The sequence below is a fragment of the Kitasatospora sp. MBT66 genome, from assembly GCF_000710405.2.
Lineage (GTDB): Bacteria > Actinomycetota > Actinomycetes > Streptomycetales > Streptomycetaceae > Kitasatospora > Kitasatospora purpeofusca.
This window is the reverse complement of sequence record NZ_JAIY01000010.1, coordinates 1-57671: the sequence shown is the minus strand read 5'-3', so window position 1 is coordinate 57671 and position 57671 is coordinate 1. Positions and strand designations below refer to the sequence as shown.

General features: G+C 71.1%; 47 protein-coding genes and 1 pseudogene (1 of these 48 running past the window's edge). 27 read left to right on the top strand and 21 right to left on the bottom strand.

The annotated features are described in order from the left end of the window. From BI06_RS24850 to BI06_RS24825, 6 genes are all read right to left on the bottom strand, one after another. Positions 1–136, bottom strand: partial view of an MFS transporter gene (locus BI06_RS24850; RefSeq protein ID WP_037782311.1) — the beginning only. 1118 nt of this gene lie to the left of the window's left edge; 136 of the gene's 1254 nt are visible here — the first part of the coding sequence; its start codon is at positions 134–136; its stop codon lies beyond the left edge, outside the window. A 103-nt stretch (positions 137–239) separates the two neighbouring features. Further along, positions 240–827 (bottom strand): GNAT family N-acetyltransferase, encoded by a 588-nt coding sequence (locus BI06_RS24845; RefSeq protein ID WP_082558669.1) that lies wholly within the window; start codon positions 825–827, stop codon positions 240–242. Beyond that, the gene (locus tag BI06_RS24840) at positions 828–2036 is read right to left on the bottom strand and encodes a type III PLP-dependent enzyme (protein ID WP_043471792.1); all 1209 of its coding nucleotides are present in this window, start codon (positions 2034–2036) and stop codon (positions 828–830) included. It abuts the gene before it with no gap. Next, positions 2029–3528 (bottom strand): DUF6271 family protein, encoded by a 1500-nt coding sequence (locus BI06_RS24835; RefSeq protein WP_063795019.1) that lies wholly within the window; start codon positions 3526–3528, stop codon positions 2029–2031. Before BI06_RS24835 ends, BI06_RS24840 begins: the two co-directional genes overlap by 8 nt. Further along, entirely contained in the window at positions 3525–4613 is a 1089-nt protein-coding gene (locus tag BI06_RS24830; RefSeq protein ID WP_043471790.1) for a phytanoyl-CoA dioxygenase family protein, read from the bottom strand. The genes BI06_RS24835 and BI06_RS24830 overlap by 4 nt, the downstream gene beginning before the upstream one ends. Before the next feature lie 780 nt (positions 4614–5393). After that, the gene (locus tag BI06_RS24825; protein ID WP_149030476.1) at positions 5394–6497 is read right to left on the bottom strand and encodes a hypothetical protein; all 1104 of its coding nucleotides are present in this window, start codon (positions 6495–6497) and stop codon (positions 5394–5396) included. 425 nt (positions 6498–6922) lie between these two features. Between BI06_RS24825 and BI06_RS24820 the strand changes: the two genes are divergently transcribed. After that, the gene (locus BI06_RS24820; RefSeq protein WP_043471786.1) at positions 6923–8287 is read left to right on the top strand and encodes an FAD-dependent oxidoreductase; all 1365 of its coding nucleotides are present in this window, start codon (positions 6923–6925) and stop codon (positions 8285–8287) included. Positions 8288–8381: 94 nt separating this feature from the next. Here BI06_RS24820 and BI06_RS24815 read toward each other — a convergent pair whose 3' ends face one another. The 3 genes from BI06_RS24815 to BI06_RS24805 form a co-directional block, all read right to left on the bottom strand. Then, the gene (locus tag BI06_RS24815; RefSeq protein ID WP_043471784.1) at positions 8382–9497 is read right to left on the bottom strand and encodes a basic secretory protein-like protein; all 1116 of its coding nucleotides are present in this window, start codon (positions 9495–9497) and stop codon (positions 8382–8384) included. A gap of 141 nt (positions 9498–9638) precedes the next feature. Further along, positions 9639–10100 carry a hypothetical protein gene (locus BI06_RS24810; protein ID WP_043471782.1) on the bottom strand — a complete coding sequence of 154 codons (462 nt, stop codon included), beginning with the start codon at positions 10098–10100 and terminating at the stop codon, positions 9639–9641. A 227-nt stretch (positions 10101–10327) separates the two neighbouring features. Beyond that, entirely contained in the window at positions 10328–11617 is a 1290-nt protein-coding gene (locus tag BI06_RS24805) for an MFS transporter (protein WP_063795018.1), read from the bottom strand. 55 nt (positions 11618–11672) lie between these two features. Here BI06_RS24805 and BI06_RS24800 point away from each other — a divergent pair, with 55 nt between their 5' ends. Beyond that, complete coding sequence (locus tag BI06_RS24800) at positions 11673–12674, top strand: helix-turn-helix transcriptional regulator (RefSeq protein WP_043471780.1); 1002 nt, start codon at positions 11673–11675, stop codon at positions 12672–12674. Between the two features lie 61 nt (positions 12675–12735). Here the strand turns inward: BI06_RS24800 and BI06_RS24795 are convergent, their stop codons facing one another. Further along, positions 12736–13782, bottom strand: coding sequence for a threonine/serine dehydratase (locus BI06_RS24795; RefSeq protein ID WP_043471778.1), 1047 nt, complete (start codon positions 13780–13782; stop codon positions 12736–12738). A 54-nt stretch (positions 13783–13836) separates the two neighbouring features. On the opposite strand from BI06_RS24795, the gene BI06_RS24790 reads away from it, so the two are divergent. Together BI06_RS24790 and BI06_RS24785 are read left to right on the top strand one after the other, a co-directional pair. After that, the gene (locus tag BI06_RS24790) at positions 13837–14514 is read left to right on the top strand and encodes a TetR/AcrR family transcriptional regulator (RefSeq protein ID WP_043471776.1); all 678 of its coding nucleotides are present in this window, start codon (positions 13837–13839) and stop codon (positions 14512–14514) included. A 285-nt stretch (positions 14515–14799) separates the two neighbouring features. Further along, positions 14800–15009 (top strand): hypothetical protein, encoded by a 210-nt coding sequence (locus tag BI06_RS24785; protein WP_043472964.1) that lies wholly within the window; start codon positions 14800–14802, stop codon positions 15007–15009. Positions 15010–15358: 349 nt separating this feature from the next. On the opposite strand, the gene BI06_RS24780 is transcribed toward BI06_RS24785, so the two are convergent. Continuing rightward, positions 15359–15718, bottom strand: a complete 360-nt coding sequence (locus BI06_RS24780; RefSeq protein ID WP_043471774.1) for a hypothetical protein — start codon at positions 15716–15718, stop codon at positions 15359–15361. Positions 15719–15909: 191 nt separating this feature from the next. Here BI06_RS24780 and BI06_RS24775 point away from each other — a divergent pair, with 191 nt between their 5' ends. Beyond that, on the top strand, positions 15910–16377 hold the full coding sequence (locus tag BI06_RS24775; protein ID WP_043471772.1) for an SSI family serine proteinase inhibitor: 468 nt from the start codon (positions 15910–15912) through the stop codon (positions 16375–16377). Between the two features lie 150 nt (positions 16378–16527). Continuing rightward, positions 16528–19440: a hypothetical protein gene (locus BI06_RS24770; protein WP_158516462.1), complete on the top strand. Its 2913-nt coding sequence runs from the start codon at positions 16528–16530 to the stop codon at positions 19438–19440. Positions 19441–19482: 42 nt separating this feature from the next. On the opposite strand, the gene BI06_RS24765 is transcribed toward BI06_RS24770, so the two are convergent. After that, positions 19483–20430 (bottom strand): YafY family protein, encoded by a 948-nt coding sequence (locus tag BI06_RS24765; protein WP_043471768.1) that lies wholly within the window; start codon positions 20428–20430, stop codon positions 19483–19485. A 64-nt stretch (positions 20431–20494) separates the two neighbouring features. Here BI06_RS24765 and BI06_RS24760 point away from each other — a divergent pair, with 64 nt between their 5' ends. Both BI06_RS24760 and BI06_RS24755 read left to right on the top strand, forming a co-directional pair. Further along, positions 20495–20971: a hypothetical protein gene (locus BI06_RS24760; RefSeq protein WP_043471766.1), complete on the top strand. Its 477-nt coding sequence runs from the start codon at positions 20495–20497 to the stop codon at positions 20969–20971. Beyond that, the gene (locus BI06_RS24755; RefSeq protein WP_107113401.1) at positions 20968–21516 is read left to right on the top strand and encodes an NIPSNAP family protein; all 549 of its coding nucleotides are present in this window, start codon (positions 20968–20970) and stop codon (positions 21514–21516) included. The genes BI06_RS24760 and BI06_RS24755 overlap by 4 nt, the downstream gene beginning before the upstream one ends. Positions 21517–21576: 60 nt before the next feature. Here the strand turns inward: BI06_RS24755 and BI06_RS24750 are convergent, their stop codons facing one another. Both BI06_RS24750 and BI06_RS24745 read right to left on the bottom strand, forming a co-directional pair. After that, positions 21577–21810 carry a DUF397 domain-containing protein gene (locus BI06_RS24750; RefSeq protein ID WP_043471764.1) on the bottom strand — a complete coding sequence of 78 codons (234 nt, stop codon included), beginning with the start codon at positions 21808–21810 and terminating at the stop codon, positions 21577–21579. Continuing rightward, the gene (locus tag BI06_RS24745) at positions 21807–22727 is read right to left on the bottom strand and encodes a helix-turn-helix transcriptional regulator (RefSeq protein WP_043471763.1); all 921 of its coding nucleotides are present in this window, start codon (positions 22725–22727) and stop codon (positions 21807–21809) included. Before BI06_RS24745 ends, BI06_RS24750 begins: the two co-directional genes overlap by 4 nt. A gap of 117 nt (positions 22728–22844) precedes the next feature. Here BI06_RS24745 and BI06_RS24740 point away from each other — a divergent pair, with 117 nt between their 5' ends. The 6 genes from BI06_RS24740 to BI06_RS49660 all read left to right on the top strand — a co-directional run bounded on the left by BI06_RS24740 (position 22845) and on the right by BI06_RS49660 (position 26056). Next, on the top strand, positions 22845–23288 hold the full coding sequence (locus BI06_RS24740; RefSeq protein WP_082558668.1) for an ATP-binding protein: 444 nt from the start codon (positions 22845–22847) through the stop codon (positions 23286–23288). Positions 23289–23308: 20 nt separating this feature from the next. Next, complete coding sequence (locus tag BI06_RS24735) at positions 23309–23734, top strand: hypothetical protein (RefSeq protein ID WP_043471762.1); 426 nt, start codon at positions 23309–23311, stop codon at positions 23732–23734. After that, complete coding sequence (locus BI06_RS24730) at positions 23731–24030, top strand: hypothetical protein (protein ID WP_043471759.1); 300 nt, start codon at positions 23731–23733, stop codon at positions 24028–24030. The genes BI06_RS24735 and BI06_RS24730 overlap by 4 nt, the downstream gene beginning before the upstream one ends. A gap of 62 nt (positions 24031–24092) precedes the next feature. Next, positions 24093–24902 (top strand): alpha/beta fold hydrolase, encoded by an 810-nt coding sequence (locus tag BI06_RS24725; protein ID WP_043471757.1) that lies wholly within the window; start codon positions 24093–24095, stop codon positions 24900–24902. A 49-nt stretch (positions 24903–24951) separates the two neighbouring features. Further along, positions 24952–25419 (top strand): hypothetical protein, encoded by a 468-nt coding sequence (locus BI06_RS24720; protein WP_043471755.1) that lies wholly within the window; start codon positions 24952–24954, stop codon positions 25417–25419. A gap of 31 nt (positions 25420–25450) precedes the next feature. After that, complete coding sequence (locus tag BI06_RS49660) at positions 25451–26056, top strand: hypothetical protein (RefSeq protein WP_149030474.1); 606 nt, start codon at positions 25451–25453, stop codon at positions 26054–26056. Here BI06_RS49660 and BI06_RS52530 read toward each other — a convergent pair. From BI06_RS52530 to BI06_RS53795, 4 genes and pseudogenes are all read right to left on the bottom strand, one after another. Further along, positions 25970–26611, bottom strand: a pseudogene (locus BI06_RS52530) (IS5 family transposase); the annotation flags it as partial. The gene BI06_RS49660 and the pseudogene BI06_RS52530 sit on opposite strands and share 87 nt — an antisense overlap. Positions 26612–27008: 397 nt before the next feature. Beyond that, entirely contained in the window at positions 27009–27740 is a 732-nt protein-coding gene (locus BI06_RS49655) for a hypothetical protein (protein ID WP_149030473.1), read from the bottom strand. A gap of 115 nt (positions 27741–27855) precedes the next feature. Continuing rightward, positions 27856–30600, bottom strand: a complete 2745-nt coding sequence (locus tag BI06_RS53800) for an RHS repeat-associated core domain-containing protein (protein ID WP_233290336.1) — start codon at positions 30598–30600, stop codon at positions 27856–27858. Positions 30601–32851: 2251 nt separating this feature from the next. Beyond that, positions 32852–35719, bottom strand: a complete 2868-nt coding sequence (locus BI06_RS53795) for a hypothetical protein (RefSeq protein ID WP_233290286.1) — start codon at positions 35717–35719, stop codon at positions 32852–32854. 719 nt (positions 35720–36438) lie between these two features. Between BI06_RS53795 and BI06_RS24695 the strand changes: the two genes are divergently transcribed. Beyond that, positions 36439–39990, top strand: a complete 3552-nt coding sequence (locus BI06_RS24695; protein ID WP_043471747.1) for an RICIN domain-containing protein — start codon at positions 36439–36441, stop codon at positions 39988–39990. A 112-nt stretch (positions 39991–40102) separates the two neighbouring features. On the opposite strand, the gene BI06_RS24690 is transcribed toward BI06_RS24695, so the two are convergent. Further along, a complete protein-coding gene (locus BI06_RS24690; RefSeq protein ID WP_369826220.1) occupies positions 40103–41107 on the bottom strand; it encodes a serine hydrolase domain-containing protein in 1005 nt (334 codons plus the stop codon). Here BI06_RS24690 and BI06_RS55565 point away from each other — a divergent pair. After that, positions 41029–41343 (top strand): hypothetical protein, encoded by a 315-nt coding sequence (locus BI06_RS55565; protein WP_369826264.1) that lies wholly within the window; start codon positions 41029–41031, stop codon positions 41341–41343. The two genes, BI06_RS24690 and BI06_RS55565, sit on opposite strands and share 79 nt — an antisense overlap. 32 nt (positions 41344–41375) lie before the next feature. Further along, a complete protein-coding gene (locus BI06_RS24685) occupies positions 41376–42803 on the top strand; it encodes a serine/threonine-protein kinase (protein WP_149030472.1) in 1428 nt (475 codons plus the stop codon). 6 nt (positions 42804–42809) lie between these two features. Here the strand turns inward: BI06_RS24685 and BI06_RS24680 are convergent, their stop codons facing one another. Next, positions 42810–43598 (bottom strand): TetR/AcrR family transcriptional regulator C-terminal domain-containing protein, encoded by a 789-nt coding sequence (locus tag BI06_RS24680; protein ID WP_369826219.1) that lies wholly within the window; start codon positions 43596–43598, stop codon positions 42810–42812. A gap of 107 nt (positions 43599–43705) precedes the next feature. Here BI06_RS24680 and BI06_RS24675 point away from each other — a divergent pair, with 107 nt between their 5' ends. The 7 genes from BI06_RS24675 (at position 43706) to BI06_RS24645 (ending at position 51508) form a co-directional block, all read left to right on the top strand. Then, a complete protein-coding gene (locus BI06_RS24675; RefSeq protein WP_082558665.1) occupies positions 43706–44764 on the top strand; it encodes an ATP-binding cassette domain-containing protein in 1059 nt (352 codons plus the stop codon). Further along, entirely contained in the window at positions 44764–45603 is an 840-nt protein-coding gene (locus BI06_RS24670) for an ABC transporter permease (RefSeq protein ID WP_043471745.1), read from the top strand. Before BI06_RS24675 ends, BI06_RS24670 begins: the two co-directional genes overlap by 1 nt. A gap of 135 nt (positions 45604–45738) precedes the next feature. Beyond that, positions 45739–46725: an aldo/keto reductase gene (locus BI06_RS24665; RefSeq protein ID WP_043471743.1), complete on the top strand. Its 987-nt coding sequence runs from the start codon at positions 45739–45741 to the stop codon at positions 46723–46725. Between the two features lie 296 nt (positions 46726–47021). Further along, on the top strand, positions 47022–48545 hold the full coding sequence (locus BI06_RS24660; protein WP_043471741.1) for an FAD-dependent monooxygenase: 1524 nt from the start codon (positions 47022–47024) through the stop codon (positions 48543–48545). 5 nt (positions 48546–48550) lie between these two features. After that, positions 48551–50116 (top strand): PE-PGRS family protein, encoded by a 1566-nt coding sequence (locus tag BI06_RS24655; protein WP_149030471.1) that lies wholly within the window; start codon positions 48551–48553, stop codon positions 50114–50116. A gap of 24 nt (positions 50117–50140) precedes the next feature. After that, positions 50141–50785, top strand: coding sequence for a TetR/AcrR family transcriptional regulator (locus BI06_RS24650; RefSeq protein WP_043471739.1), 645 nt, complete (start codon positions 50141–50143; stop codon positions 50783–50785). A gap of 150 nt (positions 50786–50935) precedes the next feature. Continuing rightward, entirely contained in the window at positions 50936–51508 is a 573-nt protein-coding gene (locus BI06_RS24645) for a DUF4188 domain-containing protein (RefSeq protein WP_051741788.1), read from the top strand. Between the two features lie 66 nt (positions 51509–51574). On the opposite strand, the gene BI06_RS24640 is transcribed toward BI06_RS24645, so the two are convergent. Then, positions 51575–52435 (bottom strand): hypothetical protein, encoded by an 861-nt coding sequence (locus tag BI06_RS24640; RefSeq protein WP_051741786.1) that lies wholly within the window; start codon positions 52433–52435, stop codon positions 51575–51577. A 286-nt stretch (positions 52436–52721) separates the two neighbouring features. On the opposite strand from BI06_RS24640, the gene rpe reads away from it, so the two are divergent. The 3 genes from rpe (at position 52722) to BI06_RS24625 (ending at position 57459) form a co-directional block, all read left to right on the top strand. Beyond that, positions 52722–53405, top strand: a complete 684-nt coding sequence (gene rpe, locus BI06_RS24635) for a ribulose-phosphate 3-epimerase (protein ID WP_030397640.1) — start codon at positions 52722–52724, stop codon at positions 53403–53405. Positions 53406–53786: 381 nt separating this feature from the next. Further along, positions 53787–56423 (top strand): M48 family metallopeptidase, encoded by a 2637-nt coding sequence (locus tag BI06_RS24630; RefSeq protein WP_043471737.1) that lies wholly within the window; start codon positions 53787–53789, stop codon positions 56421–56423. Positions 56424–56475: 52 nt separating this feature from the next. Further along, the gene (locus tag BI06_RS24625; protein ID WP_078880569.1) at positions 56476–57459 is read left to right on the top strand and encodes a Gfo/Idh/MocA family protein; all 984 of its coding nucleotides are present in this window, start codon (positions 56476–56478) and stop codon (positions 57457–57459) included. Positions 57460–57671: the final 212 nt, after the last annotated feature.

Sequence of the window (57671 nt, the reverse complement as noted above, 5' to 3'; positions counted from 1 at the left end):
GGCCGTCGCTGAGCTCGAAGTCGGTCTTCAGGGTGGGCAGGCGGGAGACCCAGGTCGCGTACTGGAAGCCGAGGAAGCAGAACAGCGCTGCGATGGCCAGGTGCGCCCGCAGGAAGTCGTCGCGCACGCGGAGCATGTGCATCATTCCGATTCTTGGGTGGGGGAGTTCGAAACCGGTGGTTCGTAACCGGGCGTTCGTGACCGGAGAGGAAGGGGAGCGGCGCCGGGGAGGGCGGGCGCTAGGGGTGGAGCGGCATCGACATGTAGACGGCCCGGTCGCCGTAGCTCGCGGGGAGCCGCACCTCGGGGTGGGGGAGGTAGCCGAGGGGGGCCCAGAGCACTTCGCTGCCCCGGACGGCGACCAGCGAGATGGTGGTGTGCCCGCGGTCGCGGGCCGTGTCGGCGAGGAAGGTGAGCAGGCGCGGGGCCAGGCCGCGTCCGCGCAGCCGCTCGGTGACGACCAGGTCGTGGGCGTGCAGATTGCTGGAGCCGAGGGGAGCCGGGGACTCCGCGCGGCTGAGGTCGGGGCAGTGGCCGAGCGGGTAGGGCAGGGCGAGCAGGTAGCCGCCGAACTCGCCCTTGTGCTCGAACGCGAAGCAGTAGTCGGGGGCGGCCCGGTGGCGCGAGCGCAGGGCCTCGCCGCCCTCGGAGAGGCCGCTCTCGCCATAGGCGCGGGCCTCCAGCGGCACCACCTCGGCCCAGTCGTGCTCGGCGAGCGGGCGGACGAGGAGTTCGTCGTCGAGGAGGGTGGAGTGTGCTGCAGCGTCGCCGAGTTGGGAGGTGGCGAGTTGGGCGATGGGGACGTGGGCGGCCGGGTGCGCGGACATCTACTGCGGTACTCCCTCGGGGCGGGGCGCGCCGTCCGGGCGGCCCGCCCGGACGCAGCTGTAGGGGAGCGGAGGGAAGCCGTTGAACCCCCGCGTGGTGTAGGCGGTGGCGTAGGCACCGCAGGAGAGGATCCACACCGGGTCGCCCGAGGCGGCGTCCCGGGGGACGGGCACACCGGCGCCCTCGTCGGCGTAGGCGTCGTCGCTGTCGCAGGTGGGTCCGGCGATCACGGCGGGCACGGTCACGGCGTCCGGGTGGGTGGGGAACTCCAGCCGGTAGCGCAACTCGTCCATCTCGTACAGGCCGTTGAACTTGCCGCAGCTCAGGTAGAGCCAGTACGCCCGTTCACCGTCCAACTGCTGACGGTCGGTCAGTCGGGTGATCTGGGCCCGGATCGCGCCGTGGTCGGCGACCAGGTGGCGGCCCGGCTCCAGCAGGAAGCCGAGCGGCGCCGCGGAGATCTCGCGCAGCCGCTGCATGCCCTCCCGGATCACCGCGAACATCTTGTCGACCGGCGGGTCGAGCGGCTCCCCGCGCCGGTCCAGCACGCCGAGGGCGGGCAGGCCGCCGCCGAGGTTGACGTGGTCCAGCAGGATGCCGCGCCGGTTGGCCGCCTCGAGCACCGAGGCGATCGTCTCCAGGGCGTGCTGCCAGGCCTCGGAGGTGAGTTGCTGGGAGCCGACGTGCACCGAGAGCCCGGCCGGGACCAGTCCGGCGTCCCGGGCCGCGTCCAGCACCCGCAGGGCGTCCGCCGACGAGCAGCCGAACTTCCGGCTCAGACCCCAGAGCGCCCCCTCGCCGGTGGTGGCGAGGCGGCAGAACACCCTTGCGCCCGGGGCGTGTTCGGCGATCGCGAGGACGTCGGCCAGGCTGTCGGTGGCGAAGTCGCGCACGCCGAGCCGGTACGCCTCGGCGATCTGGCGATCGGACTTGATCGTGTTGCCGTAGTGGATCCGCTCGACCGGCACGCCGGTGCGCAGGGCCTGGACGATCTCCTGCGGTCCGGCCGCGTCGAAGCCGGAGCCCCGGGCGGCCAGGCAGTCGAGCACCTCGTCCACCGGGCAGGCCTTCATGGCGAACCGGATGTCGACGTCCGGCAGTTCGCGCCGCAGGGCGTCGTACTGGGACTCGATGCCGTCGAGGTCGTAGATGATCCGGTCGTCCTCGGCGGCGGCCAGGGCGGCGCGCAGGCGTCCGTGGTCAGGCATGGGCGGCACTCCGGCCGGTGGTGGGTCGGCCGGGTCTTCCGGACGCTCCCGTGGGTGCGGGGACGGACGTCGGCGCGGGCGCGAGGAGGTCGGCGTCCGACGGTGTCGGCGTCGGCGTCGGCGGGACGGCGCGGGCGGCGGCGACCAGCGGGCCCCAGGCGTCGACGAGCAGGGCGAACGCCTCGATGTCCGCCTGCGCCTCGTCCAACAGGCTTTCCCGCCGCGGCAGCAGGTGGTCGGCGAAGTCGGCGTAGCGCCCGCCGAGCCCGCGGTAGGCGCGGTCGAGCACGGCCAGCCGCCGGTGGTTCTCCGCCCGGTCCTCGCCCGCGGCGCGGCGGGCGAACCCGGCCACGGCCCCGGGGCGCACATGGTGGTCCTCGTCGAGCAGCGCCCCGCCGGCCGCCTCGAGCGCGTCGTACACCGGGTGGAGGTACAGCATGGACAGCAGGAACTTGGTGAACCGCAGCTGGTAGGCGAGGAATCCGGCGTCGGTGCGCCGCTCCGAGGTGTAGTGGTTGACGATGTTGCGGTTGTGGGTGACGCCGGGCAGCTCCGCGTTGAGCACCAGATGGTGCAGGAAGTAGTCGCTGCCGATGGTGTCGGTCGCCGGCGGCAGCGGTACCCGCTCGTACAACTCGCGGTCCAGCGCGATGTTGCACATGTCGATCCGCCAGATGTCGGGCAGGTCGAGCACGGCGCGGTCGTGGGTGAACGGGTCGGTGCCGTTGCCGGTGAACGAGTCCGCGACCAGCTTGCGCCGTTCCTCGACGGTGGAGCCGGTGGCCGCCCACAGGCCCACGACCTCCTCGTAGACCTCCGGGTCCAGTGCCCGGACCTCCCCGAGGTCGACCGAGAGTTCGCCGATGAAGGAGCTGCCGACCAGGGCGACCGGCTTCCCCGCGTGCGCCGGGTCGAGGGTGTGGTGGGTGACGCCGGGCACGGCGTCGGCGGCGCGCCGTCCGATCGAGCGCAGCTCGTGGTGGATCGGGAACACCGGTTCGCCGTCCAGCTCCTGGTAGGTGCTGTCGGAGTCGCGGCGGTGCAGCGAGGAGCAGCCGAGCGCGGCGGCGAACAGGAACGCCCGGTTGGTGCAGGCGCCGTAGGACACGGTGTCCGGCAGCATCAGGTCGAGCAGCCGGTCGGCACCGGCCGCCGAGGCCAGGGCGGGCGTCGCGGCCGGGGCGGGCGTCGCGGCCGGGGCGGGCGTCGCGGTGCGGGCCCGGTCGATCACGGACCGCAGGAAGGCGCGCTGCTGCTGCTCGTCGAAGTGGTGCACGAGGACACCGGCGACGGCCGGGAGGTCGGCGACGGCCTTCTCGTGCTCGGCGCGGGTCGCGGCGTCCGCCGAGTCGAGGATCAGCAGGTGCACCCGGACGCCGAACTGGCGCGCGGCCCAGACGGCTTCGGCGCCTACGTCGGCGATGGCGGGGGCGCAGGCCCGGTTGGTGGGCAGGGCGAGGCAGATGCCGGGTGCGGCGAGGTCGACGGTCATTCCTCGCCCTTCCCGGGATCGGAGGTGGTGGCGGTGGCGGCGACCGCGGTGGGGTCGGCCTCGCTGTCGGCCGTGTGCCAGGACTCCAGGCCGAGCAGCCTGGCGCCGAGGCCGGTGAGTTCGGCCGAGCCGTAGCGCAGCGACTCGTGCTCGCGGTGGTCGCCGACCAGAGTGCGGTTCCAGGTCGGCGTGGAGCGGTCGCGCCAGGAGCCGATGCGCGACTCGCGGAGCTCGGTGTGCTCCTCCAGCGCGGGCATCATCGACAGGTACTGCACGGAGCGGACGCCGTTCGCCGAGGTGTTGGCGGCCACGCCGTGCGCCAGCATGCCGTTCCAGATCAGCAGGTCTCCGGCCTTCAACTCGGGCCGGACGACCGGGAACTCGTCGCGGTCGACGGCCGGACGGATCGGGTCGCGGTCGGCCGGCTGGGTGGCCTGCCAGGTGTTGAACCGGCGGAACAGCTCGGGGTTGCACTGGAAGCCGCCGTGGTCCGGCGCGGTGTCGTTGAGGGCGATGATGCCCTGCACGCGCTGGGGGAGCATCCCGGCGGTGGAGTCGACGTCCCAGTGCAGCTCGATGTCGAAGCCCTTGTCGGTGGGCTCGATCAGCGCGCGGTCGCGGTTCCTGACGTTCGGCGGGTTGAGGTTGAGCCGGTCGAGGGTGACCCAGAGCTCTTCGCAGTCCCAGACGTCGACGAAGGCGTCGTAGACCCGGCGGGCCTGCCGGCTGTCCCACATGAGCTGGTGCTGGTAGGCCTCGACGAAGCCGTAGATGTGCAGGTGCTGGTCCAGCTCGTCCCGGAAGTCCCGTTCCTCGTACCAGGTTTCGGGCCGCTCTGGGTCGAGGCCCTGGAACGACCAGGCGAAGTCGAGCAGCTTGCGCGCGGCCTCGGGGGCGATCGCCTCCGGCACGACGACGTAGCCGTACGTCTGCCAGAAGGCGAACTGCTCCTCCGACAGGACGCGCAACGGGCGCTGCTTCTCGATGTCCCTCAGCGCGGTGGCGGCGAGGTAGGCCTCGCCGTCGTTGCTGAAGTACGGGCGCTCCGAAGCGGCTCGATACAGGTACCCGTCGGGCTTCGGCATCACGTCACTCCAAGGTCGGGTCGGGGCGTCGGATCGGTGGGTGGCCGTGTGCCCGGGGCGGCGGGGAACGGGCGTCGGGAACGGCTGAATGAACGGCTGAATGAACGGCCGAGTGAACGGCTGGGCGAACGGCTGAATGAACGGCCGAGTGAACGGCTGGGCGAACGGCTGAATGAACGGCTGGGCGAACGGTGAAGGAAGCGGCGGAGGGAGCGGCGGAGACGGAGGCGGAGGGACGGTCGCGGGGCAGGGCCGGGCGGCGGCGGAGGGCGGCCCTGACGGGGCGTGGGATGAGGGTGGATTGCTCGTCCGACAAGGAGTGCCGACGGCTGTTCCGGCCTCGTCAAACGCGTGTGCCCCTACGGTGGACTAGACCAACTTGCGGTGTCAACCCTCGTCCCTGAGACCCCGATCGGCGCTCCGTCCGTCGGTGGACGACCGGGCGTGACCTGCGCCGGAACCGCCGCCCGGTCGGGTCACGGGCGGTCGGTGCGGCGCTCCGGAGGGCCGGATTCCCGCTGCCCCTTCGCGCGGCTGCTGCTGCCCGATCGGGCAAGTGGCGTCTGGCGTTGACGGGTTGACGTGGCCTCGGGCGGAGGGCTCGGAGGCGCCCTTCCGTGGGTGCTGTGGAGGTTCGGTGAGAGGTAGGAGGTGGGGCGTGAGAGGTGGGTGCGAGGGGTGGGGCGCGGGACGCGTGCACCCGGCACCCGGCCGCCCCCTCCGGCAGGGCGCGGGCCGGAGGGGACGGCGTCGGTGCGGGCAGGATCGGTGCGAGCGGGATCAGAGCGCGACGGTCCGCAGGTAGGAGCCCTGGCCGCGGATCCCGGCCACGAGGAGCGTGTGCCCGCCGGGGACGACCGCGGCGGCCGAGACGCCGTCCAGGCCGAAGCCGGTGAGCGCCTCGCCCGGCACGGCGGTGTCGGTCGCGGTGCTGTAGGCGAGCACCGAGGCCTGCGGCGTCCAGCTGTCCTTGAGGAGGTAGAGCCGCCCGCCGTCCGGGCTGACCGACACGTAGTGGAGGTCGGCCGGCGCGGTCGCGAAGGTGAAGACCGGCCGCGCGGTGTTGGTGACGGTGCTGATGGCGTACCCCGTGCCGGCGGAGGCTTGGATGCCCAGCGCGTAGACCCGCAGGCCGTCGGGCGAGGCGGCCAGCTCACCGGTGGCGCCGAGCCGCTCGACGGGGAGCAGCGGGGTCGGCACGGCCGTGGTGGTGTCGAGGTGCTCGACGCCGAGGTCCGTGGCGACGTACCCGGTGGCCCCGCCCGCCTGGAGCGCGAACCCGCCCACGCCGTACCCGCGCAGCGGCAGGGTCCCGGTGAAGGCGCCCGGGTCGGTGCCGAAGACCAGCACCCGGCCCGGCCGGACGCCCTGGCCGTCGCCGGCCGGGCCGTTCTGCCCGGCGTAGACCCTGGATCCGTCCGGGCTCACGGCGAGGCCGGTCAGCGCGCCGGGCGTCCAGCCGGCCGGGCGCTGCTGCTCGGGGGCGGGGGTGCGGGAGAGCACGGTGCCCGCCACCGTGTCCACGGCCACCAGCCGGTCCGCCACGACCACGTAGAGCCGTCGGCCGTCCTGGCTCACCACCGGCTTTCCGGCGTCGCCGTCCTCGGCCAGCGGCAGCTCGGCGACGACCGCGCCGCTGCGCAGGTCCACCGTCCGCAGGACGACCGGGGTCCGGCTGCCGGACCGGTCTGCCGCCACCACGTACGCCTTGGTCCCCTCGGGGCTGACCGCGAGGCCGAGTGCCCGCCAGCCGACGGCGGTGCCGTTCGGTGCGCCCGGAGCCGGTTCGGCGGCCGCCGCCCCGACGCCGGTCCCGGTCAGCAGCAGCGCCGCGGCCACCGCCAGTGCCCCGGTCCACCGGGCTTTCCCCACAAGCGAATTCATGCTTCCCCACTCTGTGGTCTAGACCTCATTGGTGGTGCGTGGAAAGGCTAGGGCACGGCGGCGGGGGCGGGGCGTCGGTTTTTGGACCTTGTCCGTACGGGGCGGAGCGCGGAGGGAGACCGGTCCGGGCGCGGGTGCGGTCCCGTCGTTGTTCCCGGATCGGCCATAGGTTCGATCTATGAGCCCATAGATCGACACCGCCTACAGTGGCAAGGTCCGGCGGGGTTGGGTGGACATGGAGCACCCTCGCCCGTCCGCCCCACCGGGCAGTGTGCTGTGCCCGCTGTGCCTGCTGTGCCGCTCGACGCGCTGCCGTCCCAGGCCGTGCCGCTCCGCCCGCTGTGCCGCTCCATCCGCTGTGCCGCTCCATCCGCTGTGCCGCTCCACCTCGTCCTGTTCGCCCCCGTCCGGAGGATCGCCCCGAGATGACCCGCCCGATCCGTGTCGCGATCGTCGGCGCCGGCCCCGCCGGTATATACGCCGCCGACGCCCTGCTGAAGTCCGACGCCGCCCAGCAGCCCGGGGTCTCCATCGACCTCTTCGAGCGGATGCCCGCGCCGTTCGGTCTGATCCGGTACGGCGTGGCGCCCGACCACCCGCGGATCAAGGGCATCGTCACCGCCCTCCACAAGGTGCTGGACAAGCCCGAGGTCCGGCTCTTCGGCAACGTCGACTACCCCGGCGACCTCGCCCTCGACGACCTGCACCGGTTCTACGACGCCGTGGTCTTCTCCACCGGCGCGATGGCCGACCGCGCGCTCGACATCCCCGGCATCGGCCTCGACGGCTCCTACGGCGCCGCCGACTTCGTCTCCTGGTACGACGGCCACCCCGATGTGCCCCGCACCTGGCCGCTGGAGGCCGAGAAGGTCGCCGTGCTGGGCGCCGGCAACGTCGCCCTGGACGTGGCCCGCATCCTCGCCAAGACCGCCGACGAGCTGCTGCCCACCGAGATCCCGCCGAACGTGTACGAGGGCCTCAAGCGCAACCGGGCCCTGGAGGTGCACGTCTTCGCCCGCCGCGGTCCCGCCCAGGCCAAGTTCAGCCCGATGGAGCTGCGCGAGCTCGACCACTCGCCCAACATCGAGGTGATCGTCGCCCCCGAGGACATCGACTACGACGAGGGCTCGATCGCCGAGCGGCGCGCCGCCAAGCACGTCGACATGGTCGCCTCGACCATCGAGAACTGGGCGATCCGGGATGTCGGCGACCGCCCGCACCGCCTCTACCTGCACTTCTTCGAGTCCCCGGTGGAGGTGCTCGGCGAGGACGGCAAGGTCGCCGGGCTGCGCACCGAGCGCACCGAGCTCGACGGCACCGGCAACGTCCGCGGCACCGGCGAGTTCACCGACTGGGACGTCCGCTCGATCTACCGGGCGATCGGGTACTACTCCGACGAGCTGCCCAAGCTGCCGTTCGACCCGGTCTCCGGCACCGTGCCGAACGCGGCCGGCCGGGTGCTCGCCGCCGACGGCTCGCACCAGGACGCGGTGTACGTGACCGGCTGGATCAAGCGCGGGCCGGTCGGCCTGATCGGGCACACCAAGGGCGACGCCAACGAGACCGTCGCCTGCCTGCTCGCCGACCAGGCCGAGGGGCGGCTGCCGGGCGCGGTCGAGCCGGACCCGGAGGCGGTCCCGGCGTACCTGCAGGAGCGCGGGGTGCGGTTCACCACCTGGCAGGGCTGGTACGAACTCGACGCCCACGAGCACGCGTTGGGCGAGGCCGAGGGCCGGGAGCGGGTCAAGGTGGTGGAGCGGGAGGACATGCTCCGGCACAGCGGGGCGTAGTCCGGACCGGGGCCGGCCCCGGTCGGAGTCGGAGCGAGCCCCGGCCCGTCGACGGTGGACAGCTGTCCCGTCGACGGGCCGGGGCGGCGTCGGTCTACTTGGGCATCTCGTTCCAGAGCTGGTCGGCGCTCCTGCCGGTGACCTGGACCCAGATCTGGCCGGAGCCGTAGTCCCTGGTGTTCAGCAGGTACGGCAGGTCGGGCCGCCGGTAGGTCTTCGCGACGTAGTCGATGAACCGGGCGGTGGCGCTGTAGCCGCTGTCGTACCGGTCGCCCGGGGCGAGCGGATGCACGGTGCCGGGCTGGAAGTTGTAGTAGCGCACCCAGTCCGCCAGCCCCTCCTCCAGCCACCACGGGCGACCCGGGTGCCCGAAGAACGCCACGTGCGCGGCCTCGTGCAGCAGGAAGCCGGTGTCGTTCCGGTTGTTGCGGGTGTAGTCGACGCTCGCGTGGATCTCGGGCACGGCGCCGGGTCGCGCATCGGCGGGGTGGTCGGTGATCTGCGGGTCGAGGACGATCCGGAACCGCGGGGCGGGGGTCCACGCGCCCTTGGTGACCAGGTTGGAGATCGTCGAGTAGTAGTCCGCGACGGTCTGCTTCTGCTGCTCCAGCCACGGGCCGAGGTCCGGGGCCCGCGAGTAGTCCAGGTCGATGACCGGGCGGCCGGGGGTGGGCGGGGTGGTGCCGCCGGGCCGGTCGAGGTTCCAGTTCTGTGCCGGGTCACCGGTGTTGCAGGCGGCCACCTTCGTGTTCAGGTCGGCGCCGCGGGCGAGGCAGAGGCGCGGGTCCGAGACGTTGCGCAGCAGCCAGCCCCGGCCGTCGCCCAGCGAGGTGTTGTGCAGGCTCCACCGCTGGTTGTCCGCGGCCACGTAGTTCCAGGCGCCGACGGTGTTCCGGTTCACGTCGCGGTCGATCGCGTTGTTGGTGCCCGGCACCTTGACCGACCAGGTGCCCGCGCCCTCGTCCCTGATCGTCCAGACCTGTTGGGCGGACGCCTCGTTCGGGTCCCGGACCACCACATTGGACCCGTTGTCGCGGCTGTCCCACTGGAGGGCGCCGCCCGCCTTGCTGGAGACGCGGTACTCGGCGCCGCTGACCGGCAGCGGCAGGTCGGTTGTGCTCGCGCTCGCGGTCCCGGCCCCCAGGACCGTCCCTGACACCGCGGTCACGGCGACCAGGACCGCGGCTGCGGCCGTACGACGGTTGATCATGTCGGGTTCCCCTCTCGGCCGGATCCCCGGTGGATCCGGCCTCCCGTCATGTCACCGCGCCGCCGCACACAGCGGGTTGACGGCCCGTCTACGAGGGCGTCGACAGGGGCCGCCGCACCACTGGTCCGACGGCCCCCGCGCTCAGTCCTCGGTGGGCGGGGGCGGGGCGAGGACGACCGGCCAGGCGTCCTCCCCGGCGAGCACCTGCTCCAGGGCGAGCCCCGGGCGGGCGTTGAACACGGCCGTCGCGGCACCGGCCCGGGCGTACAGTGCCGGGTCGACCGCGGCCTCCGCGTGCAGCACCAGGGCCGCCTCGGGCACGGCGGGCGAGCGCTCCGGGAACGCCGCCGGGTCCGCGCCGATCTGCTCCAGCGTGAACGGGTACGCGGCCACCGCGACGGTCAGGCGGTCCCCGTCCAGGGCGTGCTCCGCCCAGCCGTCGGTGGGGAGGAGGAAGAACGCGCCGTCCCCCTCGTGTCCGTACCAGCTCAGCTTGGCGACGGCGCGCTCGCCGGGCGGGCCGTCCGGGTCGACGAGCAGCGCCACCACGGGCGCGTCCGGGTCGTCGGGGTTGATGCCGTTGCGGACGTAGAGGCGGGCCACGGGCGACCTCCGGTCGGGGGTGGGTGGGGTGTGCGCGGCTGGTCTGCGGTCTGCGGTCTGCGGTCTGTGGTTTTCGGTTTTCGGGCGAATGCTAGCGGGGCCTCCGTGAGGAAGGTCACCCCGGAGTGATTGTCATGAACGCGACTTTAACGGGCCGGTCGCGTGAACGACAGGAGAACCGTGCGCTCCGGATAGTTCGCGCCGGATCGTTCGCTGCGGGGCGTCCGCTACGGGGCGGGCTCGCGCTTGCGCCCGCTGCGTTGTCCGTCGTGCTGTTCGAGCCGCTTCGGTCCGCCGTCGCGCGGCCGCTCCGGCAGGTGGTCCCGGACCGTCGGCGGGACGGTACGGCGGCGGCGCGCCTCGAAGAAGTGGCGGGTCAGGGCGAGGGTGCAGAGCAGTGCGAGGAGCGTGCAGACGCCCGCCCAGCCCGCCAGGGCGTGGGCGCGCAGTCCGAGCCAGGAGCCGACGCTGCCGCCGAGGTAACCGAAGGTCATGTAGGCGGTGTTGAGCCGGCTGCGGGCATCGGCCCGGAGCTCGTACACCCGGGTCTTGTTGGCGATCATGCCGGACTGCATCGAGACGTCCAGCAGCAGCGTGCCGGCCACCAGGACGGCCAGTCCCGCCGCGCCGCCCCCGCCCCCGGCCGCCAGGACCGCCGCCGAGGCGAGGGCGCCCAGCAGTCCGGCCAGATTCACGGGATCGGCGCCCCGGCGGTCCACCACTCGTCCGGCGATCGGCGTGCAGACCATCGTCGCCGCCCCGACCAGCGCGATCAGCCCGACCGTCTGCGCCCCGAACCCGTACTCGGGCCCGGTGAGCAGCAGCGGCAGGCAGGTCCAGACGGCGCAGAACCCGCCGAAGACCATCGCCTGGTAGAAGCCCGAGCGGCGCAACTCCGGTTCGTCGCGCAGCAGTCGGAGCGGCTCGACCAGCAGCGACCCGTACGACGGCCGGACGGCCGGGGCGACGGCGGTGACGTCCGGCAGTGTGCGGGTCAGGACGGCCGCGAGTGCCAGCGTCAGCACCCCCGCCGCCAAGTACGGCGCGCGCCAGCCCAGATACTCGCCGAGCGTGCCGCTGAACGTCCGCGCCAGCAGCATGCCGCCCGTGGCCCCGCTCAGCAGGGTGCCCATCACCGCCCCGCGCCGGTCGACGGGCACCAGTCCGGCCGCCATCGGCGACACCACCTGGGCGGCGACCGTGGTGGTCCCGACGGCGACGCTCGCCGCCAGCAGTACGGGCAGGGTGGGTGCGCAGCCGGCCGCGAGCAGTTCGAGTCCGGTGAGCCCGAGCAGGGTGGTCAGCAGTCGGCGGTTGGGTATTCGGTCGCCCAGCGGCACGATGAGGAAGATGCCGATGGAGTAACCGATCTGAGTGAACGTCACCGCCAGTGCGGCGGAACTCTCGGAAGTGTCCAGGCCGGAGGCGATCAGGGGAGTGATCGCCTGTGGGAAGTAGATCGTGCCCACGCCGACGGCGCAGGTGACGGTGAGCAGCAGGAGCAGGCGGCGAGTCATACCCGGAGGTTGGCCCGGCGGCGCGCCGTTGCCAACCGATGTAGCGTGGCGCTTCATGGTCATCACCTTCGAGCTGGGCGTCGAGGACCTCGCGGACACCCGTTTCGCCCTCTCGCCGCTGAACGAGACCGTGCTCAGCCTGCGGGTCCTGCGCGAACCGGGCCTGTCGGCGGTGCACCTGCCCTGGCGGCGGTCCGTACTCCGGTCCCTCGGCGAACTCGACGGCTTCGACAGCGGGTTGCTGCTCTCCCTGGTCGCCTCACGGCGGACCGTGCCGGACTTCCTCACCCCCCGTCCGGAGGCCTTCGCGCCGACCTTCGAGGAGGAGTTGGCCGTCGTCCGCCGCACCGCCCCCGCGCTGGTCCGGCGGGACCTGCTGGAGACCCACCTCCCCGATCCGCCGCCCGAACCCCTGCGCACCGCGCTCGACCGCGCCGGCGACGCGGCCGTCCGCCGCCTGCGCGACGCGCTGTGCGAACTCCTGCGGCGTTACTGGGAGATCGCGCTGCGCCCGGAGTGGCCGGGGATGCGGCTGCTGCTGGAGGCCGACATGACCTACCGCGCCCGCCGGCTCGCCCTCGGCGGCGCCCGCCTGCTGTTCGCCGACATGCACCCCTCGCTGCGCTGGCACCGGGGCGTCCTGCACATCGGCGACATGATCGGCCGGCACCATGTCCTCGCCTCCGGGCGGGGGTTGCTGCTCCTGCCGTCCGTGTTCGCCCACAAGCCGGCGCCGCCGCTCAGTCCGGACGGCGCGCCCACGCTGGCGTATCCCTGCCGGGGTGTGGCGACCCTCTGGTCCCGCCCGCCCGTCGTCGAGGCCCCGGCGCTCACCGCGCTGGTCGGGGCGGCCAAGGCGAGGCTGCTGACCATGTTGGGCGAGCCGCTGGCCACCGTCGAACTCGCGCGGCGGCTGCGGGTCACGCCGAGTGCCGTCTCGCAGCACCTGCGGGTGCTGCACGCCAACGGCCTGGTCGCCCGGACCCGGGACGGGCGGCAGGTGCTCTACCGGCGGACGGCGTTGGGGGACCGGCTGGCTGGTGGGGCGGGGGAGTAGGCGGTCGGTGGGGCGGTAGGTCGGCGGGGTGGCCGGGTGGCCGCCCCGCCGACCTACCGGTTCAGTGCGGGGCGGGCGAGGTCGAGAGCGTGGCCGGGTCGGTGTTGGCGCCGCACAGGATGACGCAGACCTTCTCGCCGTCGGCGGGGCGGTAGCCGTAGGTGCCGTCGGCGCTGTCGGTGCCGACAGCGCCGACGGTCCCGTCGTCGGTGAGCAGGGCGGCGAAGGCGGTGGCGGCGCCGTGCTCGACCAGGATCCGGCGGTCCTCCCAGAGTTCCCGGCGGGCCCGGACGATCGCCTCGTCCGGCACGAGCACCGAACGGGCGCCGGTGACGTCTCCCTCCGGCCGGGCGGCGTCCACAGCCAGGGCGGTCGCCCGGCGGGCGCCGAGCGAGTCGCCGGCGACCGAGTCCACCGTGACGTCCACCGGCCGGCCCGCCGCGAGGGCGGCGTGCAGCGCCCGCGAGTGCTCCGGCTCGACCGCCACCGCGCGGATCCCGTGCTGCCGGGCGGCCGTGGCCACACCCGCGAACAGCCCGCCGCCACCGACCGCGACCAGCACGGTGTCCAGGCCGGGCACCCGCGCGTGGATCTCCTCCATCAGGGTGCCCGCGCCCGCCGCGATCAGCGGATGGTCGTAGGCGTGGCTCGCCAGCGCGCCGCTGCTCGCGGCGAACTCCTCGCAGGCCGCCAGCGCCTCGGCGTACTCGGTGCCGACCAGCCGGACGTCCGCCCCGTACGAGCGCAGCCGGGCGATCTTCACCTGCGGAGCGTTGGCCGGCAGGAACACGGTCGCCCGCACCCCCTGACGGAGCGCGGCCCACGCGCACGCCAGCCCGGCGTTGCCGCCGGAGGCGATGGTGACGCCCGCGTCCGGCAGGGTCCCGGCCTCCCGGTGGGCCCGGAGGAAGTTCTGCGCGCCGCGCGCCTTGAACGACCCGGTGTGCTGGAGGTACTCCAGGGCAAGCCACAGCTCGGCGCCCTCGGTGCGCCCAGAACCCCCGGTGTCCCCGAGGCCCTCGGCGGGCGCGACCGCCACCGGCCGGACGTGGCCGGCGATCCGCTCCGCCGCCGCCTTGATGTCGTCGTAGCCGAGCTGGTGTCGCATGGTGCCGCCTCCAGGGATCCGCGTTCCGGTACGGCGTACCGTACGCTGTGCCGCATGCCCCGGCAATCCGCCTCCCTCGACCGCGCCACGCCCGAACGCATCGCGGTCGCCGCCCTGTCCGTCGTCGACGGTCAGGGCCCGTCCGCCCTCAGCTTCCGGACGCTCGCGGCCCACCTGGACATCTCGGTGGCCTCGCTCCAGCGCCGCTGCACCGATTTGGCGGGCCTGCTCGACCTGGTCACCGACCACCTCGCCGAACGGCTGCCGGAGATCGCGCCCGGCACCGCCTGGGCCGACGCCACCGAGACCCGGTTCACCGCGCTGTACCGGCTGCTGACCGCCCACCCCGGGCTCGTAGCCCTGCGCGGCAGCCGCCCCTGGCTGGGCCGGAACCTGCTGGCCCGGCTGGTGGAACCGCAGCTCGCCGACAGCATGGCGGCCGGGATGACCGCGGAGGAGGCGATCACCGCGTACCGGCGGATGTACCTGCTCACCCTCGGCAGCGCGAGCTTCGTCGACCACCGCGACCCCGCCGCGACCCGGGCCGCGACCCGCACCGCGCTGGCCGCGCTCGACCCGGACACCTATCCCGTGCTGAGCGGCCGGCTTGCCGAGATCGTGCCTGTCGTGACCGACCACGAGGTGTACTACGGGGCGCTGCGCCAGCTGATCCGGGCCGCCATGCCCTCGCCGGCCGCGTCCGGCGGCTGGCGGCTGACGGCTGACGGCTGACGGCTGACGGCTGACCGGTGCCCGGTGCCCGGAAGGGCAGTGGTGTTCTTCCCCATGGGCCTTTCCGTCACCGGTCCTGGTGCGGAGCAGCCTGTCCGATCCGGCGCGCGCAGGCATTCCGAGCGCCGGTCCGCCCCCCCGCCGTCGACGAGGGTGCTCCGCGCGGTCTGCCCGACCTGCCCTATCTGCGTGCCGGAGTGCCTAATCGGCGTCGGACCTGGGAATATCCTTCGAACCGTACGAGAACGAAGAACTGTACGAGAACGAGAACCAAGGGTGGGCGACATGATCGGTGCGGTGCTGATCGGCGTACTGGCACTCGTCGTCGGGGGCTGTGTCTGCGTGGTGTGGGCCGACCGCGGTGGTCCCCGGTGGACGCGCGCCGTGGCGGCGGCCACCGTCGGTGCGGGTCGGGCGGTGCGGAGCTACCAGAAGGCCCAGAGCCGGAAGGGCAACAATGGTTCCGAGACCCTCGGCGGCGGTGACGCGGGGTAGGTGCGTGGCCGTGGTTCGCGGCGCATTCGGTTTTCACTGGTGCCCCCTGCCGATCGGCAGGGGGCACCAGTGCGTCGGGCGAGGCGGAAATGTGCCGATCGGTACAGGCGGACGGGGGTGGAGGAGGGGCAGGCTGTGGGACGTCGGGCTGCCGGTGGGGCGGCCCTGGAAATGAGGTCCCGTGGTCGACCACCTCTCCCGCCGGGTTGCGGGCGCCGAGCTGCTGCGCCGCCTGCTTCCGTCGGCCGTCCGTGAGTTGCTGAGCGCCGTCGCCATCGCCGTCCGCCGCGCGTTCCGTTCCACCAGTCGCCCCGGTGAGACGTCGCGTGCCGTGCCCCGGAGCACGGCCTCAGCGGTTGCCCTCGACGCGCTCGACCCGGACGACGATCGTCCGCCAGAGCCAGCCCACCGAGAGCGGCAGCGACACCAGGCCGAGGCCGACGGCGCCGCGCATCCGGTTGCCCGCGACGCCGCCGCAGTTACCGGTGGCCCGAGAGTCGTCGAAGGCGTCGTAGAACACCGGCGAACCGCAGTGCACCGTCGTGCCGTTCCGGTACTCGTGCGAGGCCGGGACGAAGGCCATCCCGATCGCCCACAACCAGGCGGCCAGCGCCAGCAGCCCCAGCGCGTGCACTCCCCACCCCCGCGAACGCTCGGCGCGCCGCCACGCCCGCTCGTCACGTTCCCTCAGGTACTCCCCGACGTCCATGCCGTTCCCCCACTCCGATGCGATCGACGGTCGGGGGAGAGCATCCCAGGCCGCGTCATCCCGCTTCCCTTCCCCCTCCTTTCCCCCTCCCTTCCCCTCCCTGCTTCGCGCCGGAAGTCGGCGTCACCGACTTCCCACTCCGGTACGGCGGTCGGCCGTGACGCCGCTACCGGGGCCTCGTTGCGCCGGGCGTGAAGACGACCCGCGCCCTCGCCCTCCTCGCGACCACGCTGCTCACCACCGGCCTCGCTAGCGCCACCGGCCCCCTCGGCAGCGCCGCCACCCCCTCACCCACCACCGTCCTCGCCCCTGGGACGAGCGCCCCGGGTATGAGCGCCCTGGGTACGAGCCTGCGCCTCACCGTCGCCCACGGTGAGACCCCCTCCAGCGGAACGCCCCGCACCGTCACCCTCGAATGCCCGCCCTACGGCGGCACCGCCACCACCCACCCCGACCCGGCTACCGCCTGCCGTCTGGTCGACTCCGTGAACGGGGACCTCAACCGGCTCGACGTCGACCCAGGTGTCTGCACCGACCAGTACGACCCCTACACCGCCACCGCCTCCGGCACCTACCGGGGGCACCCGGTCTCCTTCCGGCACACCTACGGCAACCACTGCGTCCTGCTCCGCACCACGGGCGCGGTCTTCGACTTCTGAACTCCCTGACCCCGGCCGCCCCCGGGCGTCCGGGGTCACTCGAATACCCGTGCGCGAACCGAGTGATCGTTCTGCTTCAATGTCTCGTCCCCGTTGAGGCGTGCGAGATCCCTGCCGCCCGGGACGGGGGTTCGACGAGATGGGGGAAGCATGTTCACGAGACGACGGGGCTCCGGACCCGGCGTGAGGTCGGGCCGCTGGGCGGTTCTCGCCGTGGTGGCCGGTCTGACGCTGTTCCCGGGCCTGGCGACGGCGGCCGTGGCCGCCGGCCCCGCGACGGCTCCGGCGACGGCTCCGGCGACGGCTCCGGCGGCCGCAGCAGCGGCCCCGGCCGCCCCGGCCGCACCGGGAGAGACCACGGCCAAGCTGGCCGGCGGCGCGCTCCCCGACCAGCAGGACCTCGCCGGAGCCTTCGTCCCCAGCGGCCCGACCCGGCTGCTGGACACCCGCGACGGCACCGGCACCGGCGGCGACGTCCGGCCCGTGGGCCAGAGCCCGTTGATCCTGGACGTCTCCGACGTGTCCGGCAACCCCTCGGTCAGGCCGACCGCGGTGGTCCTCAACGTCACCGTCACCAATCCGACCGGTGACAGCTACCTGGCGGTCTACGCGCCCGGCGGGGTCCGCCCCACCACCTCCAACCTGAACTTCTCGCCCGGCCAGACCGTGCCCAACCAGGTCACCGTCCCGGTCGGCTCCGACGGCCGGGTGGCCTTCTTCAACCACGTCGGTACCACCGACGTCATCGCCGACCTCGCCGGCTACTTCACCCTCGACAAGGCCGCGTCGACCTTCGTCGCCAACGGCCCGACCCGTCTGCTGGACACCCGTGACGGCACCGGCACCGGCGGCGTGAAGGCCCAGGTGGGCGACAACGCGAGCATCGGACTGCAGGTCTCGGGCGTCGCGGGCGTGCCGGCCCGGAACGTCTCCGCGGTGGTCCTCAACGTCACGGTGACCGGGCCGACCGCCGAGAGCTTCCTGACGGTCTACCCGAACGGCAACGCCGTCCCCTCGGCCTCGAACCTGAACTTCTCGGCCGGTCAGACGGTGCCGAACCTGGTCACCGTGCCGGTCGGCCCGGACGGCAAGGTCGCGTTCTACAACCACGTCGGCTCCATCGACGTCGTCGCCGACCTCGCCGGCTACTACGTCTCCGGCGAGCCCCGGACCGGCGGCGTGTTCCGGACGCTGGGGACGCCGAAGCGGTTGCTGGACACCCGTGAGGGCATCGGCACCGGCGGCGTGAAGGCCCAGGTGGGCGACAACGCCAGCATCGGGCTGCAGGTCGCGGGCGTCTCGGAGGTCCCGTCCCGGAGCGTCACCGCCGTCGTTCTCAACGTCACGGTCACCGAGCCGACCGCTGAGAGCTTCGTCTCCGTCTACCCGAGCGGAAGGAACGTTCCCTCCGCGTCCAACCTGAACTTTTCGGCCGGTCAGACGGTGCCGAACCTGGTCACGGTGCCGGTCGGCGCGGACGGCAAGGTGGCGTTCTACAACCACGTCGGCTCCACCGACGTGGTCGCGGACGTCTTCGGCTACTTCAGCGCGGGCGACCGGCTGGGCCTGTCCGCCCTGAGCTTCTCCCAGCCGACCGTCGACGCCTCCACCGGGACGGCCGCGGTCACCGTCACCTGGACCGTGACCGCCTCCGACCCGGACGCTCGCCAGAACGGCGGCACGATCGTCATCCGCCAGCAGGGCGACGCGCCGGACACCTACGTCGGCCAGAGGCGCGTGGTCCCCTTCCTCCAGGGAAGCAGCGGCTACGGGGCCGACTTCGTCTCCGGCAACGCGGCGAGCGCCACCTACTCGTACCGCTTCGCCGTGCCGCGCTACGCGGGCGCCGCCACCGCGAAGTGGGCGGTCTCGCTGGTGACGGTCCACGAGATCCAGACCCAGCAGCGCCAGGTGCTGGCCGGATCCGCCCTGGGCGGCTTCGGGAACGTCCTCACCGCGACCTCGCAGGTCTCGACGACGACGGCGCTCCAGCCGACCGTGTCGACCGTCTACACCGGGCGCCCCGCCTACGTGTTCACGGGCGACAACGCCTACGTGCGCTACGACCTCGGCATCCAGGAGCAGCAGTCGGGCTTCTGGAAGGGCACGCTGCAGCTGGCCGGACCCGGCGGTGCCATGCTCACCGGGTCGTTCGAGAATTCCACCTACAACGGGCAGCTCTACTCGACCTGCCAGCACGACGCCACCTACCCGACCTGCTACGTCCTGGTACTGATTCCCTCCACGGCACCGGCCGGGACGTGGAGCGTCTCCGCGGTGACGCTCACCAACAACGCGGGCCAGTCCAAGTCCTTCCGCGGGCTCAACGCCCCGCTGATCACCGTCACGTCCAACGGGACCGTCCAGGCCGGCGGGTTCACCGCGACGCCGAACGAGCTCAACACCTGGACGGGGCCCGCCGCGTTCAAGGTGTCGATGAACGTGTGGGGCGCACATGGGGGCGTCCGTTCGATCCAGTTGTTCTGGACCGGCCCGTGCGGTGCCTCGTCGACGATCCCGACCCGGGAGCCGGACGGCAGCTACTCGGTCCCGGCCGCGCTCGGCCAGTCCAACAACGGTTCGCCGTCCGGCTGTGCCCTCACCGGGGCGGCTGTAACGGACGGCGCCGGGAACGTGGCCCTCTACGGTTCGGACTTCTCCGCACCGGGCATCGGCGTGCAGGTCCGGGGCGTCGGGAACACCACGCCGCCGACGGTGACTTCGGCGGCGCTGAACGTCACCAGCATCCCGCAGAGCCAGGCGCTCAACCGTTCCTTCGTGGTGTACGCGCAGGTGGTCGCTCCCGTCGCCCCGGTCAACGGGTACTGGTGCTACCTGTACGACAGCACGGGCAAGGTCGTGGGTCGGAATTTCAGTGGCACGACCGTTGGCCCGGACGGGAAGGCCATGCTTTTCGTCCCCGTCCCGTACGGGATCGCGGTGGGCACCTACACCGTCGGTTTCGAGGTCAGCGACGCCAGCTGGCTGACCACCGGCTACGGCACCCCGGGCGGGCAGCTCGTCCCGGGTGGACCGCTCACGCTGGAGATCACCGAGGGGTGACCTCCGGCGAGAGCCCCGGCAATGGCTGACTCTGGCTGCCCGCTACGACGCGTCGTAGCGGGCAGCCAGCTTTCGTACGGTGGCGGCGATGCGTTCCCGCAGCGCCGCCGGTGCCAGCACCTCGACGTCCGCGCCCAGGCGGAGGAACTCCCCGTGCGCGTGCTCGACCGACTCGATCGGCACCCGGGCCTCCGTCCACTCATCACCACCCGAACGTGTGAGGCCGAGACGCCGCGCGCCCTCCGACGTCACCCGGACGAGTGCCTCGCCGGTGTGCAAGCGGGCCCGGAAGTCGGCCACATACGCGCGCCAGTGGGCGCCGAGGTCGAACCCGGCGGGCGGCGCGGTGCCGGCTTCCTCCTCCAGGAGTCGCAGCCCGAGGATCTGGTCGACGCGGTACGTCCGCAGCCCGGACGCCCCGCCCGCGACCAGGTACCAGCGCCCGGCCTTCAGCACCAGCCCGTACGGCTCGACCCGCCGCTCGATCTCCTCCGGCGCCCGCCAACGCCGGTAGCGCAGCAGCACCGCCCGCCGCTCCCAGACAGCGGTGGCGACGGCCCCGAGGTGCGGGTGCGGCGCGCGGTCGGCGTCGCCGTACCAGCCGGGCGCGTCGAGCAGGAAGCGCTGCCGGATCCGTCCGGCGTGCTCCCGCAGGGCGGCGGGGAGCGCCGCGTCCAGCTTCAGCCGGGCGGTCGCGAGGGCCTCCCCGAGCCCGAGTTGGGCGGCGGCCTCGGGCAGCGCGGCGAGGAAGGCGGCCTGCGCCTCGTCGCCGGTGAGCCCGGTGAGGCGGGTCCGGTAGCCGTCGAGCAGCCGGTAGCCGCCGGCGTGCCCGGCGTCCCCGTAGAGCGGGATCCCGGCGGCGGCGAGGGCCTCGACGTCCCGGTAGACGGTCCGGACGGAGACCTCCAGCTCCTCGGCGAGCTGCCGGGCGGTCATCCGGCCCCGGTTCTGGAGCAGGAGCAGCAGGGTGACGAGTCGGCTCGCGCGCATGGCGTCGAGTATCCGCGACTTCACTGACAGAGGATGTCAGTGGAGTGTCCATAACCTGCGGCGCATGAACGATTTCGACTTCCTCCACGGCTCCTGGGACGTGGCCAACCGCCGTCTCGCCGCACCGCTGACCCCCGGCTCCGAGGTGTGGGAGGAGTTCCCGGGGCGGTCGGTGGTCCGGCCGCTGTTCGGGGGCGCCGGCAACATCGACGAGATCACTTTCCCCACCCTCGGCGGCCGCCAGGGAGTGACCCTGCGCTTGTTCGACCGGGAGGCCGGGCAGTGGTCGATCTATTGGTCCAGCAGCCGGACCGGCCGGCTCGACCCGCCCGTGGTCGGCGGCTTCGCCGGGGACCGGGGCGACTTCTACGGCGAGGACGCGTACGAGGGGCGGCCGATCCGGGTGCACTTCACCTGGCACCGGCTCGGCCCGGACGCGGCGCGCTGGGAGCAGGAGTTCTCGACGGACGGGGGAGTGACGTGGGAGCTCAACTGGGTCATGGACTTCACCCGCACCGGACCGGCGGTGGGCAGCCTGTGAGCGTCTCGCGCATCGTCGAACTCCGCCGTTACACCCTGCACCCGGGAGCGCGGGACACCCTGATCGAGCTGTTCGAGCGCGAGTTCGTGACCGGGCAGGAGGCGGTCGGGATCGCGGTGGGCGGCCGGTTCCGCGACCTGGACGACCCGGACCGCTTCGTCTGGATGCGGTCCTTCCCCGACATGGCGGGCCGTCGGCGCTCCCTGGAGGCGTTCTACGGCGGCCCGGTGTGGCGTCGGCACCGCGATGCGGCGAACGCGACGATGCTCGACAGCGACGACGTATTCCTGCTGCGCGGCCCGGGCTTCGCCGCCGTGGACGCGGACGTGGCCGTCTCCGTCTGCCACCCCCAGGACGCGGCCACCTTCGACGCGTACGCCGCTCAGCACCTGGACCCGTCCCACGCCCTCCACCGCACCGAGCACGCGCCGAACGACTTCCCGGCCCTCCCCGTCCGCGCGGGCGAGGACGTCCGGGTGTGGTTCAACGGCCCTGCGGAGCCTCCCCCGTGGCCGTCGGAGCGGCTGCGCCTGGCGAGGGTATGACACGACGGCGGAGCGGGAAGTCGGTGGATCCGACTTCCCACTCCGCCGTTTGTTGTTCCGTCAGACCGTGAAGTCCGGAGCCTGCGCCTCGATCGCCTTGACGAAGGCGGTCCACTCGGCGCGGTCGAACGCGAGGTGCGGCCGCTCGGGGTTCTTGTCGTCACCGAGCCAGACATCGCCGTTGGGGAAGCGGGCGACGATCACACAGTTGCCGTTGCTCTCCCCGGAGAAGGGGGACTTGGACCAGGCCGCCTCAGCGGGATTGTGGTCGTAGGGGTCGTGCTTCTCGCTCACGTGATCTCTTCCAACTTGCGTTCAAGGGCACTGATGGTGTCGGCAGGCGACAGGGCGAACCGCTTCAAGCGGCTGAAAGCCCGCTCGGCTCGTCGAACATCTCGTCCCGATCTACGCGGGAGCATACCGCCGACAGCCTCGGTGAAGACAAAGCCGCCATCCGGCTCATCGGGGAACCGCAGAAGCGTGAGTCCTGAGACGAGGATGCCGGGTCTCCCTGCGCTCAACGGCACCATCCGTACCGTCACATTGGGATATTCGGAGACCTTGAGGACGTGGCGGATCTGCTCGGCGAGGATCTCCTCATCGCCGGCTACCAGGAGCGCGACCTCGCCGAAGTAGACCTCCAGGTCGAGCCTGGGCTCATCAGTGAGGCGACGTTGGCGCAGTATCCGGATCTCGGCTGCAGCTTCGTTCTGATCTTCACTCAGGCCGTCGAGACCTGCAGAGATCATCTCGCGCGCGTAGTCCGGCGTCTGCAGGAGTCCCGGGAAGGCGGAGTGGTAGTAGTCGAGCATGTGTGTGGCCGCAGCTTCGAGGCCGAGGAACTCGCCGAACGCGGCGCTGATCGTCTCGGCGAACTCATGGTCCTGCCACCAGTTCCGGTCCGGCCCGTCGCCAATGAGGTCCTCGATCTCAGCGCGGTCCGTGCCGGTGATGCCGCAGTGATCGAGTAGCCGATTGAGATCGGCTGCGTCGACAGGGACCTTCCCGTGCTCGACTCTGCTCAAGCGACCAGGGTTCCAGCCCTTCAGACCCCTCGTCATGTCGATCTGGGTCTTGTTGTTCTCCACTCGCCAGGCGCGCAACTCCTCCCCGAGCCGGATCCTCCGGAGCGTGGACCTGTCCATGGACAAGAGCTGTCCCTCCCTGTAGGCGTTCGCAACCAGTCTGTCCATGAGGGCGGCAAGGCTCAAGCCGGACTCATGATCAACTAATTTATTTTTAGCTTTCCTAGTTCGGGTTGCAAATTCGATTCAGGTTGCCCCACACTCAACGTGACCGACCGGACACGCTCCTGAAGGGGCTCCTCCATGTCCACTCCGGGTATGCCTGCCTTCCGCACCTGGGAGGCCCAACTCGCCGATCACAGCACCTCGGTGCGCGCCGCCCGTCGCGGTATCCGCGACCAACTGACCTCCTGGGGGTGGTCGGGCGAACGGGTCGACGACCTCGTCCTCATCGCCTCCGAACTGGTCACCAACGCCGTCGTCCACGCCTGCGCCGGACACGGTGAAGTCCGGCTCCACCTCCAGGAGTTCGACGGCGACTGCCGGCTCGAAGTCTGGGACCCCCGGCACGACCTGCCGCTGCACTCCCGCACACCGCGCCGCTTCAGTGAATGCGGGCGCGGCATCGACCTGGTCCGCCAACTCGCCTTCGACTTCGGGGTCGTCACCCGCAAGGGGGCCGGAAAGCGGGTCTGGGTCCGGATGCTGCTCGACCCCGCCGCCACCCCACCACCGCTCGCTGGTTGAACTCCGAAGGACCCGACCCCATGCACCCCGCCGCCATCGCCTTCCAGGACCCCGCCCGCCTGCACGCGCGCTGCGAGATCTCCGGCGTCCGCCGCTTCACCCTCCGACCGGGGTACGAGACCACCGTCGTCGTCCCGGACGAGGTCTGGGAACCACTGCCGGACGGCTACCCGGAGCGGTTCGCGCCGAGCATCTTCACCCGGGACAGCGGTCTCGTCGAACTCTTCCGTCTGCCCGACACCGTCTTCGACGTCCCGACCGCCACCGCCCTCGTCGAGATGCTCGGCGACGCTTTCCCGATCACCCTGGGTGAAACCACCGACCCGGCGGGGCTCCCGTCCACCCACACCCCCCCGACACCGGCCTCCGTCTCGGCCTGCACGTCGACAACCACCAGCCCCTCCCGTACCCCTCCCGCGAGACGGCCCGCCGACGCCTCTGCGTGAACCTCGGTCCGGGGAGCCGGCACCTCCTCCTCGCCACCACGGACATCAAATCCGTCTGCCGCACCGTCCACGCCGACTACGCGACCCACACCCCGACCACGGCCGACCTGCGCCTCTACGTCACCCTCCGCAGGCCCGTGCACGCCCTCCGGCTGCGCATCGACCCGGGGGAGGGGTGGATCGCACCGACCGCCGTCCTCCCGTACGACGAGTCGACGGCCGACCTGCCGCTCCCCTCCGTGACCGCCTCCTGGCTCGGCCACTGGGACCGCGGCCTCTTCCCGCCCCTGATCTGATCCCCCTCCCTCCCCTTCTGTGTCAGGCTGGAGGGTGCACGACCGAGGTCGGGAGGCTTTCGATGGCCGAGATCAGGGTGAACGGCGTGTCGCTGTACTACGAGACCCGGGGCGCCGGGCCGGGAGTGGTGCTGGTGCACGGTTCCTGGACGGACGCCGACAGCTGGGTGCGGGTACTCCCGGGGCTCGCCGAGGAGACCACCGTCGTCTCCTACGACCGCCGCGGGCACAGCCGCAGCGAGGACCTGCTCACCCAGGGTTCCGTGTACGAGGACGCGGCCGACCTCGCCGGCCTGATCGTCGGACTCGGCCTCGCGCCCGCCTACGTCTGCGGCGACTCCTACGGCGGCCTGATCGCCCTCCGCCTCGCCGCCGCCCGCCCCGACCTGCTGCGCGGCGTGACCGTCCACGAACCGCCCGCGACCGGCACCCTTCTCGCCGACCCGGAACTCCGCCCCCTCGGCGTCGCCTTCGCCGAACGCATCTCGGCGGTCCGCGAACTCCTCGAACAGGCCGAATCAGCGGCCGCGGCCGAGCTCTACACCAACACCATCGCCTTCGGCCCGGGCGCCTGGGACCAACTCCCCGCCCCGGTCCGTCACACCTACATCCGCAACGCCCCGACCTACCTCGACGAACTCCGCGACCCGGACGCCCTCGACCTCGACCTCACCGCCCTCAACCGCTTCACCGAGCGCGTCCTCCTCACCCAGAGCGACGACAGCGCCCCCATGTACGGCGAGATCCTCGACCTGATCGACCTCTCCCTCCCCAAACCCGAACGCCACGTCTACCCCCACGCCGGCCACACCCCCCACCTCTCCGAACCCGAACGCTGGATCCGCACCACCCTCCCCCACGCCCTGAACTGAACACCCCACCCGGATAGGCTGCTTCACCAGGCCGACCGGAGGGGGAAGCATGGCGGCGCGCTCTGTCCTGTCCGTACGTTCTTCATGCGCACTCGCGATCTCGGCACTGCTGGCGAGCGGCTGTTCGGCCGGAGGCTCGTCCTTCGAAGCCTCCCAGAACGACATCATCGGGACCTGGAGCAACCCGAAGGGCACCCACCTCGTGATCGACCGGGGAGGCACCTTCCGCGCGGAGAACCTCACAAAGGCCGTCCCGGTACAGGACGGATGCGCCCAAGCCCTCTCCAGCGGGAAGTGGCTCCTGCTGGCCGACACCACCAATGTGGCCCGAACGAGCGACCCACAGGGCTCGACCCTCGACCTGCTCCCCACCAACAGGGCTGAGACGCTCGCCTGCTCCGTGCTGGCAACCATCGCCAAGGACTCCACCGGCATCAACCTCTGTCTGGTCGAGGACGAGGACCAGACCTGCACCGGTGGAGACCTGCTGCGAAAGGCCCCGCCCGGCCGAGGCTGACCGTCCCGAACTCCTCCTCGATGGATCCGACATGAAATCGACTGTGCCGCAATCCCGCCGAGGTCGGATCGCCGCCATCGGGTCGCTGCTGATCGTCCTGCTGGGCCTGTCGATCTGGAACCTTCCCCTCGCCACACAATGGCGAGCGAGCGACGTCGGCGAGAGCCTGCTGCTCCAGTCCCCGCCGATGGCGGCGACCTGGGAGCGGAAGCCGGACGAGGACCCCGGTGCGCCCTACATGCGCGGGCTGGACAGGCGCGTGGAACGCATGTTCGTGCAGGACAGTGCGGACCCCCTGACCGGCACCTTCATCCAGACGGTCATGGAGTTCGACTCTCCCACCTGGGCCTGGCTCGTCTTCCGTGCCGGCTCGCCGGACAGGCGCTACGCCCGGTACGGAGAGGTCGAACGACTCGACGGGTCCGGCGTCGCGGGAGCGGACGAGCAACACTTCTTCTGCGCCCACTTCGGCGGGGGCGAGTGCAACCGCTGGTACGCGTGGCTACGGTTCGGCCAATACCTGATCGAAGTTCAAGTCACCAGCAGGATGCTAGCAGCGACTTCGTCCGAGATGCTGAAGACCACAGTCGCCACGATAAAAAGTCCTAACAAAGGCGTTGGACGTGCCTGTGAGTGATCCGAGGAAGCCTTCGTGGATGTCGTCGCGCCGTCCCAGCGGATGCGAAGGCGGCCGAAGCCGTGGAGCCAGGCGATCGTGTCCTCGACGGTCCAGCGGTGGACGCCGAGTTCAGATCCACGGGGCACTCCGCGTCGGGCGATCACCGGCTTGATGCCCTGCTTCTATACCAGGCGTCAGCACTTGTCGTGGTCGTGGCCCCGGTCGGCGAGCAGGAGGTCCGGTCTGCGCCGTGGCTGGCCGACGCGGCAGGCTACGGCGGGGATCTTCGCGAGCAGGGGCAGCAGTTGGGCGACGTCGTTGCGGTTGCCGCCGGTCAGCGTTACAGCGAGCGGGGTTCAGTGCTGGTCGACGATTAGGTGGTGCTTGCGGCCCGGCCGCCCCCGGTCGACGGGTGAAGGTCCGGTGTGTGCCCCCCTTTGAGTGCCCTGACGTGCGAGCCGTCGATCGCGGCGTCGTCCATCTCCAGCAGGCCTGCCATCCGCAGCTCGGCGAGTAGGACCTCGTGGAGGCGCGCGGCCACACACCGGCCTTCGGTCTAGTTCCGCGGAAGCAATGGTGCTACCCGGCCCCACAGGTCATCAGACACAAGATGATCCAGCGCCTGTAGAACTCTGCCCTCTGAAGCCCTTGGCCGCTAAGCACTTGAACCGATCTCATTATGAAAGATCAGTAAGTCATGGTGGGTCGATTGGCTTGCCTTGCCGATCTCCCCCAAGGGAGGCGTTGCCTTTTCAATTTCATGGAGTTGGAGGCTGCTCGAATGCGAGAGGGCATAGCGATGGATGAAATTTTTTTTTATCATGATCCTCCGAGATGGAGTCCTGCAGAATAGCATTGGCGCCTTGTTTGGGCTTCGAAATTTCCTGGAGGTCTCGCCGGATCGGGAATTTTGGCGAGACCTCCAGATTGCCGCTGAATGAAGTTTCAGGACCCTAAAGTAGCTCGCAGTTCAGAGTAGTCCGAGGACTTCGCTGCTCCAGCCCAGAGCCAGTGGAGAATGCCATATCGGACGCCCTCCATTAATAGCGAGATTGCGCCCTTCGGAGATTGCATCGCGATATTCATCGCCGATAGAATAGAATCTCTGGATCAGGGTTCGCGCTTCCCTGTAAAGTCCTCGACTAACAAGGAACTCTAGCAGATCTTGCCCAAAGGCAGTCGGCCGGAGGAGAGCTTCCGGTGTCGCACTAGCCAAATTTTCGGGATCTCCGGAGGAGCTGAACCATGGCAATGCGACCTCTCGTGCATGCTCGCATAGCCTATCGATGGCCGCAATCCTATGGGAAGGATGAGTGACAATCGCCCTGGCTTCCTGCGAGATGTCAAGAAAGCTGGTGGCGCAGACAATTCCCTCGACAGATTCAGGACGCTCGACTGTTAGGTTCGGATTGGACCGCCGCCATGCCTCGAGTCCTTCGTCAAATACTTCCAGCTCCACAATACTGAACTCGATCAGCTTTCCAGACTTGTTCCAACGGCTGCCTTCAAATTGAATTCGCTCAAGTCGTCCATCGAGGCGGCGTTCCAAGCTGGTTCGACTCTTTAGCCACCGAAAACTGTCCCGCTCCAGCCGATATGCCATCCACTGTCCGGCAGCCTGAATGACATCCTTGGGGTGCTCAAGTTCGATCAACTGTTCGGCCAAGCGTGTCACTGGATGCCCCCTCTTGCTGGTGTCCATGGCCCCTATTCTGCCGCATCAGTCGAATCCTATGCAATGGAGTCTCTCGATCTGGCAGTAGGCAGGCCCCAGGCGATTGGCTCGGGGCGCCAAGGTGCTCCGAGCCAATCTCTCATTATGGGTTGCAGACGCCGCACTGCCAGTGGTCGATCTCCAGTGGAAGTCTCACTGTGCTGCCCTTCTTCAAGCCATATTTTTCAAGCTTGCTCGTATTTAGAATTGCCCCTTGCCCAGTCAGCTCTGGGTATCCGACGGATTGGTGATCCGTCACCGTTGCCCCACCCACTTTGGACTCAACTGCGACCCAGTTGCCATTTGGCGTCCGTGCGACGAAGTCTGCAATGAAAACATCGCCATTGCTATTAATGAATCGGACCTGTGGGGTGATATCTGTATATCCACCCTTCTGGAGTCGATCAAGCGAAGCCGCTTCGCCAATTGCGCCGTGCGGAACCCCATCTATTGGGCATTCTCCGACGTTGTGCACTAGTATCGGCGTATCTCCGGCAAGTACATAGTATGTATGGAGATCGTCGACGGTGAGGTCGTCCGCGCGCTGGGCGGTAGCGGTGTAGGTGTGGGCGGCGAGGATGGCGAGGGGGGCGTGGTTGGGGGTGGAAAGGAGGTGGCCCGGCTGAAGTTCCGCAGCTGGGGTCCAGCGCTGGGTAGTTTCGTCCCAGTAGGGATGGTGGGAGGTAGAGGTAATGGTCGCCGGTGTGGTTTCCTCCGCGAGGGTCAGCTCGGTGAACTCGGTGTCGTCCGGGGTGATGATCTTTGCGGTGACTGGCCTGGAGGCCGTCTCGCCGGTTTGAGGGTCGGTCGAGGTGACGGCATCACCAGGCTGTACATCCTCGATGGGGCGGGTACTTCCGTCCGCCATTAGGATGAGGGTGCCGGGCGGAAAACTGTGTGGTTTGCACGGGGGGGTGATGCTCGCTACATCTTCGGCCTTTTTCTTGAGGTGCTGCGCTTTAGCGTAGTCACCGCCGAGAGGGATGAATCCGACGCCGTCCCAGAAGGCGTCATCCCATCTTGTTCGAAGGACATCAGCTGCGAGGGAGCCGAAGTCGCCGACAACACTGACTCCGGGGACTATGCCCAGCCCCTCGGAGAGGTCTGAAGCCTTGTCGATCCAGGTCTTCTTCTTTACGCCATTTCCCGGGCCGAACATCGATATGTTGTTCTTGCTGACCTGCTCGCTGATCCAGTTTCGCTGGGCGACGGGTCCCAGGGTCGCTGACAGGTTCGCCTCGTAGAAACGTTTCTGGCTGTTCTCTGACCTGTACTTCGCGGTGGTTTCAGCAGCGTTTTTCATTGTGATCGTGCCGCCGGACCCGCTGCAGTCGTACAGGGCGCACTCGGGCGTTGCCAGACCGCTCGGGTCGCTGCGGTTGACCGGATCGTTCTCGCTGTACGCGTAGCCGTTCCACTGCTGCGGGTTGGTCGCGTCGAGGATCGGGTCCGGGCTGATGAAGCGGCCGGTGCTCGGGTCGTACTGGCGGGCTCCCAGGTTGGTGAAGCCGGTGGTGTCGTCCTTGCTGCCGCCGATGAAGCCCTTGGTGCCGGCCCAGGCGGATGCGTTGGGCTGGGTGCCACGGGGGTTACCGAAGGGGTCGGTGGGGCGTCGGGTGATCGACTGGGCGCCGGCCATGGCGATTTGGACGCTGTTGGTGCCGTGAGGGTCGGAGGCCTGGATGACCACCGTGCCGCCGCCGATGGGGGCGGTGACGCGGGTGTAGGTGAGGCCGCCGCCCGCAGCGACGGTGCGGACGTTGCTCAGGGCACCGGTGGCGGTGTCGAGTGTCAGCTCGTCCGTCGGGAGGTTGAGCGTGATCTTGCCGGGGTTGCGGCGGATCAGCTGGTTGCCGTCGGCGTCGTAGAGGTAGGTGGTGGCGCCGGCCTGGCCGGTCCTGGTGACGGAGCTGAGCTTGTCCTCACCGTTCCAGGTCAGGTTGGTGGTGCCGCCCGTGTCCGTGATGGCGGTGGTGTTGCCCTTGGCGTCGTACTGGTAGCTGATGGCCTTGGTGCCGCTGGGCGTGACCGTGGTGGAGTTCAGCAGGGCGTGCGGCCCACCGGTTCCGCCGCCGGTGTTGGGCGCCTGGGTGGGGGCGTTGGTGCTCCTGGCGGCTCCGAAGGTCTGCGTGGTGTTGCTGTTGATCGTGGAAAAGGCCGGGACGGCTGACCAGAACGACCAGTACCTGGTGGCACCGCTGCGAACGGTCAGGTTGACCTTGCCCGAGCCGGCGGCGATGACCTTGAGGTCGGCGCCCCGGCCGGCCGCACTGACGCTGCCGAGCGGATCGATCTGGCCGGCGGCGCCGGTGACATCTCCCCAAGTTGACCAGTCACCTGCACTGTTGCGGATGACGTGGTGCGGTCTGCCCTGGGCGAGAGCGACGACCTGGAGACCGTCGTCGGTGTTGGCGAGCGCCAGCTGGCCCTGGCCGGTCTGGGCCTCGGACAGTTCCCCGGTTGCGCCGTAGACGTCGCCCCAGCCCTGTACCTGCCAGTTTCCGTCCGGTCGGCGGACGGTGTGCCACAGCCTGCCGCCCGCGCCCACCGCGATTTCCAAGCCGGAGGAAGTGGCAGCGGCCGCCAGCTGAGTGGGCGAACCCAGGGTGCCGACGGCGCCGTAGACGTCGCCCCAGCCCTGTACCTGCCAGTTTCCGTCCGGTCGGCGGACGGTGTGCCACAGCCTGCCGCCCGCGAAGGTCAGGACCTCGAGGCCCGAGGCGGTGGCTGCCAGGGCGATCTGGCTGGGTTGGGAGAGGGATCCGACGGCGCCGTAGACGTCGCCCCACTTCTGCCATCCCTGGTCACCTCGGACGGTGTGCCAGATCTTGCCACCGGCGACGGCCATGATCTGCGGGCGACCGTCGCTCACTGCCACGGCGACCGAGCTGACGGCCGGCAGGGAGCCGGCTTCGGCCATCAGGTCGGTGAACTGCGACCAGGACCCGTCGGCCGCTTGTGAACCGAGCCAGAGGCTGCCGTTCGATAGGGCGACGGACCACGTCCGGTCGCCGTCCGCCGCGCTTGCGACCTGGGTGATCCGGGCCGGGTCCAGCGGAGCGGGCGAGGTAGAGCCGTGCTGGACGAAGGCGGTCCGGTTGCCGCTGGCGTCGTAGCTGTAGTCCTGCCAGTACGGTGCGGGACCACCGACGGTGTTGGAGCCGTTCGCCGTAGTGGCAGGGCCGTTGGCGTTGTCGCAGCCGCCGGTGCCTGCCACGGTCGAGGAACTGCCGCTGCCGTGAGTCTGTCCCGAGGAATCGGTCCAGTCAGCGGTGGTGTGAGTGCCCGCAGTATCTGTCCACGCCCGGGTCAGGCGCCCGAGGTGGTCGTAGGTGAAGCACTGGTTGTCGCGGGCCCTCGCGTTCTGCACATCGGTGATCGAGGTGATCCGACCGGACGACGTGTAGGTGTAGCCGGTTTCGCCGATATCCACGGTGCTGGCGTTGGAGCCGATGTAGTTGTTGATCAGTCGGCCGGTCGCCCAGTCGTACTGCTGGGTGGAGACGACCTGCTTGCCGGGTTCACCGACCGTGGTCTGGTAGGGCCTGGCCAAGGCGTCGTAGCGGACCTTCGCCACAACATCCTTGCCGAGACTCTTGGAGAAGCCGAGCAGGCCTGTCATGGTCCGGCTGTAGCTGACGGACTCGGCAGGCAGGCCGCCTGCGGCGGAGATTCCGAAGTCGTCCAGCACACCGAGAACGGGACTGTACGAGCTGGTGGTGGTGTACGTCCCGGCCAATGCGGCTTCGACGCCGTCCACCCTCGGGATGGTGACCGCGGTGCCGAGGGCACGGTAGGCGACGTCGTATCCGGTGACGCTCTTGGTGTACGCAGCCCCGCCGGCACCACCCACATACCGGGTGGAAGAAGTCTGCTGACCCTTGGCGAGGGTGTCGTACGTCCAGCCGGCCAACTGGTTCGCCGCGGCGACGCTCCCGGTGTACATGCCGGTCTTCCGGCCGAGGAGGTCGTAGCTGTAGGCGAGGGTGTTGCCGACGGCGTCAGTGGTGTGGTCGATCTGCGAATCGGCGTTGTAATACGTCCGGGTCACACCCGTGTCCGGGTCGGACGCGGTCACCTGGCGGCCGCGAAGGTCGTACTCGTAGGTCCAGTTGTTACCGCTGCTGTCGGTCCGCCGCGAGGACAGGCCGCCGGCCGTGAAGCCGAACGTGGTGACGTCCGCGTCGGAGGCGTTGCCCGTTGCGGTCGGCGTGCGGTACTGCCAGGCGGCGACCGTCCGCCCGCGGGCATCGGTCACGACCGAGGTGGGGGTGGCCCCGGCCGGCGGCGTGACGTCGGTGCGGTCGGCCCCGGGGTACGCCGTGGTGCTGGCCCACTGGGGGTTGGCGTTGGAGCGGAACTCCGAGCGGACGACCCGGCCGTTGCCGTCGTAGGTGTTCCAGGTCGCACTCGGCACCTGGCTGTCCTGGACCAGGAAAATCGAGCTCTTCGGGAAGTTGTTCGCTTCGTAGTAGGGGGCGGTCGTCTTGATCGCCCAGCCGTGCGAGTCATACACGGTGTCCGTGATCAGACGTCCGACCGGCGCAGCGATGCTGGTGCTCTGGGTCTGCCTCGACCTGCCCAGACCGTCGAAGATCTCGATGCCGAACGAGCTCGTGGCCTTGTCCTCGTTGAGGGTTTTGGACATGATCCACGACGGACCGTTCGTGCCGTTCACGGCATAGGTGAAGGCCCGGTTCGGGAGCTCATTGGTAGGCCGGCCCGGAGCCCAAACCCCAGTGATGCGGCCCAGGGCGTCGTACCTGGAGGTGGTGACGCGCCCGTTGATGTCCTGACTGGTCAGCGGTGACCCGCGCGCAGGGTCCTGGGTGACGGTGCTGGTCCAGTCGGCGCCCATGGGGCCGGTGGTCCGCACCTCGGTCGGCAGGGCGCCGGAGGTCGGGGAGAGGCCGATCGTCGTGACGGCGGGGGTGACCGAGGGGCCGCTGAGCTGTGCACCGTCCCGGCCGTAGCTCGAACCGTCGGTGGTGGAGCTGGTCAGGCTGCGACCGTAGGCATCGAAGATCGCGCTGCCCGTGTTGACGTACACGGGGTTGCCGGCCTGGTCGAAGTGGTCGAGGACCTGGGTGCTGGTCGGATCACCGGCGGTAAGGAACTGCCCGAGCGGCTTGCCGTCGTAGAGCGTGCGGCTGCCGGTGATCGTGTTCGAGGCGGTGGGAGCGGTCCCGCACGGGCCCTGGACGGTGACCTGCTCCGAAGCGAGCGTCAGGGTCTGCGGGCTGTCGGTGGAACTCGCGTACTTGGTGCTGGTGCAGGTCTCGGGGGTGGCGGCGGTGCCGTCGCCCTTGTCGTCGATCTGAAGGACGCGGTTGCCGTTGGCCGGGTCGCTCACGGTGACGATCGTGACGAGCCGCCAGCTGTCGTTCGCCAGCTTGGCTGCGGAGAGCGTCGTGACCTGCGACTCGGGGCGGCGGGCGTAGCTGTTGGGCGCGCCGGCCTCCTGCTTGTGGGTCGCGCTGACCGGGTTCTCGCCCGGGGCCGTGCTCGACGTGCTCCCCGATACCGTGCGGACCGGCCCGTTGGCCTGGCTGTACACCTCGGTGGCGAGGACCTGGCCGCTTCGCCAGTCGCTGTCGAGGACGGACGGACCGCCGAGCGGGTTGGCCACCGCGACGCTGCGCCGGGTGCCGTTGGCGAGGTAGTCGCCGTCCATGCCACGCAGGTAGGTGGCCTTCTGCTGGGACTGGGGTGCCTCGCCGGTGGCGCCGCTGCCGATGGTCGTGGTGACGGTCGCGTAGCCGCGGAAGTTGTCCCAGGTCCTGCTCGGTGATCGTCTCGACAACGGGCTTGTTGAACCAGTCGTTCACCGGGTCCGAGGAGGACTGGCCGGGCAGGTACCACTTGACCGGTATGCAGGCCAGGGTGTTGCTGTCCTCGGACGCCGGCATGCGGCCTTCGAGTCGGGAGCACTCCCCAGTCCTGTAGATGACGTTGACCCGTCCACCGGTCTCGGTAGTGATCTCCTTGAGGCGTGGGCGCATGAAGAGCTTGCCCTCCCGCACCCCGCTCTGCAGTTCGATGCCGTCGACGCGGTTGGCCATCATGTCGTACTTGAACGCGACCGGCGGCAGGTTGTCGATCGCCGCCTGCCCGTTGCTGGGAACGCGCTGGACGGAGTCGAGTTGGAGGATGCGCGGGGTACCGTCACCGGGGTCCGCGAGGCTCTGCTTCAGCTTCCACAGGTCGACGGTGCGGTAGGTGGAGTCCACCAGGACCTGGGTGGAGATCTCGGTCAGCCGCTTGGTGGTGAAGAACGTCGGCGAAGCGTTGGTGCAGGGGCCTTCGGTGCAGATCTGGTCGATCGGAACGTCCGGCCAGGCTTCCTGGTTGGCTGTGGTGCGCTGGCTCTCGGCACAGCTCGATGTTTTGGCCGGGTCGCAGCGCTCCTCGACTCCGAAGAGGACCTTCGCTGCGGGGTTGAGGGTACCCTTGGCTGCGCGTTGGTCGGCGAGACGCTGGCCGTAGTCGATCTCGCGAAGGTAGCCGGCGCGCTCGTAGCCGGTCGGAACTCCGGTGCCGCCGCCCTGGACGTAGCCGCGGCTGTACTTGTTGACCTCAGTCGCGTACCCGTAGCTGGTGAGGTTGCCGTGTGAGTCGACGACGTGGTCGAGCTGCCAGCGCCAGGCCATCGGGCACCACGAGTTGCTGCCGGTGGCCGCGTTGTAGCAGACGTCCTTGGCGTTCGGCGAGTACACCGGCATGGTCAGGACCGAGTTGGCCGCCGGGTCGGTGCCGTCGCCGCCAGGAAGGTGGTTGAGGCCGAAGTAGTACTGGACACCGTCGGTGGTGGTGATCCGCCAGTACTCCATGGCGTAGTAGTCGAGGTCACGGCCAGTGCGTGGTGCACCGGTCAGTCGCTCGATCTTGGAGCCGTCGTCGTTCTGGAGGTGCCAACTGCCGGTGGCGTCGTCACGCACGATGGTGCCGGAGCGGCCGCCCAGGACGAGGGTGGCGTTCTCGCCACCCCAGCACTGGTCGGCAGAGTGGGCGATTCCGGCCTTGTCGCAAGACTTGTAGGTACGCTCGATGTAGCCGGGCTCGTACTCCCAGCCGTCGCCGATCCAGGAGGGCTGGGCGTTAGTGGCCGAGGTCTTGCCGTCGACCGACGCCGAATTGTAGGTGAGGGCGACCCCGGGGGCCGCGCCGCCGAGGGACGGCGGGACCTGGATCGGGTAGCTGTAGGTGAAGTTGCCGCTGTTGGAACCGGCGCTCCAGGCCGCCGACGGCGAGAGCGGGGTCGCGGCGTAGTTGCCGAGGGCGCCGTTCGGCGCGGGCGCGGCGGCGAGCACCATCGCGCTGCCCGAGGCCACGGCCGCCGAGGCGGCTACGGGGGCTTCGGCTGCTGCGAGGGAAGCCTTCCCGGCTCCACCGGTCTCCGAGGCGGCCGCGTTGGCCTTGCCCGGGGGCAGGGTGATGTCGGCGGTGATCTTCCCCTTGCCGTCGGTCCGCGCGGGAACCGGGGTCTTGGTCCGGCATTCCGTGCGCTCGGGGGTCGTCAGCGCACAGCCGGGCAGGGCGAGGAGGACCGCCCGGTCGGACCACCCGGCGGCCTGCAGGGCCTTGAGATCCAGGGTGACGCTAGCGCTGCGGCCCTCGGTGGTGGCTGCTGGTTCGGCGTCGGAGAGGGCGATCAGTGGTGCGTTCACGCCGGCGGCCTTGCCCTGGGCCGGTTCGGTCACCTGGACGGTGACCTTGTGGGCGCTCTCGCCCTTGCCGGCGGTCGGGGCGATCTCGACCGCGAGTGGGCCGGCCTTGGCAGCAGTTCCGCCGCCGGCGGCCCGGGCCGCACCGTCTGTCGCGGAGCGGGCGGCCTCTGCCCCGGAGTCGTCAGCCCCGATTGTGACTGTCGCCGTACCCGTGACGACCGGCGGCGCGACCTTCGGCTTCCAGTTGTCGGGTTTGGCGGCCGGCTTGCGGGTCGGCGGCTGGGCGTCGTGGCCCTCCACCGAAGGGGTGCCGGTTCCCAGCGGTACGTTCGGGGGAGTCGAGATCTCGACCTCGGGCCCGGGGGAGGTCCACGCCGCAGCGGGCGGAACTGTTGCCCCCGTCAAAGCTAGGGCGACCATCGCCGCCGTCGCGGGTGAGCGCCAAAGGCTCCCCGCTCGTCCACCAGCCCGTTTCCGGGCAGGCCAAAGCCCCACGGTGATTGCTCCTCAGTGATGTCGACACGTCACCATTCGGGCATGAAAAACCGAATGATCGATGTGACAATATGTGACCACTCTGACGCGCTACCAGGTCGTTTGGTCACCATGCATGTGATGTTTATGGATTCTTGATCTGGGGGGAAAGACGGTTTCGGACATCTCCCCTCACATCGGTATTCGGTTTGACCGTTCTGCGGCTCAGGGGTCATCGTTCCGACCCGAACGCTGCCCCAGAGCCGGGGCTGCCATCCGGGAGGGGTCACAGAATCGACATGTCCACCACCTCACGCCCACGAGTGGGCACACCGACGCCACCGTTCGCACGTTGGCTCATACATCGGCGCAGTCTGCGTCTGATCGCCCTCGGCACGAGCTGCCTGGTCGGTCTCGGCCTGCTGACGGCGCCGGTCTCCTTCGCCGCCGATGCGCCTCGGCCGGTCTCCCACGGGCCTGCGGGCGGCGTGCCGCCACTCGTTCCTCCGGCCGGCTCGCCACAGCGGACGCCCGCCCAGCAGGCGATGCTCGACGCTGTTGCGAAGGCCCGCTCCACCGGTAAGCCGGTCGTCGTCGAGGCGATGACCGACCAGGCGTCGCGGACGGTGGCGAACCCGAGCGGGACGCTGACGACCACGGACAACGCGCAGCCCGTCCGCACCAAGCACGACGGCACGTGGCTCGACCTGGATTCCGCGCTGCGGCCGAACGTGGACGGCACCGTCAGCCCGGCTGTGGCGAGCCTCCCGGTGGCGTTCTCCGGAGGTGGCGGCGGACCGATGGCGACCGTATCGACCGCCGACGGCAAGAAGCTCGCTGTCGACGCCCCGTTCCCGTTGCCCCGCCCCACGCTGAACGGCGCGACCGCCACTTACCACAACGTCCTTCCCGACATCGACCTCCAGCTGACGGCGCTGCCGGTCGGCGGCTGGCGCGACGTGATCGTGGTCCACACGGCTCAGGCAGCCGAGAACCCCGCGCTGAAGATCCTTCGGTTCCCGCTCACCGCGCAGGGACTGACGGTCACCTCCGACGAGCGCGGAGGTATCGACGTCAAGGACGACAAGGGCACGCTGCGATTCCGCTCGCCCGCTCCGCTCCAGTGGGACTCATCCCGTCCCGTGGCGGGCTCCGCCGCAACGGCCCCGGTCAAGGCAGCGTTCGCCTCCTCAGCGGTGACCGGCACGAGTGACTCCCTTCCGGTCGATGGGATCCCGTCCACGGCTGAGGCTCCCGGGGACGGAGCCAAGGTCGCCGCGATCGGCAGCAAGGTCTCCGGAGGTGCCATCGAGCTGACCCCCGACCAGGACGCACTGGGCTCCGGGGCCGGCCCCTGGTACCTGGACCCGACTCTCACCGCAGTCACCAGCTCCGTGGAGGGATCGGTCCAGGTCCAGGAGAACTTCAAGGACTTTCCGAACTACAACAAGAAGTCCAATCTCTCCACTGGCTTCTGCGGCTACCACAGTAGTGACCCGGCCCAGGACTGCAAGAAGGAGGGACGCGAGCGTGCCTACTTCCAGTTCAAGGTGAACCCGGCAATCCACACCAAGGTCCCCGGTGCCGAGTACCCGCCCACCCTCTTCACCTCGACCCTCAACGGGCAGGTCAGCGGCGCCTCCAGCCCCGGCACCCCGACCGACCTCGGTGTCTACTGGGCACCGAGGGGAATCGGTGAGCCCACCACCTGGAACAACCAGCCGTGCGGCACCAACGGCAATGTGGTGATGGAGGGTTGCTCCTACGTCGGCGATCAGAAGATCACCGGCACCGGGCCCCTGGCTGTCGACGTCACCGACATCATGAAGCAGGCCGCGGCCGGTACCTGGAGCACCTGGACCATCGGCATAGCCCCGACGGCCACCGAGTGGGAGAAGCTCTACCGCCACGCCATCGCCAGCAACCCGAGCATCACCACCACCTACGACATCACCCCCACCGTCTGGTACCCGCGCACCAGTCCGGCGCCCGGCTTCGCGAGCAGCAACAGCACGGCCGAGTGCACCAGTGGCGGCGCCAACCCGTGGGACAACCCCGGTTGGGTCGGCAACAACCTGAACCTCTACCTGACCGTCAACAGCTGGTCCCCCGCCGGACAGAACGTCTACACCGGCTACACCCTGTGGGACGACAATGATCCCAACTTCCGTATTGAACAGGGCAGCTGGGGCGGCGCGCAGAACAACCCCGGACCGTCACTCAGTGTCGGCTCGCTGGCCGACGGTCACCAGTACGGCTGGCTGGCCCGGGCGACGGACACCCTCCTCACCTCGCCCAACAGTGCCTGGTGCTACTTTCGGGTCGACCGCACCAACCCCCGGTTGAGCATTGCCTCCACGGACTTCCCGCCCTCCGGCACTCCGAATGACCATCCCGCCCGCTACGCCGGTGACAGCGGCTACTTTTCCATCAATGCGGAGGACCCGGCGCCCGGCAACGGCCTCCAGGCTTCCGGCATCGCGTGTGTGCGATTCAATTCCGACCCGACTCCGGTCGTCGGTTGGACGTGCGGTCAGCCCGGTACGTACGGACCCGGCGCACAGGTCCCGTTCACCCCGCGCAACTGGGGTACCAACATCGTCTACGCCTGGGCGATGGACAACGCGGGCAACTACAGCCAGCCTGCCTGGTACAGCTTCTACGCACCGTGGAAGCCCGGGACCCAGCCCCTGTTCGGAGACATCGACAACGACCAGAAGCCCGACATCGTCGTGACCGACGCCAAGGGCGAGCTGCGGATCATCGGCGGCACCACCGACCCGGTCAATTCCGTGGCAGCCCCGGCTGCCGCGGCCCCGGGCAGCGCGGAGTTCGGTACATCCTGGTCGGACTTCCAGATCAGCCATCACGGAACCCTTGCGTCCGGGCAGTCCGTCGACCAGATCGTTGCCCATTACACCAAGGACACGCCGAGTGAGCTGAAGAACGCGCTCTACCTCGTGCCGAATGACGGGACCGGGCGCTACGACAAGCTCATTCCGACTTATCTCAGGCGTCCGGCCACCTGTACGGCCGTCGGCACCGGCGCGGCCTGCCCGGATTACAACGCGAACGGCTGGAGCAACGTCTCCCAAGTGGCTGCCATCGGGACCCCGGAAGGCGAGGCTGTCGGTGGAGATCCGGCAGACCCTGCTCGCATCATCATCACGAGCCAAACCGCCTTCCTCACCCTGGAACACGACAGCCTCTACCTCTTCCAAACCAACGGTACGGCCGACAGGTTCGGTCCTGCTGCTCTGATTCCCACGACGAGTGGAAACTGGGCGGACTACGAACTCCTCAGCCCCGGTGCCGCCAACGGCACCAGCGTCAAGCCCGGCACGACGACCCCCGTCAACCAGACCACCGTCTGGGCGCGCCACCGCACCAACGGCAACATCTACTCCTACGCGCTCGGTTGGAACCCCGACGGCTCGGTCGACTACTCCTCCCTGATCCGCCCGGACGCTGGCTTCCTCATCCTCTCCGGAGCCGACTGGACCACGGCGGCGCAGCCGCAGGTCGGTGCGGGCGACCTCAACAACGACGGTTTCCCGGACGTCTGGGCGATCGACAACAACAAGGTGATCACTGTCTACCCGGGCCGGAGCAGCGACGGCACCAAGAACAAGGTCGACGGCTTCAGCCCCCTCCAGTACCTCGGCCACGCGAACGCCGCGGTCTCCATCCGTTCCAACCGCGCCGCCTCGCGCTGCGTCGACGCCGAGGGCGGACCGCACGACGGGGCCACCGTCGCACTGTGGGGCTGCTGGGAGACCGCGAACCAGCGGTTCAACCTCGCCACCGACGGCACCGTGCGGGCGGGCGGCTACTGCCTCTCGACCAAGGACGGCGGTCTCGGTGACGGGACGGCAGTCGTCCTCGCCCGGTGCGAGGACGGCAAGGGGCAGAAGTGGGCGATGCGTCCCGACGGCCGCCTCTTCCTGCCGGCCACCGTCGACGGTGACCACCCTGCGGGCCGCTGCCTGGAACTTCCCGGTTGGGCAACCGATCCCGGTACCCGTCTCGACATCTACGAGTGCCCCGGGCTGCAGGACAACCAGCAGTGGACGCTCGTCCCCGAGCGGACACCCTGATCCCGGCTCGTGGTGACGGGAGGGCGTAGCCGACCGTCACCTTCCACAGCACTGCCCGCCCGACCGCGCCACCGACCGGTGGCGATCGGGCGGGCTTCGTGCTGTTTGCAGGTCAGGGGCTGGGCAGGGCCGCGACGAGGTTGTTGGCGCGGGGGTCGGCGTGGCCGATGAGGCGGTTGGCGGTGTAGGCGAAGGTGTGGGTGGTGGTGGGGTCGGCGAAGGTGAACTGGCCGCCGGCGCCGTCGTTGCCGAAGCTCTGGGGGGTGAGCATGGGGCGGAAGGTGGGGGAGGGGAGGAGGAAGCCGGAGGACCAGCGGGCGCCCATGTCGAAGCCCAGGAAGCCGGGGCCGGCGGTGAGTTCGCGGGTGGCGTCGGCGATGGTGGCGGGGGTGAGGAGGGGCGGGGTGCCGTCGAGGCCGGTGACGGCGGCGGCGAGGGTTGCGGAGAGGCCGGTGGCGGTGGCGACGGCGCCCGCGCCGGGGAGTTCGAGGGTGTGCAGGGCGGGGTCGTTCCAGCCGTGCGGTTCGTCGAGACCGGGGAAGACCAGGGCGCCGTTCATGGTGACGATGCGGGTGAGCAGGTGCTCGGGGCCGGGCATCGGGCGGCGGCCCTCGGCCTCGGCAAGGCGGGCCAGACGGGGGAGTTCGGTGGCGGGGAGGCCCAGGTGGGCGTCCAGGCCGAGGGGTTCGGCGAGGGTGGTGCGGAAGTAGGTGCCCGGGGTGAGGCCGGTGATGCGGCGGACCACCTCGCCGATCGCGAAGCCGAAGACGTGGCCGTGGTACTCGTGGGTGGTGCCCGGTTCCCAGAGGGGGCGCTGCTCCTCGATGGCGCGGACGACCGGGGTCCAGGCGGCGATCTCCTCGAAGGTCGGGGAGGCGTCGAGGACGGGGATGCCGGCGCGGTGGGAGAGCACCGAGCGGGTGGTGATCGCCTCCTTGCCGTGGCGTGCGAACTCCGGCCAGTAGGTGGCGATCGGCGCGTCCAGGTCGAGGCGGCCCTTGCTGGGCGAGCAGGTGGGCGGAGAGGGAGACCAGGGCCTTGGCGCAGGAGAAGACCGGGACCAGGGTGTCGGACTGCCAGGGCCCGGCCGGTGCGTTCGTCGGCGATGCCGCCCCACAGTTCGACCACCTTGCGGCCGCCGACGTGGACGGTGACGGCGGAGCCGAGTTCGGGGAAGTCGGCGTAGTTGCGGGCGAAGGCGTCGGCGACCGCGCCGTACCCTTCGTCGGCCCAGCCGTGGTGGTCGTGGCGCTGGTGCATGGGTGGTTCCGTCTCCCGGTACAGGATTGTTGGCGCGCCAACGGTAGGCGGCGGTCGGCGGCCGGGGGAAACGATTTGATGATCCGGCAGTAGTAGTGGGTGGTGCGGCCGCTAGGGTTTGGCGCGTGGCAGCGGTGAACGGGGCACTGATCGGGGGCCGGTACCAGCTCGTGGAGCTGATCGGCCAGGGTGGCATGGGGCGGGTCTGGCGTGGGTGGGACACCACGTTGGGTCGGGATGTCGCGGTGAAGGAGGTGCTCCTGCCGCAGGGCGTCACGGAGGCCGAGCGCGAGCAGCTCGTGCAGCGGGTGCTGCGGGAGGCGCGGGCCGCCGCGCGGCTGAACCATCCCGGGATCATCACCGTGCACGACGTGGCCGAGTACGAGGGCGCGCCGGTGATCGTGATGGAGTTCGTCGACGGGGAGTCGCTCGCGGCGGCGGTCGCCCGTGGCGGGGCGCTGCCGGTGGCGCGGGTCGCGGAGCTCGGTGCGGCGATGGTGAAGGCGCTCCGGCAGGCGCACGCCGCGGGCATCGTGCACCGGGATCTCAAGCCTGACAATGTGCTGCTGATGGGTGAGCGGGTGATCCTCACCGATTTCGGGATCGCGCACATGGCGGACGCCACCACGGCGCTCACCCGGACCGGGGCGGTCATCGGCACGCCCGCGTACATGGCGCCGGAGCAGTTGGAGGGCCGACCCGCGGCTCCCGCCAACGACCTGTGGGCGCTGGGCGCGACGCTGTACTCGGCGGTGGAGGGCGAGGCGCCGTTCAGCGGGGACACCTTCGGCGCGCTGTGCGTGGCGGTGGTGACCAAGGAGCCGCGTCCGATGGTGCGGGCGGGGGCGCTGGCGCCGTTGCTGGGCGCGCTGTTGGCGAAGGATCCGGCGGCGCGACCGTCGGCGGAGCAGGCGTTGGCGGCGCTGGAGGCGGTGGCCCGGGCGGGGGCTGCGGGCGCAGTCGGAGGGGCGTTCGGACCGCCGCCGGTGATGTCCGGGGGTGTGCCGTTGGGGCCGGTGCGGATCCCGCCGCAGGTCGGTCCCGGGCCGCTGGCGTCGGGCCGGCCGACGGGGGAGTTCCCGCACGGGGGTTGGCAGGATCCGGTGGCGGCGGGGTGGGGGAGCCCGATGGTGGCAACGGCGCCGGCGGCCCCGGAGCCGGAGCGGTCCGGTGCGAGTCCCGCGGTGGCGGTGCTGGTGCGTTTCATCGGGTGTCTGGCGCTGATCTGGGTCGTCGGCACGGTTCTGCCGTGGAACTACCTCGACCACGTCGTCAGGGGATTCGGACCGCTGGCGTTGGCCATCACCGGCGTACTGGCACTGGCCAACGCGTTGCCCCGGCCGCGTTGGCACCCGGCGGTCGTGTGGGTCGTGGCCGTCGTCGCGGACTTCGGCCTCTGGTACCTCACCGCCACTCTGCTGGAGGTGAAGTTCGGCGGCTGGTTCACCGGATTCGGCGAGGCGCCCGGGCAGATCGTCGTGAACATGCTCCTGCTCGGCACGGGTTCCTGGCTGCTCTGGATGTTCGTCCCGGGCAGCCGCCGACGCCGGTAGCGGACGTCAGGCGGTTCCCACCGGGGCCAGGGCGGCCGTGATCACGCGGTCGAGCGAGCGGTCGAACACCGCGTCGGGGCTGTCGGCCGCTGCTCCGGTGGTGGCGAACGCGGCCGCCAGGTGCGGGAATTCACCGCTCGCGGCGGCGCGGCCGAGGTAACCGGCCAGGTCCGCCTGCCACTTGGCGCCGGCCGCCGCCGTGCGCTCGTACTGCGCGAACTGGCACACGAACCCGGTGAGCAGGGCGAGCGCCTCCAGGCGGGCTGTGCCGTCCAGGCCGCTCGGCTCGGTGACGGCGAGGAAGTGCTCGGTGTAGCGCAGGGCGTTGGGGCCGAGCCCCGGCCGGGCGATCACCAGAGTCGGCACCCAGGGGTGGCGGCGCAGGGCGGCGAGCTGCTCGTACGCGAGGCGGCGGAGGTCGGCGCGGCAGTCACCGGTCGGGGTGAGGCCGGAGTAGTCGTACTCACCGGCGACGGCGTCGAGCATGAGGTCGAGCAGGTGCTCCTTCTTCGGCACGTAGTTGTAGAGCGACATGGTGCCCGCGCCGAGCGCGGCCGCGACCCGGCGCATGGAGACCGCGTCCAGACCCTCGGCGTCGGCGATGACGATCGCGGCGGCGGCGATGGAGGTCCGGCTGTGGGCGGGCCGGGGGCCCCGGCCGGTGCGCTCGGGGCGCAGCCAGATCAGCTCGGGCGACTCGCCGGGGGTCGGCGCGGCGCTGGGGCTGGCGCTGGGAGTACTGCTGGGTGTGTTGCTGCTGGGGGTTTGGCTGCTCGGTTGCTCGCTGGACGGCACTGGTAGATCACCTCGGTTCCCCATCTTAGATACGTACGGCGTACGTAGTACGATGCGCTTGCGTTCGTTTCTACGTACGCTGTACCTAGTGAGGGAGTGGCAGAGCCATGTCCGACACCGCCTGGACCGGCATCCCGAAGAGTTCCGAGGCAGCCCGGAACGCCGCCTTCGCCGTCGAGATGTCCGGTGTGGAGAAACGCTTCGGCGCCACCCGGGCGCTGCGCGGCCTCGACCTCGCCGTGCCGGCCGGCACCGTCTGCGGCCTGCTCGGCCCCAACGGCGCGGGCAAGACCACCGCCGTCCGGGTGCTCGCGACCCTGGTCGCCCCCGACCGGGGGACGGTGCGGGTCGCCGGGTACGACGTGGCCCGCGAACCGGACGCGGTCCGGCGCAGCATCGGCCTGGCCGGGCAGCACGCCGCCGTGGACGAGGGCCTCACCGGCCGCGACAACCTGCACCTCCTCGGTCGGCTGCACCGCCTCGGCGGCCGGGGCGCCCGGGACCGCGCCGAGGAACTGCTCGACCGCTTCGGGCTCACCGGGGCCGCCGACCGGCTGGTGCGCACCTACTCCGGCGGCATGCGGCGACGGCTCGATCTCGTCGCCAGCCTGGTCACCGCCCCGCCGGTGCTCTTCCTCGACGAGCCGACCACCGGGCTCGACCCGCGCAGCAGGCGGCAGATCTGGGACGCGGTGCAGGAGTTGGCCGAGGCCGGGACCACGGTGCTGCTCACCACCCAGTACCTGGAGGAGGCCGACCGGCTCGCCGACACCGTCGTGGTGGTCGACCACGGCGCCGCCATCGCCACCGGTCCGCCCGAGCGGCTCAAGGAGTCGATCGGCACCCGGGTGTCGGTCACCCTCGCCGACGCCGGCCAACTCGGCCGGGCCGCCGTGGTCCTGTCCGCGCTCGCGGGGAACGGCGACGTGGCGGTGGACCAGGACGAGCGGACGGTGGAGGTGGTGTCCCGGCCGGGGGTGACGGTGCTGCTGCCCAAGCTGGTACGGGAGTTGGACGCGGTGGGGGTGGTCGCGGTCGATGCGGCGGTGCGGCCGCCCTCGTTGGACGACGTCTTCCTCGCGCTCACCGGGAGGATGCGGGGTGGCGGCTCCGAGGACTCCGATGCCGCGGCAACCGCCGCCTCCGCCGAGAGGAAGGTCGCCTGATGTCCGCAGTCGCCAACCTGGCCGCCGACGCGTGGTCGTCGATGCTCCGTGTCCTGCTCCACTACCGCCGCTCGCCCGGGCTGCTGGCCGTCTCGCTCGCCGTGCCCGTGCTGATGGTGGTGGTGTTCGGCTATGTGTTCGGCAGTGCCATCACCGTGCCGGGTGCCGAAACCGGCGCGACCGGCGCGTCCGGTGCGACCGACGCCGGTCACGTTGACGGCTACCGGGAGTTCCTGATGCCCGGGCTGTTCGCCATGGTGGCCGTCAACGGCATCATGCCGACCATGGTCGGCGCCGCCCGGGACGTCGGGCGCGGCGTCACCGACCGGCTGCGCTCGATGGCGGTCTCCCGGACCGGCCTGCTGCTCGGGCAGACCCTCGCCGACCTGCTGGTGAGCGTGGTGGTGCTGGCCCTGCTGGCGGCGGTCGGCCTGGTCATCGGCTGGCGGATCCGGGGCGGGGCCGCCGACGCGGCGGGGGCGTTCGGGCTGCTGCTGCTCTTCCGGTTCGCCATGACCTGGGTCGGACTGCTGCTCGGCCTGGCCGTCGGCAAGGAGGAGGCGGCCGGTCAACTGGTGGTCGCAGTCTTCCCGTTGGCCATGGTCACCAACGCTTTCGTGCCCACCGGCGGCATGCCCGGCTGGCTGGCGGCGGTCGCCGAGTGGAACCCGATGAGCGCCGTCGTCCAGGCCGGGCGCGACCTCTTCGGCAACCCGTCCGCCCCGGCGGCGGCCTGGCCGATGCAGCACGCCGTCCCGGCGGCCCTGCTGTGGTGCGCGGTACTGCTGCTGGTCTGCGGTCCGTTCGCGGTGCGGAAGTTCGCCACCCACGGGACGTAGCCGCACGATCGGCCGTCATGGGGCGCGGCCCGCGCCGCCCCCTGCTCCGGCACAGTCGGACGCACCCCGGCAACCCGTTTCCCACGGGGCGGAATGTGCTGGACAGCGTGGCCGGTGCGGCGGAGGGTGGGGCGCATGGAGTTCACCCACCTCGGCCGCACCGGCCTCACCGTTTCCCGACTCTGCCTGGGCACCATGAACTTCGGTCCGCACACCGAGGAGTCCGACGCCCATCTGATCATGGACAGCGCCCACGAACGGGGCATCAACTTCTTCGACACCTCGAACAGTTACGGCCGCGACTCCGAGGGCAACCACAAGGGGCGCACCGAGGAGATCATCGGTCGCTGGTTCGCCAAGGGCGACGGTCGCCGCGAGCGGACCGTGCTCGCCACCAAGGCCTATGCGCCGATGGGTGATTGGCCGAACGAGGGGCGGCTCTCGGCGCTCGCGATCCGCCGGGCCGTCGAGGGCAGCCTGCGCCGCCTGGGCACCGACCACATCGACCTCTACCAGATGCACCACATCGACCGGGACACGCCCTGGGAGGAGATCTGGCAGGCGATGGAGGTCCTGGTCGCCCAGGGCAAGATCATCTACGTCGGCTCCAGCAACTTCGCCGGCTGGCACATCGCCCAGGCCCAGGAGGCCGCCAAGGCACGGCACTTCCTCGGCCTGGTCAGCGAGCAGTCCCTCTACAACCTGCTGGACCGCACGATCGAACTGGAGGTGATCCCCGCCGTCGAGCACTACGGGCTCGGCCTGCTGCCGTGGTCCCCGCTGCGCAGCGGCGTGCTCGGCGGTGCCCTGCGCAAGGAGCGCGAGGGCGGCCTGGTCCGCGGCGGGCTCCAGCACGCGGGCGAGATCCTGGCGGCCAACCGCGACCGCATCCAGGCCTACGAGGACCTCGCCGACGAACTCGGCGAGCACCCCGCCGACCTCGCCCTCGCCTGGCTGCTCTCGCGCCCCGCCGTCACCGCCCCGATCGTCGGCCCGCGTACCCTCGGCCACCTCGACGCGGCCGTGCACGCGCTGGACATCAAGCTCGACGACGACCTGCTCGCCCGCCTGGACACCCTCTTCCCGGGCCGCCGGCCCGCTCCGGAGGACTACGCCTGGTAGGACGAGCGGAAGCTGTCCGTCACGTCGTCCCCGTGCCCGCCGACCGCCGGTGGGTGGGCACGGGGGCGGTGTCCGTCGATGTCCGGAGCGGGGGCAAAAGCAAAGGCAACAAGGAGAACGCCACTTGTTGCCACTCTCAACTTATAGCGAGTGGGGGGCCTTGCCGCAAGGGGGTGGTGGTGGCGCAGAATGACCGACCTGAACCGGGCGAGGATGAAAACGGCTGATTCATGGGGTTTGGTCTTCTTTGTCTCCCTTGGTGGATGGCAGGACACGGCGGGACGGGGCAAGCGGTGATGGACGGGCGTTCGACGGTGGACGTGATCGTGGTCGGTGGCGGGCCGACCGGGCTGATGCTCGCGTGCGAGTTGCGGTTGCACGGGGTCGGTGTGGTGGTGCTGGAGCGGCTGGCGGAGCGGACGGCCGAGTCGCGCGGACGCGGTCTGCACGCGCGCAGCGTGGAGATCATGGACCAGCGGGGGCTGCTGGAGCGGTTCCTCGCGGTGAGCGAGAAGTTCCGGGTGGGCGGGCTGTTCGGCGGCGTCATGGCGGCCTGGCCGGACGGTATGGACACCGCTCACCCGTACGGGCTGGCGACGCCGCAGGCGGTCACCGAGAGGCTCCTTGAGGAACGGGCGCGCGAGCTGGGCGCCGAGATCCGGCGCGACCACGAGGTGACCGGGCTGGATCAGGACGCGGACGGGGTGGACGTCGAACTGGCGGACGGCACCCGGCTGCGCTCGCGCTACCTCGTCGGGTGCGACGGCGGGCGCAGCACGGTGCGCAAGGCGCTCGGGGTGGGCTTCCCCGGCGAGCCGGCCACGGTCGAGACGCTGATCGGGGACCTGGAGTTCACCGAGGACCGGGCGAAGGTCGCCGAGGTGGTCGAGCGGGTGCGCCGGACCGAGCTGCGCTTCGGCGTGGCGCCGGACATCGACGGCCGCGCCGGGGTCGCGCGGATGATCGTGCCGGCGGACGGTGTGGCCGAGGACCGGTCGACGCCGCCGACGCTGGAGGAGTTCAGGGCGCGGCTGCGGGCTGTCGCGGGCACCGACTTCGGCGCGCACTCGCCGCACTGGCTCTCCCGCTTCGGCGACGCGACGCGGCAGGCCGAGCGCTACCGGGTCGGCCGGGTGCTGCTGGCCGGCGACGCCGCGCACATCCACCCGCCGACCGGCGGGCAGGGCCTCAACCTCGGGGTCCAGGACGCGTTCAACCTGGGCTGGAAGCTCGCGGCCGAGGTCGACGGGTGGGCGCCGGAGGGCCTGTTGGACAGCTACCACGCGGAGCGCCACCCGGTCGGCGCCCGGGTGCTGACGAACACCCGGGCGCAGATGACCCTGCTCGGCGCCGCGCCGGGGCCGACCGCACTGCGCGAACTGCTCACGCGGCTGATGGAGTTCGACGAGGTCAACCGCTACATCACCGGCATGATCACCGCGGTCGACGTGCGCTACGACGTCGGCGCAGGCCGTGCGGGCGACCAGGACGGCGGCCACGAACTCCTCGGCCGCCGCCTGCGCGACGTCCCGTTGTCGGACGGCCGCCGCCTCTACGGCCTGATGCACACCGGCCGGGGCCTGCTCCTCGACCGCACCGACGGCGGACGGCTGTCGGTCGACGGATGGGCGGACCGCGTCGACCACGTCGTCGCCGACATCGTCGACGACGAGGACGGGGACCCGGGGGTGGACGTGCCCGCGCTGCTGCTCCGTCCGGACGGCCACGTGGTCTGGGCCGGCGAGGACCGGCAGGAGCTGGAGGCCGCACTGACCTGCTGGTGGGGCACCCCGCGGTGGGGCGAGGCAGGGGAACGGTGACGGACGTGACGGTGACGGACGTGACGCCGACGGACGGGGAAGCACCGCTCGCGGACTGCTGGGCGCGGGTACTCCGGCCGGAGGGCGTCACCGGGGCGCTGCGGGAGCGTTGGCGGAACGGGGCACTGCTGAATCCCGCGGCGCCGCCGGAGCTGCGGGTGCGGGTGATGACGGAGCTGGAGGAGGAGGACCCGCTGCTGAATCACCTGACGTGCGAGCCGTTGCCGGAAGCGCTGGTGGACGCGTGGATCGCGCATCCCTCGGCGCGGGTGCGGGCGCGGGCGGCGGAGCGTACCGACCTGACCGGGGCGCAGCGGCAGCGGCTCCTGCGTGACGCGAGCACCGGGGTGCGGCTGCTGGTGTTGCACTCCGGTGGACCGGACCTGGCGCTGGACGCGGCGGACGTCGATCGCCTCGTGGCGGACCCGAGCGTCACGGTCCGCGAGGAAATCGCTTGTCGGCGTGATCTGTCGGAGGAACACCTGACCGCCCTGCTCGGGGACGCGAGCGGGGCGGTGCGGGCACGGGTGGTCGGGCGCGCGTGGCCGCACCTCGACGCGGCGGCACGGGCCGCTCTGCCGGCGGACCGGCACTCCGGGGTCCGGGCGGAGGCCGTGCTGGCCCGGTACGCCGTCGAGCCGCTGGGGGTGGAGGAGTTCGGGGCGTTGACGGTCGGTCTCGAAGAGGGTGACCGGTTGCGGATCGTGGGGACATGCCTGTTGACGGGCGAGCTGGCCGTAACCCTGACCCGCGCCGAGCCGGCGGTACGGCGGGCCCTGGCCGCGAACCCCCGGCTGGACGCGGACCTGGTCGCGGTGCTCGCGCAGGACGGGGAGCAGGCCGTCCGGTTCGAGGTCTCGCTGCGGCCGGAGCTGGACGAGGCCGAGCGTGCCGGCATCGTCGTCGGTCTCGACCTCGACCCGAGCGGGTGGTACGCGCCCCCGTCGTGGGTGTCGGAACGTCGGCGGGACGCGGCGGAGATGCGGCGCTGCGCCGCGTCCACGCACCCGGTGCTGCGGCGCAGCGTCGCGCAGGTGCGGGAACTACCGTCGGACGTCGTCGAAGTCCTCGCCCGGGACGAGGACTTCGTCGTCCGTCTGCTGCTGGCCGAGAACTGCGTCCAGGCGCCGGCCGAGTTGCTGCTGGAGATGTGGGCGCGCGGGATCCGGCGTGTCCGGGACCACCCGAACTTCCCGCGCGTGGGCCTGCTCCGGTTCGCCGACGACCCCGACCCGCAGCTGCGGTGGCTCGCGCCGGACGATCCGGCGGCGTCCGACGACCTGGTCGAGCGGTGTGCCGGTGACGAGGGCGCGGGGGTCCGGGCGCGTGCCCTGGAGAATCCCCGGCTGTCGGTGGGCTCGGTGCAACGGCTGCTGGACGACGAGGACCCGTGGGTACGGTGCCGGGCGCGCCGGGATCCGCGCGTGCCGGCGGCCGTGCTGGCCGGGCTCCTGGCGGACGTGCGCACGGCGGAGGAGGCGGCCCGGAATCCGGCGGTGCCCGCGGCGGTGCTGCGGCACCTGCTGGAGCCGCCGGTGGTGGTGGACGCGGTGATCGTCGGCGCCGGCTGACGGTGGTGTGATAGCACTTCCCGCATGACGGAGAGGCCCTCGGGGCGAGGGAGTTACCACCACGGGGCGTTGCCCGAGGCGCTGGTCGGGGTGGCGTTCGAGCTGCTGGACGAGGTGGGGCAGGAGCAGGTCACCATGCGGGAGGTGGCGCGGCGGGCGGGGGTGTCGGCGGGGGCGCCGTTCCGGCACTTCGCGGACCGGCGGGCGCTGCTGACGGCGGTGGCGGACCGGGTGCTGGCGGACTTCGAGGCGTGGCAGCGGGCCGAGGTCGCGGCGGCGACGGGGGCACGGGAGCAGGGGGCCGGCGGCGGGTCGGGGGACCGGCGGGCGGTGCTGCGGGCGCTCGGGCTGGGCTTCGTCCGGTACGCCGTCCGGCACCCGCACCGGTTCGCGCTGGTGCGCTCGCGGGTGTTCGCGCCGGCCCCGCAACCGGAGCTGCGGGAACGCTTGTCGGGGATCGACCGCGCGTACACCGAGGTGATCGTCGCCGACCAGGCGGCGGGTCTGCTGCGGCCCGGTGATCCGGAGCTGGTGGGGTTCGCGGGTCAGGCGCTGGTGTACGGGCTGGCGCAGATGATCCTGGACGGGTACCTGCCGGCCGAGAAGGCGGAGGAGGTGGCCGCGCAGGTGCTCGACACCTTCGGCCGGGGGATCGCCAACCCCCGCTGAGCGGAGGGAACTTCGCGGACGGGACTTCGCGTGCGCGGAGGGTTGACCGGGTCGGTGCGCGCTGATGTAATCACCGCTTACATCGACCTCTACCCGCGAGTAGCCCAAGGGGCGGGAGGGTCGGAAGAGCCGACAGGGCTGGGGGTAGACGTGTTCGCGAAACCGACTCCGGGCTTCACCACCGCGGCCGCCACCGGGGATACGGTCGTCCTGCTCATCGGGATGCGGATCAACCGGTTCTGGGCCGTCCACCAGTGGTTCCCGATGCTGCTGGCGATGTTCCGGATGCTGCACGAGCTGGGCCGGCAACCGGAACGCGGCCTGCGCGGGAAGGTCCTGCTGACCGCCTCGCCGCGCACCTACTACGCCGTCCAGTACTGGGAGTCAGAGGAGAAGCTCTACGCCTACGCGACCGCGCCGGACGCCTTCCACCACCGGGTCTGGAAGATCGCCAACAACAAGCTCAAGAAGGGCAGCATGCGCGGGCACGTCGGCCTCTGGCACGAGGCGTACATCGTGCCGGAGGGCGGCTACGAGTCCGTGTACTTCGACATGCCGCCGTTCGGGCTCGCGGGCGCGAGCGGGGTGCTGCCGGTGGAGGGCCGGGGGCGCAGCGCCAGGCAGCGGCTGGCCTTCCGCTCGGACCCGGGACGGGAGGGGCCGGGCCGGGAGGGGCCGGAAGGGACGGAACCTGCCGCGACCCCGGCGGACACGTCGGAGTGAAGGACGGCGGCCCCCGCGGACTCCCTCCGCGGGGGCCGCCACCGCTCAAGCGATGGCTCTCGCCGCTCAGGCGGTGGTGGTCGCCGGGAGGCCGATCGGGTTGATCGGGGGCAGTGCGGCGCGACAGAGTGCCGAGATCGGCTTGAGTGCCGCCGCGAGCCGGTCGAGCTCGGCGCGCGGGTGGTGCTCCCAGACCCGGGCGGCGGCGAGGTCGGTGGCGGCCTCCAGGGCCTGGTGCCGGATCCGGCCGCACTCGGTGATGGTGCCGCGCTCGGTGATCCAGCCGCGCTCGACCAGCCGGGCGGTCGCCGCGTCCCACTCCGCGTCCGTCCAGCCGCGCACCGGCTGCAGCGCCTCGCGCCGCACGTCCAGGGCGCAGCGCACCACCAGCGCCTCGCAGCCGTCCAGGCCGGCGGCGACCAGGGCGGCGACATGGCCGTCACCCCGGTGCTCGCGCATCACCGTCGCGGCCTGCCAGAGCCGCCCGTGCGGGTCGGACGGGCTGGGGAGGGCGGCGTTGGCGGCGGCCAGCACCCGGCCGGCGCAGTCCAACCGGGTGACCGCGTCCGCCAGCAGGTCCGCCGCCAGCTCGATCTGGGCCGGGTCGACGTGCTCCAGCAGCCGCTCCAGGGCCGCCGAGGCGCCGTCGATCCGGGCGGCGAGCGCGGCCTCCGGGGAGGCCAGCTTCCAGATCGCCGGGAGCGCGCGCTCGATCGGGGCGGGCGCGAAGTTGAAGAACGCGGCGATCACCGGCGGGGCGTCCACCGCGCCGAGCGGGGCGGCCCGGCCGCCGAAGTAGCTGCGGGCGACGCCGCGCAGGCCGACCTCCTCGAAGGCGGCCAGGCCCTCGGGGGTGAAGTAGGTGACGGCGTGCACGGGTTCGAAGAGCCACCACAGGGCGCGGGCGGGGTGGACCAGATCGGCCAACGGAGGACCTTCCTCGAAGGGGCGCGGGGAGCGCGAGGGGGAGGGGTGCGGTGTCGTACAGGCCTGATGACCACGGTGGCCGTCACGATAACCCTGCCCCCGGTGTGATGACGGTCACGGGGAGGTCTCACTGGTGACACGCCCCCGACGGCGCGAGGGATGATGGGCACGGGTGCGCCCCGTGCGCGCCCCGGACCCCCGGGTGCCGGGCCCGGACCAGCCGGGCCCCGACTCCCCGGGACTCCGAACACCCTCGGCACGCAGGCAAGAAGAGGTAACAGGCCCCATGGCGCAGATCAACCCCAGCATCCTGTCCGCGGACTTCGCCCGCCTCGCCCAGGAGGCCGAGGCCGTGCGGGGCTCGGACTGGCTGCACGTCGACGTGATGGACAACCACTTCGTGCCGAACCTGACCCTCGGCGTCCCGATCGTCGAATCGCTCGCCCGGGCCACCGACATCCCGCTCGACTGCCACCTCATGATCGAGGACCCGGACCGCTGGGCACCCCAGTACGTCGAGGCGGGCGCCGGCTCGGTCACCTTCCACGTCGAGGCCGCCGCCGCCCCCGTCCGGCTCGCCCGCGAGATCCGCGCCAAGGGCGCCCGCGCGTCCATGGCGCTCAAGCCGGCCACGCCGATCGAGCCCTACGAGGACCTGCTGCCGGAACTCGACATGCTGCTGATCATGACCGTCGAGCCCGGCTTCGGCGGCCAGGCGTTCCTGGACATCATGCTGCCGAAGATCCGCCGGACCAGGGAGCTCATCTCCAAGCACGGCCTCGAACTGTGGCTCCAGGTCGACGGCGGAGTCTCGGCGAGCACCATCGAGCGCTGCGCCGAGGCCGGCGCGGACGTCTTCGTCGCCGGCTCCGCGGTGTACGGCGCCCAGGACCCGGCCGAGGCGGTCGCCAAGCTGCGCACCCTCGCCGACGCCGCCACCGCCGGCGCCGGGTGGGCCTGCGCACACTGAGGCGGCGGTCGGACCCCAGCGGACCGGTCCGGGGGCGTGCCCGATGCGGCACGCCCCCGGGCGAGGCCTCGGTGCGCCTCGGGTGACCGCCGCCCGCACAACCTGAACGGCCGCCGGTCGGCCGATGCACCCTCACCGCCCGGTCGCGCGCAGAACACCTGCGCGCGACCGGGCGGTTGCCGTCAGGCCGTCCTGACGAGGCCCGGCGATCCCTGGAGGCCCAGAGGCCCGCCGGACAGTATCGGTGCCTCCAGCCGCATTTCCGCCGGTCAGGGAGGCTTCTTGTGTTGCCGCACGAGAAACTGACAGGATCTCAAGTCGGATGCTCCTCACGCGATGCGAATCGGAAACCCGCCCTGGCGGCGCGAAGAAGGAGGCGGAATGGCACGGGTGAACCTTCGGGCCGTGTTCATGAGCGGCCTGTCGTCCACCGTGACGGCGCAGCAGGTCTTCACCAACCGGGTCGACGAGGTGGCCGCCTTCGAGCGGTCTGTCGCGGGCCTGCGCCGGACGCTGGACGAGGCCGAGGTCTCGCCGGTGATGGACCGGGCGCAGGGGCGCCGCAACGTCCTGACGCTGTACGGGGTCGGCGGCATAGGCAAGACGACGCTCTCGCACGAGCTGGAGCGTCGGCTGCTCGCGGACGCGGCGGCGGAGGGGCGCGACGATGTCGTGGCCGTACGCGTCGACCTTTCCGAGGACGGCGCATGTGACATCGAGGGCCTGCTGCTGCGCCTGCGGGCAGGGCTGGGGCAGTTGGGCAGTCGCTGGCAGGCGTTCGACCTGGCGCTCGCCGCGTACTGGGCCCGCGCGCACCCCGGGGAACCCCTGCAGGACTTCCTCGACTCCTCACCGGCGCTGCGCCGGGCCTCCCGGAGCGTCGGGCTCGGCGACCAGATCGCGGAGACGGTGCGGGATGTCGACCCCACCGGGCTCGGCGGGCTGACCGGACTCGCGCACCGCGCCGCCCTGGCCACCTACCGCGCCGTCCGGGACCGGGTGCGCGAGGGGCGGCTGCTTGCCGACTGCGAGCTGTTCGCCGAACTGGTCGAGGCCGACGCGGACTACGAGACGCTCTCCTACTTCCCCTACCTGCTCGCCTGGGACCTCGACCGCCTTCCGCACCGGGGCCGGCCGGCCCGGCGGCCCACGGTGTGCGTGTTCCTGGACACCTTCGAGGTGGTCAACGGGCGCGCCGACCGCACGGTGGAGCGTCTGATCCAGCGCTGTGCCTATCTGATGCCCAACGTGCTGTTCGTGATCACCGGTCGGAACCGGATCGACTGGGCCGACACGGGCGCGGGCGGCGAGCTGGACTTCACCGGCCCGCAGAGCTGGCCCAACCTGCACTTCAGCAACGACACCGTGGAACCCCGCCAGCACCTGGTCGGCTACCTCTCGGACTCCGACGCCGACAGCTACCTCCGCGAGGCGCTCGTCCGGGACGGCCGACCGGCCATGCCCGACGAGGTCCGTCGGCGGATCATCTCCGGAGGGCAGGGGCTGCCCCTGTACCTGGACCTGTCGGTGTCGCACTTCGTCGCGCTCCTCGCCCGCCGCGGGCAGCCGTCGCCCGACGACTTCGGCGGCTCGTTCACGGCGGTGGCCACCCGGTCGATCCGTGACCTGCCCCGGGAGGAACGCGACCTGGTCCGGACCGCGGCGCTCACCGACCGGGTCGGTGCCGAGCTGCTGCGGGCCGGACAGCCCGGTGTCTCCGACGGCAGCGTCGCCCGGTTCCTGCGCCGGCCGTTCCTGACCCACGACGACGCCTACGCGCTGCCGTACGCCCTGCACGCGGCGCTCCGTCACGCCATCGGGGAGGCGGACCGGACCCTCCCGGACGGCTGGTCCGACCGCGACCGCAGCGAGGTCGCGGCCCGACTGCTCTCCTGGCTGGGAAAGGGCCTCGGTCCGGGTACCGGGCGGGTCGCCCTCGCCCAGGCGCTGGAAGCCGGGCTCAAGCTCTCGGCCGCACACGGGGTCTTCGAGGACTGGATGACCCGGGTCGCGCAGCGCCTGATCGAGGCGGGCCAGTGGTCGGAGCTGGGCACCGGGCACTCCGTCGAAGGGACCGGGACACCGGAGTACCGGGCCGTTCGTGCTGCCGTACGGGGTGTCCAGCTGCGCCGTACGGGCCGTGCCGCGCAGGCGGTCGAGGTGCTCGGCGCCGCGGGAGAAGGTCTGCCGTCGGGCAGTCCGACCGCGCAGCTGGTGCGGATCCACCTCGCCCACGCGCTGCGCAACCACGGCGACTACATCGGGGCGGCCGAGATCTACCGTGCCCTGGCGGGGGGCGAGTTCGACGCGGTGGCCCGGTACTGGCTCTGCGACTTCGACTACCTCAACGGGCGGTTCGGAACCGCCCTGGACTCGCTGCGGGAGCAGCGCAGCCGTGGGCCGGAGGACGAGGGCGAGCGACTCCGGCTGATCGGGCACATCTGGCGGGTCAACGCTCGCTTCGACGAGGCGGGTGCCGCGTACGGGGAGGCGATCGGCCTGGCCCGGGGGGAGGGTCTGGCTGCGGCGGAGGCGAAGGCGCTGGCCAATCTGGCGCAGACCGTGTGCTGGTCCGGCGACACTGCGGCGGTGTCGGATGCGGCGGCCCGCGCGCGGGACCTGCTCGACCTGGTGCCGAACCCGGTCGAACTGGTCAAGGTCCGCTCTGCCGAGGCGGTTGCTCATACGGTGGCCGGTGACAGTGGGGCCGCGGTCCAGGCGATCGACGGCACCCGGCAGCTGGCGGACGAGATCGGCTACCGAGGCGGTCACAACCTGGCCGACGTGGCCCAGGTCCTGCTCCGGGTCCTCGGCGGCGACCACGACGGGGCCCGCCGCACCCGGGCCGAACTCGACGCGCGAACCCGCCGGTCGGGCGGCAACACCTACTGGGTTCCGATCGTGACCAGTTGGATCGAGGGGGTCCCGACGGCGATGGAGCACGAGCCGCGGGTCGAGTGGGTCGACGGTCCGGACGTGTCGTTGGGCCGGTGGGCCGGGGTGGCCGCGCGACGATGAGGCACCGGGGCCCTGAGGCGCGGGGCCGGATCGGACGAGGGGACGAGAGCTCATGGCCAACCCGGCGCGCGTTGAGTCGGTACGTGTCGAGCCGGTACGTGTCGGTTTGGTGGGGGTCGGAATCATCGCCGGGACCCACCTCGCCGTCCTCGCCGAACGGCCGGACGTGCAGCTGGAGTTCACCGTTGATCCCCGACCTGTGGAGCCCGTGGTGTTCCGGGGGCGGACGCCGCCCCACTACGGCGACCTCACCCGGGCGCTCGACGAGCACCGGCCGGACCTGGTGGTCCTCGCCACCCCGACGGAGACGCACGCCGCGCTGACGGAACTGACGCTGCTCCGTTCCACGGCCCGCTTGCTGGTGGAGAAGCCGCTGGTGCACGATCGCGCCGCCCTCGAAACGTTGCGTGACCTGGACGGCAAGGTCGACGTGCGCGGCCGCGTGTTCACGGCCCACCACTTCGCCTTCTCGCCCGAAGTGGACTGGGCGGCGGAGCTGCTCGCGGCGCACCCCGAATGGGGGCCGGTGACGACCATCACCTCCGCCTTCTACGACCCCTACGTCCTGCGGGGAGCCGAGGCGTTCGCTTCGTACGTCTCCAGTTGGACGGACTCCGGAGTGAACCAGCTCAGCATGCTCACCCGCTTCGTGGAACTCACCGGACTCACCTCCGCCGAGTACCTGGACGGCGGCGCGAGTGCGTGGTGCACGGTGGGCTTCCGGTCCCGGGGCGAGGTCGGCTCCGCCCGCCTGCGCAGCAGTTGGCTGACTGGTGCCAGCAGTAAGGAGAGTTGCCTGGCGTTCGGCCGTTCCGGTGTCGAGGTCTGGATCGACCATACCGCGATGACCGGATTCGCCTCCAGGGAAGGTGAGTTGCTGGCTTCCTTCGGCAACGACGGCCGGACCGGACGGAAGATTGCCCACTATCGACCGCTCTATGCCGACCTGCTCTCCGGCCGGCCGGATCCGGTGCTCGGCTTCGACGCCGCGGCGACGATCACCGAGATTCATCAGGCGGTACCGCAGGAGCCGTAGCCGCCGGTCGGCCGGGTCCTGGGGTGGGGCCCGGTCGATTCAGGAGTGAAATGACTGGTCCTCAAATTGTCGAACAGGGGCGAGTTTTGATGGGTGGCCGGACGGCGAGAGGGCGAAGGCGATCACCGTTGTGCCGGTGGGGGCGGTGTGATTGTGGCCGAGGGGGCTGGTGGGGTGCCAGGGCTGTGGGGTGGGGGAGGAGTCGTGCGGGG

Bases quoted from the DNA above. Each gene is read 5' to 3' on its own strand.
- BI06_RS24720 (WP_043471755.1), top strand. From the start codon at position 24,952: ATGGCGGCGCGCTCTGTCCTGTCCGTACGTTCTTCATGCGCACTCGCG.
- BI06_RS24675 (WP_082558665.1), top strand. From the start codon at position 43,706: ATGTCCGACACCGCCTGGACCGGCATCCCGAAGAGTTCCGAGGCAGCC.
- BI06_RS24625 (WP_078880569.1), top strand. From the start codon at position 56,476: ATGGCCAACCCGGCGCGCGTTGAGTCGGTACGTGTCGAGCCGGTACGT.
- BI06_RS24740 (WP_082558668.1), top strand. From the start codon at position 22,845: ATGTCCACTCCGGGTATGCCTGCCTTCCGCACCTGGGAGGCCCAACTC.
- BI06_RS24820 (WP_043471786.1), top strand. From the start codon at position 6,923: ATGACCCGCCCGATCCGTGTCGCGATCGTCGGCGCCGGCCCCGCCGGT.
- BI06_RS24835 (WP_063795019.1), bottom strand. From the start codon at position 3,528: ATGACCGTCGACCTCGCCGCACCCGGCATCTGCCTCGCCCTGCCCACC.
- BI06_RS24695 (WP_043471747.1), top strand. From the start codon at position 36,439: ATGCTCGACGCTGTTGCGAAGGCCCGCTCCACCGGTAAGCCGGTCGTC.
- BI06_RS24670 (WP_043471745.1), top strand. From the start codon at position 44,764: ATGTCCGCAGTCGCCAACCTGGCCGCCGACGCGTGGTCGTCGATGCTC.
- BI06_RS24825 (WP_149030476.1), bottom strand. From the start codon at position 6,497: ATGAATTCGCTTGTGGGGAAAGCCCGGTGGACCGGGGCACTGGCGGTG.
- BI06_RS24660 (WP_043471741.1), top strand. From the start codon at position 47,022: ATGGACGGGCGTTCGACGGTGGACGTGATCGTGGTCGGTGGCGGGCCG.
- BI06_RS24845 (WP_082558669.1), bottom strand. From the start codon at position 827: ATGTCCGCGCACCCGGCCGCCCACGTCCCCATCGCCCAACTCGCCACC.
- BI06_RS24725 (WP_043471757.1), top strand. From the start codon at position 24,093: ATGGCCGAGATCAGGGTGAACGGCGTGTCGCTGTACTACGAGACCCGG.
- BI06_RS24805 (WP_063795018.1), bottom strand. From the start codon at position 11,617: ATGACTCGCCGCCTGCTCCTGCTGCTCACCGTCACCTGCGCCGTCGGC.
- rpe (WP_030397640.1), top strand. From the start codon at position 52,722: ATGGCGCAGATCAACCCCAGCATCCTGTCCGCGGACTTCGCCCGCCTC.
- BI06_RS24780 (WP_043471774.1), bottom strand. From the start codon at position 15,718: ATGGACGTCGGGGAGTACCTGAGGGAACGTGACGAGCGGGCGTGGCGG.
- BI06_RS24800 (WP_043471780.1), top strand. From the start codon at position 11,673: ATGGTCATCACCTTCGAGCTGGGCGTCGAGGACCTCGCGGACACCCGT.
- BI06_RS24840 (WP_043471792.1), bottom strand. From the start codon at position 2,036: ATGCCTGACCACGGACGCCTGCGCGCCGCCCTGGCCGCCGCCGAGGAC.
- BI06_RS24650 (WP_043471739.1), top strand. From the start codon at position 50,141: ATGACGGAGAGGCCCTCGGGGCGAGGGAGTTACCACCACGGGGCGTTG.
- BI06_RS24795 (WP_043471778.1), bottom strand. From the start codon at position 13,782: ATGCGACACCAGCTCGGCTACGACGACATCAAGGCGGCGGCGGAGCGG.
- BI06_RS49655 (WP_149030473.1), bottom strand. From the start codon at position 27,740: ATGGACACCAGCAAGAGGGGGCATCCAGTGACACGCTTGGCCGAACAG.
- BI06_RS24770 (WP_158516462.1), top strand. From the start codon at position 16,528: ATGTTCACGAGACGACGGGGCTCCGGACCCGGCGTGAGGTCGGGCCGC.
- BI06_RS24830 (WP_043471790.1), bottom strand. From the start codon at position 4,613: ATGCCGAAGCCCGACGGGTACCTGTATCGAGCCGCTTCGGAGCGCCCG.
- BI06_RS24735 (WP_043471762.1), top strand. From the start codon at position 23,309: ATGCACCCCGCCGCCATCGCCTTCCAGGACCCCGCCCGCCTGCACGCG.
- BI06_RS49660 (WP_149030474.1), top strand. From the start codon at position 25,451: ATGAAATCGACTGTGCCGCAATCCCGCCGAGGTCGGATCGCCGCCATC.
- BI06_RS24765 (WP_043471768.1), bottom strand. From the start codon at position 20,430: ATGCGCGCGAGCCGACTCGTCACCCTGCTGCTCCTGCTCCAGAACCGG.
- BI06_RS24815 (WP_043471784.1), bottom strand. From the start codon at position 9,497: ATGATCAACCGTCGTACGGCCGCAGCCGCGGTCCTGGTCGCCGTGACC.
- BI06_RS24785 (WP_043472964.1), top strand. From the start codon at position 14,800: ATGATCGGTGCGGTGCTGATCGGCGTACTGGCACTCGTCGTCGGGGGC.
- BI06_RS24665 (WP_043471743.1), top strand. From the start codon at position 45,739: ATGGAGTTCACCCACCTCGGCCGCACCGGCCTCACCGTTTCCCGACTC.
- BI06_RS24630 (WP_043471737.1), top strand. From the start codon at position 53,787: ATGGCACGGGTGAACCTTCGGGCCGTGTTCATGAGCGGCCTGTCGTCC.
- BI06_RS24760 (WP_043471766.1), top strand. From the start codon at position 20,495: ATGAACGATTTCGACTTCCTCCACGGCTCCTGGGACGTGGCCAACCGC.
- BI06_RS24790 (WP_043471776.1), top strand. From the start codon at position 13,837: ATGCCCCGGCAATCCGCCTCCCTCGACCGCGCCACGCCCGAACGCATC.
- BI06_RS53800 (WP_233290336.1), bottom strand. From the start codon at position 30,600: ATGGCCGTCGCCGGTGGCAAGATCTGGCACACCGTCCGAGGTGACCAG.